This is a genomic window from Arthrobacter bambusae, assembly GCF_022606295.1.
GTDB classification, from domain to species: Bacteria; Actinomycetota; Actinomycetes; order Actinomycetales; family Micrococcaceae; genus Arthrobacter; species Arthrobacter bambusae_A.
Genome location: NZ_JAHHZS010000004.1, coordinates 1 through 57671, shown reverse-complemented (window position 1 = coordinate 57671; position 57671 = coordinate 1). Strand labels below are relative to the sequence as shown.

49 protein-coding genes and 1 pseudogene (1 of these 50 running past the window's edge) are annotated in these 57671 nt (G+C 65.3%); 35 read left to right on the top strand and 15 right to left on the bottom strand.

Annotated features, from left to right (window positions below; all coding sequences use genetic code 11):
- From KNN17_RS03910 to KNN17_RS03845, 14 genes are all read left to right on the top strand, one after another.
- Positions 1 to 589, top strand: partial view of an IclR family transcriptional regulator gene (locus KNN17_RS03910; RefSeq protein WP_241707594.1) — the 3' portion only. It extends 182 nt beyond the left edge of the window; 589 of the gene's 771 nt are visible here — the last part of the coding sequence; its start codon lies beyond the left edge, outside the window; the stop codon is at positions 587 to 589.
- A 158-nt stretch (positions 590 to 747) separates the two neighbouring features.
- Positions 748 to 1671 (top strand): shikimate dehydrogenase, encoded by a 924-nt coding sequence (locus KNN17_RS03905; RefSeq protein ID WP_241707593.1) that lies wholly within the window; start codon positions 748 to 750, stop codon positions 1669 to 1671.
- Complete coding sequence (locus KNN17_RS03900) at positions 1671 to 3587, top strand: bifunctional sugar phosphate isomerase/epimerase/4-hydroxyphenylpyruvate dioxygenase family protein (RefSeq protein WP_241707592.1); 1917 nt, start codon at positions 1671 to 1673, stop codon at positions 3585 to 3587. Before KNN17_RS03905 ends, KNN17_RS03900 begins: the two co-directional genes overlap by 1 nt.
- Positions 3588 to 3641: 54 nt before the next feature.
- Positions 3642 to 4514 carry a protocatechuate 3,4-dioxygenase subunit beta gene (gene pcaH, locus KNN17_RS03895; RefSeq protein ID WP_241707702.1) on the top strand — a complete coding sequence of 291 codons (873 nt, stop codon included), beginning with the start codon at positions 3642 to 3644 and terminating at the stop codon, positions 4512 to 4514.
- 3 nt (positions 4515 to 4517) lie between these two features.
- Positions 4518 to 5093: a protocatechuate 3,4-dioxygenase subunit alpha gene (gene pcaG, locus KNN17_RS03890; RefSeq protein ID WP_241707591.1), complete on the top strand. Its 576-nt coding sequence runs from the start codon at positions 4518 to 4520 to the stop codon at positions 5091 to 5093.
- A complete protein-coding gene (locus tag KNN17_RS03885; protein ID WP_241707590.1) occupies positions 5090 to 6514 on the top strand; it encodes a lyase family protein in 1425 nt (474 codons plus the stop codon). The genes pcaG and KNN17_RS03885 overlap by 4 nt, the downstream gene beginning before the upstream one ends.
- Positions 6507 to 7322 (top strand): alpha/beta fold hydrolase, encoded by an 816-nt coding sequence (locus KNN17_RS03880; protein WP_241707589.1) that lies wholly within the window; start codon positions 6507 to 6509, stop codon positions 7320 to 7322. The genes KNN17_RS03885 and KNN17_RS03880 overlap by 8 nt, the downstream gene beginning before the upstream one ends.
- Positions 7319 to 7765, top strand: coding sequence for a 4-carboxymuconolactone decarboxylase (pcaC, locus tag KNN17_RS03875; protein ID WP_241707588.1), 447 nt, complete (start codon positions 7319 to 7321; stop codon positions 7763 to 7765). Before KNN17_RS03880 ends, pcaC begins: the two co-directional genes overlap by 4 nt.
- A gap of 82 nt (positions 7766 to 7847) precedes the next feature.
- Positions 7848 to 9077 carry a thiolase family protein gene (locus tag KNN17_RS03870; RefSeq protein ID WP_241707587.1) on the top strand — a complete coding sequence of 410 codons (1230 nt, stop codon included), beginning with the start codon at positions 7848 to 7850 and terminating at the stop codon, positions 9075 to 9077.
- A gap of 5 nt (positions 9078 to 9082) precedes the next feature.
- Positions 9083 to 9742, top strand: coding sequence for a 3-oxoacid CoA-transferase subunit A (locus KNN17_RS03865; RefSeq protein ID WP_241707586.1), 660 nt, complete (start codon positions 9083 to 9085; stop codon positions 9740 to 9742).
- A gap of 1 nt (position 9743) precedes the next feature.
- Complete coding sequence (locus KNN17_RS03860) at positions 9744 to 10430, top strand: 3-oxoacid CoA-transferase subunit B (protein ID WP_241707585.1); 687 nt, start codon at positions 9744 to 9746, stop codon at positions 10428 to 10430.
- A 23-nt stretch (positions 10431 to 10453) separates the two neighbouring features.
- A complete protein-coding gene (locus KNN17_RS03855; RefSeq protein WP_241707584.1) occupies positions 10454 to 11278 on the top strand; it encodes an IclR family transcriptional regulator domain-containing protein in 825 nt (274 codons plus the stop codon).
- Between the two features lie 62 nt (positions 11279 to 11340).
- Positions 11341 to 11460: a DinB family protein gene (locus KNN17_RS03850; protein ID WP_241707583.1), complete on the top strand. Its 120-nt coding sequence runs from the start codon at positions 11341 to 11343 to the stop codon at positions 11458 to 11460.
- Between the two features lie 93 nt (positions 11461 to 11553).
- On the top strand, positions 11554 to 13074 hold the full coding sequence (locus KNN17_RS03845) for a glycosyltransferase family 39 protein (RefSeq protein WP_241707582.1): 1521 nt from the start codon (positions 11554 to 11556) through the stop codon (positions 13072 to 13074).
- A gap of 10 nt (positions 13075 to 13084) precedes the next feature.
- Here KNN17_RS03845 and KNN17_RS03840 read toward each other — a convergent pair whose 3' ends face one another.
- Positions 13085 to 13696, bottom strand: coding sequence for an NADPH-dependent FMN reductase (locus tag KNN17_RS03840; RefSeq protein WP_078107144.1), 612 nt, complete (start codon positions 13694 to 13696; stop codon positions 13085 to 13087).
- Between the two features lie 227 nt (positions 13697 to 13923).
- Here KNN17_RS03840 and KNN17_RS03835 point away from each other — a divergent pair, with 227 nt between their 5' ends.
- The 6 genes and pseudogenes from KNN17_RS03835 to KNN17_RS03810 all read left to right on the top strand — a co-directional run bounded on the left by KNN17_RS03835 (position 13924) and on the right by KNN17_RS03810 (position 21262).
- A complete protein-coding gene (locus tag KNN17_RS03835; RefSeq protein ID WP_241707581.1) occupies positions 13924 to 15114 on the top strand; it encodes a Re/Si-specific NAD(P)(+) transhydrogenase subunit alpha in 1191 nt (396 codons plus the stop codon).
- Positions 15114 to 15455, top strand: a complete 342-nt coding sequence (locus KNN17_RS03830) for an NAD(P) transhydrogenase subunit alpha (protein WP_241707580.1) — start codon at positions 15114 to 15116, stop codon at positions 15453 to 15455. Before KNN17_RS03835 ends, KNN17_RS03830 begins: the two co-directional genes overlap by 1 nt.
- Positions 15452 to 16834 (top strand): NAD(P)(+) transhydrogenase (Re/Si-specific) subunit beta, encoded by a 1383-nt coding sequence (locus KNN17_RS03825; RefSeq protein ID WP_241707579.1) that lies wholly within the window; start codon positions 15452 to 15454, stop codon positions 16832 to 16834. Before KNN17_RS03830 ends, KNN17_RS03825 begins: the two co-directional genes overlap by 4 nt.
- Before the next feature lie 198 nt (positions 16835 to 17032).
- Complete coding sequence (locus tag KNN17_RS03820; protein ID WP_241707578.1) at positions 17033 to 20539, top strand: fibronectin type III domain-containing protein; 3507 nt, start codon at positions 17033 to 17035, stop codon at positions 20537 to 20539.
- A gap of 107 nt (positions 20540 to 20646) precedes the next feature.
- A pseudogene (locus tag KNN17_RS03815) lies at positions 20647 to 20829 on the top strand (ectoine/hydroxyectoine ABC transporter ATP-binding protein EhuA); the annotation flags it as partial.
- Positions 20830 to 20881: 52 nt separating this feature from the next.
- A complete protein-coding gene (locus KNN17_RS03810; protein ID WP_241707577.1) occupies positions 20882 to 21262 on the top strand; it encodes a RidA family protein in 381 nt (126 codons plus the stop codon).
- A 96-nt stretch (positions 21263 to 21358) separates the two neighbouring features.
- Here KNN17_RS03810 and KNN17_RS03805 read toward each other — a convergent pair whose 3' ends face one another.
- Positions 21359 to 21793 (bottom strand): SRPBCC family protein, encoded by a 435-nt coding sequence (locus KNN17_RS03805; protein ID WP_241707576.1) that lies wholly within the window; start codon positions 21791 to 21793, stop codon positions 21359 to 21361.
- Positions 21794 to 21848: 55 nt separating this feature from the next.
- Positions 21849 to 22502 (bottom strand): hypothetical protein, encoded by a 654-nt coding sequence (locus KNN17_RS03800; RefSeq protein ID WP_241707575.1) that lies wholly within the window; start codon positions 22500 to 22502, stop codon positions 21849 to 21851.
- Between the two features lie 325 nt (positions 22503 to 22827).
- On the opposite strand from KNN17_RS03800, the gene KNN17_RS03795 reads away from it, so the two are divergent.
- Positions 22828 to 23862, top strand: a complete 1035-nt coding sequence (locus KNN17_RS03795; RefSeq protein WP_241707574.1) for an iron ABC transporter substrate-binding protein — start codon at positions 22828 to 22830, stop codon at positions 23860 to 23862.
- 4 nt (positions 23863 to 23866) lie between these two features.
- On the opposite strand, the gene KNN17_RS03790 is transcribed toward KNN17_RS03795, so the two are convergent.
- Positions 23867 to 24562: an SDR family oxidoreductase gene (locus KNN17_RS03790; RefSeq protein ID WP_241707573.1), complete on the bottom strand. Its 696-nt coding sequence runs from the start codon at positions 24560 to 24562 to the stop codon at positions 23867 to 23869.
- 231 nt (positions 24563 to 24793) lie between these two features.
- Between KNN17_RS03790 and KNN17_RS03785 the strand changes: the two genes are divergently transcribed.
- A complete protein-coding gene (locus KNN17_RS03785; RefSeq protein ID WP_078107248.1) occupies positions 24794 to 24997 on the top strand; it encodes a cold-shock protein in 204 nt (67 codons plus the stop codon).
- Between the two features lie 16 nt (positions 24998 to 25013).
- Here the strand turns inward: KNN17_RS03785 and KNN17_RS03780 are convergent, their stop codons facing one another.
- The 8 genes from KNN17_RS03780 to mscL all read right to left on the bottom strand — a co-directional run bounded on the left by KNN17_RS03780 (position 25014) and on the right by mscL (position 33019).
- Positions 25014 to 25748: a maleate cis-trans isomerase family protein gene (locus KNN17_RS03780; protein ID WP_241707572.1), complete on the bottom strand. Its 735-nt coding sequence runs from the start codon at positions 25746 to 25748 to the stop codon at positions 25014 to 25016.
- Positions 25749 to 25755: 7 nt separating this feature from the next.
- A complete protein-coding gene (locus KNN17_RS03775) occupies positions 25756 to 27189 on the bottom strand; it encodes an amidohydrolase family protein (protein ID WP_241707571.1) in 1434 nt (477 codons plus the stop codon).
- A gap of 7 nt (positions 27190 to 27196) precedes the next feature.
- Positions 27197 to 28021, bottom strand: a complete 825-nt coding sequence (locus KNN17_RS03770; RefSeq protein WP_241707570.1) for an aspartate/glutamate racemase family protein — start codon at positions 28019 to 28021, stop codon at positions 27197 to 27199.
- On the bottom strand, positions 28018 to 28701 hold the full coding sequence (locus KNN17_RS03765) for a GntR family transcriptional regulator (RefSeq protein ID WP_241707569.1): 684 nt from the start codon (positions 28699 to 28701) through the stop codon (positions 28018 to 28020). Before KNN17_RS03765 ends, KNN17_RS03770 begins: the two co-directional genes overlap by 4 nt.
- Before the next feature lie 102 nt (positions 28702 to 28803).
- Positions 28804 to 30147 (bottom strand): MFS transporter, encoded by a 1344-nt coding sequence (locus KNN17_RS03760; RefSeq protein WP_241707568.1) that lies wholly within the window; start codon positions 30145 to 30147, stop codon positions 28804 to 28806.
- Between the two features lie 441 nt (positions 30148 to 30588).
- Positions 30589 to 31536: a proline dehydrogenase family protein gene (locus KNN17_RS03755; protein WP_241707567.1), complete on the bottom strand. Its 948-nt coding sequence runs from the start codon at positions 31534 to 31536 to the stop codon at positions 30589 to 30591.
- Positions 31537 to 31611: 75 nt separating this feature from the next.
- A complete protein-coding gene (locus KNN17_RS03750; RefSeq protein ID WP_241707566.1) occupies positions 31612 to 32466 on the bottom strand; it encodes an ACT domain-containing protein in 855 nt (284 codons plus the stop codon).
- Between the two features lie 121 nt (positions 32467 to 32587).
- On the bottom strand, positions 32588 to 33019 hold the full coding sequence (mscL, locus tag KNN17_RS03745; RefSeq protein ID WP_241707565.1) for a large conductance mechanosensitive channel protein MscL: 432 nt from the start codon (positions 33017 to 33019) through the stop codon (positions 32588 to 32590).
- Between the two features lie 278 nt (positions 33020 to 33297).
- On the opposite strand from mscL, the gene KNN17_RS03740 reads away from it, so the two are divergent.
- The 11 genes from KNN17_RS03740 (at position 33298) to KNN17_RS22505 (ending at position 50264) form a co-directional block, all read left to right on the top strand.
- Positions 33298 to 34332, top strand: a complete 1035-nt coding sequence (locus KNN17_RS03740) for an FUSC family protein (protein ID WP_242598512.1) — start codon at positions 33298 to 33300, stop codon at positions 34330 to 34332.
- A 60-nt stretch (positions 34333 to 34392) separates the two neighbouring features.
- Entirely contained in the window at positions 34393 to 35916 is a 1524-nt protein-coding gene (locus KNN17_RS03735; RefSeq protein WP_274619644.1) for an amidohydrolase family protein, read from the top strand.
- A 172-nt stretch (positions 35917 to 36088) separates the two neighbouring features.
- Positions 36089 to 37480: a serine hydrolase domain-containing protein gene (locus KNN17_RS03730; RefSeq protein WP_241707559.1), complete on the top strand. Its 1392-nt coding sequence runs from the start codon at positions 36089 to 36091 to the stop codon at positions 37478 to 37480.
- On the top strand, positions 37477 to 38364 hold the full coding sequence (locus KNN17_RS03725) for a serine hydrolase (protein WP_241707557.1): 888 nt from the start codon (positions 37477 to 37479) through the stop codon (positions 38362 to 38364). Before KNN17_RS03730 ends, KNN17_RS03725 begins: the two co-directional genes overlap by 4 nt.
- A 49-nt stretch (positions 38365 to 38413) precedes the next feature.
- Complete coding sequence (locus tag KNN17_RS03720) at positions 38414 to 40003, top strand: ABC transporter substrate-binding protein (protein ID WP_241707555.1); 1590 nt, start codon at positions 38414 to 38416, stop codon at positions 40001 to 40003.
- Between the two features lie 21 nt (positions 40004 to 40024).
- Positions 40025 to 41029, top strand: coding sequence for an ABC transporter permease (locus KNN17_RS03715; RefSeq protein WP_241707554.1), 1005 nt, complete (start codon positions 40025 to 40027; stop codon positions 41027 to 41029).
- Positions 41029 to 42987, top strand: coding sequence for a dipeptide/oligopeptide/nickel ABC transporter permease/ATP-binding protein (locus KNN17_RS03710; RefSeq protein ID WP_241707553.1), 1959 nt, complete (start codon positions 41029 to 41031; stop codon positions 42985 to 42987). The genes KNN17_RS03715 and KNN17_RS03710 overlap by 1 nt, the downstream gene beginning before the upstream one ends.
- A 26-nt stretch (positions 42988 to 43013) precedes the next feature.
- Positions 43014 to 43970, top strand: coding sequence for an ABC transporter ATP-binding protein (locus tag KNN17_RS03705; protein WP_241707552.1), 957 nt, complete (start codon positions 43014 to 43016; stop codon positions 43968 to 43970).
- 59 nt (positions 43971 to 44029) lie between these two features.
- Positions 44030 to 47374 (top strand): serine hydrolase, encoded by a 3345-nt coding sequence (locus KNN17_RS03700; RefSeq protein WP_241707550.1) that lies wholly within the window; start codon positions 44030 to 44032, stop codon positions 47372 to 47374.
- Positions 47371 to 48522, top strand: coding sequence for a M20 family metallopeptidase (locus tag KNN17_RS03695; RefSeq protein WP_241707549.1), 1152 nt, complete (start codon positions 47371 to 47373; stop codon positions 48520 to 48522). The genes KNN17_RS03700 and KNN17_RS03695 overlap by 4 nt, the downstream gene beginning before the upstream one ends.
- A gap of 77 nt (positions 48523 to 48599) precedes the next feature.
- Complete coding sequence (locus KNN17_RS22505) at positions 48600 to 50264, top strand: PucR family transcriptional regulator (RefSeq protein ID WP_241707547.1); 1665 nt, start codon at positions 48600 to 48602, stop codon at positions 50262 to 50264.
- Here the strand turns inward: KNN17_RS22505 and menC are convergent.
- Genes menC through KNN17_RS22305 form a run of 3 tightly spaced genes read right to left on the bottom strand, consistent with a single transcriptional unit; the run spans position 50235 to position 55673 of the window.
- Entirely contained in the window at positions 50235 to 51404 is a 1170-nt protein-coding gene (menC, locus tag KNN17_RS03685; RefSeq protein WP_241707546.1) for an o-succinylbenzoate synthase, read from the bottom strand. The two genes, KNN17_RS22505 and menC, sit on opposite strands and share 30 nt — an antisense overlap.
- Complete coding sequence (locus KNN17_RS03680; RefSeq protein WP_241707544.1) at positions 51385 to 52269, bottom strand: hypothetical protein; 885 nt, start codon at positions 52267 to 52269, stop codon at positions 51385 to 51387. Before KNN17_RS03680 ends, menC begins: the two co-directional genes overlap by 20 nt.
- A complete protein-coding gene (locus KNN17_RS22305; protein WP_241707542.1) occupies positions 52266 to 55673 on the bottom strand; it encodes a serine hydrolase in 3408 nt (1135 codons plus the stop codon). Before KNN17_RS22305 ends, KNN17_RS03680 begins: the two co-directional genes overlap by 4 nt.
- 206 nt (positions 55674 to 55879) lie before the next feature.
- Here KNN17_RS22305 and KNN17_RS03670 point away from each other — a divergent pair, with 206 nt between their 5' ends.
- Positions 55880 to 56731: a M55 family metallopeptidase gene (locus KNN17_RS03670; protein ID WP_241707541.1), complete on the top strand. Its 852-nt coding sequence runs from the start codon at positions 55880 to 55882 to the stop codon at positions 56729 to 56731.
- A 146-nt stretch (positions 56732 to 56877) separates the two neighbouring features.
- Complete coding sequence (locus KNN17_RS03665; protein ID WP_241707701.1) at positions 56878 to 57648, top strand: GAF and ANTAR domain-containing protein; 771 nt, start codon at positions 56878 to 56880, stop codon at positions 57646 to 57648.
- Positions 57649 to 57671 lie beyond the last annotated feature (23 nt).

The window sequence follows — 57671 nt, the reverse complement described above, 5'->3', positions numbered from 1 at the left end:
GGCCGACGGCCGCCGCTACCACCTGGGACTTCGGGTCTTCCAGCTCGGTCAACGGGTATCAAACCATCACGGCTTCGCCGGCACCGCGCGTCCCATCCTGCAGCGCGTGACGGAAGGGACCGGCGAAGCGACCATCCTTTCCGTGCGGGATGGCCACCACCACCTCACGGTCAACAAGGTGGACGGACCGCAGATGTTCCGGGTCACCAGCGATCCGGGGCATCTCGGAATGCTTCACACCACGGCCGTGGGCAAGGCGCTTGTTGCCTTCGCGGACGACGACGAGCGGCAGCAATTGGTGGAAGGGCTCGAGTTGGAGCCGCTGACGGAGTCCTCCATTACCGACCGCGACGCTTTCCGCTTGGAAATCGAGAAGGTCCGGCGCCAGGGCTACGCGGTCATGGACGAGGAAAACGAGGTGGGCATGCGCGCCGTCGCGGTCCCCGTCCTCAATTCCCAGGGCGTTGCCTTCGCTTCGCTTGCCACTGCAGTACCGGTTTTCCGGATGAGCGTGGAACAGCTCGTGGCAGTCGTTCCGCTCTTGAAGAGCGCGGCGTCCGAGCTCGCCGACCGCCTGCCGCAGCGATAATAGCCATCACTTTTGTTCGCGATAAGAACACTAGTGCAATATGTGAACAATTTGTGTAGTCTGATTCATACCGCCCGGCGGAGCAGCACGGCCTGGACGTCCCGAGGGACGCCAGGGAGCGCCATTCCACGGGTGCAGTTGTCAAAGGAGCAATGAGCATGAGCAACCGAGCTGAATCCTTCCTGGTGGGCCTGATCGGGGAAGGCGTATCGCCTTCGCTGACGCCGCCCATGCATGAGAGGGAGGCCGACGTCCAGGGGCTGCGCTACCTGTACCGGCCCATCGACCTGCTGGAGCTCTCCCTGCCCGGCTCCGCCGTCGGCGATCTGCTGACCGCAGCCTCCCGGCTTGGCTACAACGGACTCAACATCACGCATCCGTGCAAGCAACTGGTGCTGCCGTTCCTGGACGAAGTTTCCGAGGACGCCTGCCGGCTTGGCGCCGTGAATACCGTGCTGATCGAGGACGGCCGTTTCGTCGGCCACAACACGGACTTCTCCGGCTTCGGCTCTGCTTTGGCCAGCGGCCTTCCCGACGCCGGCCTGGAGCGAGTCGTCCAGCTCGGCGCCGGTGGTGCCGGCTCCGCCGTCGCCTATGCCCTCCTTTCCGCGGGGGTCAAAACGCTCGACCTTGTGGACGTTGACCCCGCACGCTGTGCCGAACGGGCGGCGGAACTCGCAGCCCTGTTCCCGGGCAGCACCATCACCGCGCGTACGACGGCGGAGCTCCCGCAACTCATGCCGCTGGCCGACGGCTTGGTGCACTGCACCCCGGTGGGCATGGCCGCTCATCCGGGCCTCCCACTGGACATGTCCCTCGTCGAATCCAGGCACTGGGTAGCCGACATCGTCTACAGGCCGATCGAGACCCGGCTGGTGCTCGAGGCCCGGGCCAAGGGTTGCCGCGTGCTCGACGGCGGACGCATGGCCGTGGGGCAGGCCGCCGACGCTTTCCGCATCTTCACCGGCCGCGACGCCGATCCGGAACGGATGCGGGCACATTTCCTGGAGCTGGTGGGCGCCGAGGAAGCCAAGGCTGAAGGGTCCAAGGCCGACAAGGCACTCGCCGGGGCGGGTCACTGATGCGCACGGGAATCGCGACCGTCTGCCTCTCCGGGACGCTCAAGGAAAAGATGCAGGCCTGTGCCATCGCGGGCTTCGACGGCATCGAGATCTTCGAACAGGACCTCGTCACCTCGCCGCTCAGCCCGGAGGACGTGCGGAAGATGGCAGCGGACCTCGGACTCGGCCTGGATCTCTACCAGCCGTTCCGCGACTTCGACAGCGTCTCCGAGGACATCCTGCAGGAAAACCTGCGCCGGGCGGACGCCAAATTCAGGCTCATGTCCCGCCTCGGCATGGACACCATCCTGGTGTGCACCAATGTGGGAACCGCCACGATCGACGACGACGACCTGCGGGCGGAGCAGCTCTCCCGCCTCGCGCAATTGGCCGGCGAACACGGCGTCAAAGTAGCGTACGAGGCCCTCGCCTGGGGCAAATACGTCAACGACTACGAACATGCGCACCGCTTGGTGGACACCGTGGACCACCCCAACCTGGGCACCTGCCTGGACTCCTTCCACATTCTTTCCCGCGACTGGGACACCGCTCCCATCGAGGCGATCAAGCCAGAAAAGATCTTCTTCGTCCAAGTGGCCGACGCGCCGAAACTCTCCATGGATGTCCTGTCATGGAGCCGCCACTACCGCGTGTTCCCGGGCGAAGGACAGTTCGAGCTGGCCAAGTTCATGGGCCACGTGGCCCGCGCGGGCTATTCCGGCCCGGTCTCGCTGGAGGTCTTCAACGACGTCTTCCGCCAATCCGATGTAGAGCGCACCGCCGTCGACGCGATGCGCTCGCTCATCTGGCTTGAGGAACAGAGCGCCAAATGGCTGGATGCGGCATCCCTCGTGCCCGCAGGCGCCGGCGGTGATTCGACCGCCAACGCTGCCGGCCGTCGTCGTTATCCCATGGAGCTGGCCACCCTTCCCAAGGTGGCCGAACCGGCCGGATTCAACTTCGCCGAGGTCAAGACCGATGAACCCGCACAGCTCGAGACGCTTCTGGGCCAGCTCGGCTTCGAATTCGATGGCCGGCACCGGACCAAGGACGTGCAGTTGTGGTCCATGGGGCAGGCACGCGTCATCATCAACGAACAAGCGCCGTCGCACAGCGAACCTGCCATCGCGGCGTTGGGGTTCGACGTCGACTCGCCCGTGATTGCCTCGGCCCGCGCCCAGCAACTCAAGGCCCCCGTGGTGCCGCGCAAGGTCCAGGCGGACGAGGAAGTTTTCCAAGGCATCGCCGCCCCGGATTCCACCGAGATCTTCCTCTGCCAGGGCAGCCCGGATGGCACCGCAGCATGGACCCGCGAATTCGGCGAAGGGCTCGAGCACCCTTCTGCGGGAGCGCAAGCGGTGATCGACCACGTAAACCTCGCCCAGCCCTGGCAGCACTTCGACGAAGCCGTCCTCTTCTACACGAGTGCCCTTGCCTTGGAACCTCAGCCGTTCGCCGAGGTGCCGAGCCCCAGTGGCCTGGTGCGCTCGCAGGTCATGCAGACTTCCGACCGTGCCGTGCGCCTGGTGCTGAACCTGGCTCCAGTCATCCAGCAGGAAGCTGGCCAGCAGGGCAGCGGCGCCCGCAAGAGCTACCAGGAACACATCGCCTTCGCGGTGGACGACCTCGTGGCCACGGCCCGGGCGGCGAAGGCACGGGGGCTCGACTTCCTCCGGATACCGGCCAACTACTACGAGGACCTGGATGCGCGCTTCGCCCTGGATCCTGCCTTCCTCGCCACCCTCAAGGAACTGAACCTTCTCTACGACAGGGACGCCAACGGTGAATTCCTCCACTTCTACACCGCCACGGTGGGCAGCGTGTTCTTCGAAATGGTGGAACGCCGCGGCGGCTACGACGGCTACGGCGCCCCCAACGCCCCCGTGCGGCACGCCGTCCAGTACGACTCGCTTCACGCCCACCACGTGCAGCGCTAAGCAGAAACACCAGCAGGAACCAGGAAAGCAACCCCCCGAAAGGAGCCGGCCGTGCTGCTAGACGCAAATGCCGGGCACTACCAAGACGACGAGCTCGTACCGGCGGCCGAACCGCATGCCGGGCACGCCCCGTTGGACGCCGCAGCCGAAACCCAGGCGGATCTCAGCGCCGAGATCAAAGCCATCGGCGAAGCGTACGCCCAGGCGCTCAAAGGCGGTGCCGCTCCGGAGACCCAGCCCCGGCTGGACTTCGCACCGTACCGCAGCAGCATCCTGCGCCACCCCACCAAGAGCCTGCACCACGCGGACCCGGAGACCATCGAGCTGTACTCGCCGGCGTTCGGGCACCAGGACGTGCACGCCTTGGAATCCGACCTCACCATCCAGCACAACGGCGAGCCCCAGGGAGAGCGGATCATCGTCCAGGGCAAAGTGCTCGACGGCGACGGCCGCCCGGTTGCCGGCCAGCTCGTGGAGATCTGGCAGGCCAACGCTGCCGGCCGCTACATCCACAAGCGCGACCAGCACCCCGCCCCGCTCGACCCGAACTTCACCGGCGTCGGGCGCTGCATCACCGGACCGGACGGTTCCTATCGCTTCACCACCATCAAGCCCGGCGCCTACCCGTGGAAGAACCACCTCAACGCCTGGCGACCGGCGCACATCCACTTCTCGCTGTTCGGCACGGACTTCACGCAGCGCATCGTCACCCAGATGTACTTCCCGGGTGACCAGCTGTTCCCGCTGGACCCTATTTACCAATCGATCGTGGACCAGGACGCCCGCGACCGCCTCGTGGCCAAGTACGACCACGAGTTGACGAGCCCCGAATGGGCCCTCGGCTACAACTGGGACATTGTCCTGAGCGGGTCGAGGCGGACCTGGACCGAAAACGAAGCCTTTGGCGACGCCGGGGATGAGGAGTAGGACATGAGCAAGCTGACACCCACACCCGGCCAGACCGTCGGCCCGTTCTACGGCTACGCCCTTCCCTTCACCAAGGACAACGAGCTTCTCGCCCCGGGCAGTCCCGGAAGCATCCGCCTGCAAGGCACCGTGTACGACGGCGCCGGCGAAGCCATCCCGGACGCCATCCTGGAGATCTGGCAGGCCGACTCCGAAGGCAACGTGGTCCAGCGCACGGGCTCCCTGGTCCGTGACGGCTACACCTTCACCGGCTGGGGCCGTGCCGCAGTCGGCAACTCCGGCGTCTTCACCTTCACCACGGTCAACCCCGGCCCCACTGAACCGGGGGCGGCGCCGTTCATTTCCGTCGCCGTCTTTGCCCGCGGCCTCATGAACCGCCTGTTCACGCGCATCTACTTGCCGGAGAACGAGGAAGCGCTCGCTGCCGATCCGCTGCTCAGCTCCCTCGATCCCGAGCGCCGCAGCACCCTGATCGCGCGCCGCGACGCAGACGGCGGACTCACCTGGGACCTGCGCCTGCAGGGCGGGAATGAGACCGTCTTTCTCGACTTCGAGCGCTTCGAAGGCGCCTCCCAATGAGCGGGGACGGCGATTTCGGGCTGCTCAGCCCGGTGTCGGCGTCGCCCGCCGTGGTGGCGCTGACGGGTGACCGTGCGGTGATCGCGGCCATCCTCGACGTCGAGGCCGCCTGGGCATCCGTGCTCGAAGAGGCCGGATTCGCGCCCGCCGGTTCTGCCGCCGTCGTCACCGAAGCCGCGGAATCCTGGGCCTACGATGCCGCTTCCATCGCCGAACGCGCTCAAGGCGGCGCCAACCCGGTCATTCCGCTGCTTGCCGACCTCCGCGGCAGGGTCAGAGGACTGGACGCTAGCGCGCTCGCCGCCGTGCACACGTCCCTGACCAGCCAAGACGTCCTGGATTCGGCCCTGATGCTGCTCGCGCACCGCGTGGTTTCAGCGCTTCTCGCCGAAGCAAAAGGTACGACGACGGCGCTCGCCGCCCTTGCGGAGCAGCATGCGGACACGCTGTGCGTGGGCAGGAGCCTGACGCAGCACGCGCTTCCGTCCACCTTCGGGCTCAAGGCGGCGCAATGGTTCCACGGAGTGGCCGCCGCGGCGGGCCGCCTTGAATCCCTGGAGTTGCCGGTTCAGTTCGGCGGCGCCGCCGGCACCCTGGCTGCCGGTACCGTACTCACGGAAGGCTCGTCGTCGAGCCCCTTTGACTTGGCCGATGCCTTGGCCGGGAAGCTGGGCTTGGCTCCCGCTCCTGCGCCGTGGCACACCAACCGCCTTGCCGTCACCGCGCTTGGCGACTCCTTGGCTTCGCTGACGGATTCCTTCGGCAAGATCGCCTCGGACCTGCTATTCCTCAGCCGCCCCGAGGTTGCAGAACTGGGTGAACCCCAGGCCGCGGGCCGCGGCGTTTCTTCGGCCATGCCGCAAAAGCAGAACCCGGTGCTCTCAGTGCTGATCCGCAGCGCGGCGCTCCAGGCTCCTGGCTTGGCGGCCCAGCTTCACGTGGCAGCCGCGAACTTCAACGACGAGCGCCCGGACGGCGCCTGGCATAGCGAATGGCAGGCCTTGAGGAGCTTGCTGCGGCTCGCCCTCGGTGCCGCCGCCCAGCTGCGCGAGCTCGCCGAAGGACTCCGGGTCTTCCCCGAGGCGATGCGCCGCAACCTGGAAATTTCCGGGCCATTGCTGCTGAGCGAAGCCGTTGCATCGTCTGTTGCCCCGCTCCTCGGCGCGGACAGGAGTGAAGCGAAGGCCAAGCTGCAAGCCGTCGTTGACGAGACGCTCCGGGCACCTGCAGCGGAGCAGCCCCGGATCTATACCAAGCTCCTCCGCGAAGTAGTCCCGGCCAGCAAGCTGTCCGACGAGGAACTGGAGGACCTTCTTGACCCGGCGAACTACATCGGTGAGGCTGCCGAGATCAGCCGCCGCATCCTTGCCGCGTACCCCGAATTCGCGCACACCAACCCGAAGGGAGCCGATCGTGGCTAAGCCCAACGTCAAGGCGGTGCTGCTGTCCCCGCAGCGCACCCTCGGGGAGAAGCCGCTCCTGGTGGTGGGGCCCTCGCTCGGAACGTCCACCGTCCTGTGGACCGAGACGGCAGCCCTGCTCGGTGACGAGTTCGACGTTGTCGGCTGGGACCTTCCCGGCCACGGCGTCTCGCCAGCGGCCTCCGAAACGTTCAGCGTCGCCGAGCTGGCAGACGCGGTGGTTGACCTGGTGGATTCGATCGTGCCGGGCGCCGTGTTCCACTACGCCGGGGACTCCCTGGGCGGTGCCACCGGACTGCAATTGGCCATCAAACACGGTGAACGGCTCAAGTCCTTGTCCGTGCAGTGCACCGGAGCGAAGCTCGGTACACCGGAGGGGTGGCTGGAACGCGCCGAAACCGTCCGTGCGCAAGGTACCGCGGTGATGATCCAGGGTTCCGCGCAGCGCTGGTTCGCTCCCGGTTTCATGGATCGCCAGCCCGTGGTCAGCAGCCGCCTGCTGCATGCCCTGCGGGACGCCGACCGCTTCAGCTACGCCTTCTGCTGCGAGGCCCTCGCCGGATTCGATGTCCGCTCCCAACTCGGCGGCATCACCGTCCCCACGCAGGCCCTGGCGGGCGTCGAGGACACTGTTGCGCCGCCGTCGTGCGCTGAAGAAATTGTCGCGGGCATCAACTCCAGATTCAACACAGGCGGCGGCAGCGCAGTTGCTGTGGCGCTCGACGGCGTCGGGCACCTCGCGCCCGCGGAGGCGCCCGCCGTCGTCGCGGACCTCATGCGGACTTTCATGAAGGAGGCCGGACAATGAGCACTGATTCTTCGCAAGGCGCGGTTCAGCGTGACGCCACCTCGCAGGAAATCCACGACGCCGGCATGGTGGTCCGCCGCGAAGTACTAGGCGATGCGCACGTGGACCGAGCGAACGCTGCCAAAGACGAATTCACTGGTGACTTCCAGGACATGATCACCCGCATCGCCTGGGGTGGCATCTGGACCCGGCCCGGCCTGACGCGGCAAATGCGCTCCGCCGTCACCATCACCGCGATGGTGGCGCACGGGCACTGGGAAGAACTGGCCATGCACATCCGCGCGGCCATCACGAACGGGCTGAGCAGGGACGAGATCAAGGAAATCCTGCTGCAGACCGCCATCTATTGCGGAGTTCCCTCCGCCAACACAGCATTCAAGACCGCGCAGGGTGTTTTCGCGGACCTCGACGCGACCCCCGAAGCCCCCGCCCCACCCAACTGACTCGCATTAGATGTCGTTTTGAGCCCTCATAACGACATTAACTGCGAGCTAGTTGGGACTACAGAAAATTAGAGGAGACCCCATGAACCAGGCGTATGTGTACGACGCCGTGCGCACACCTTTTGGAAAATTCGGCTCGGGCCTTGCCGGGGTCCGTCCGGATGACCTCGCGGCCCACGTGGTGCGCGAAGCCGTCAAGCGCGCCCCCGCTTTGGATGTTGAGCGGATCGACGAAGTGGTGTTCGGCAACGCCAACGGCGCCGGCGAGGAGAACCGGAACGTCGCCCGCATGGCCACGCTGCTCGCAGGGCTCCCGACGTCGATCCCCGGCACCACGGTCAACCGGCTGTGCGGTTCGTCCCTCGACGCGGCGATCATCGCTTCCCGTCAGATCAACGCCGGCGACGCCGAATTGGTCCTGGTGGGCGGTGCCGAGTCCATGTCCCGCGCACCCTGGGTGCTGCCCAAGACCTCCAAGCCGTACCCGGCCGGTGACATGACCCTGGCTTCCACCACCCTGGGATGGCGTCTGGTGAACCCGGCCATGCCCAAGGACTGGACCATTTCCCTGGGCGAGGCCACGGAACGCCTGCGTGAGAAGTACGGGATCACCCGGGAGCGGCAGGACGAGTTTGCCGCGGCCTCGCACAACCTCGCCGCCGCGGCGTGGGACGAAGGCTTCTACGACCAGCTGGTGACCCAGGTTCCGGGCACCGAGCTGGTCCGTGACGAAGGCATCCGCGCGGGCTCGACGGCGGAGAAGCTCGCCGGCCTCAAGACCGTGTTCCGTCCCGAATCCCCGGACGCCGCCGCAGGTAAGACAACAGGCGGAACGGTCACCGCGGGGAACGCTTCGCCGCTGTCCGACGGCGCCTCCGCGGCCTGGATCGGCAGCGACAACGCCACCGGGCTGCTCGGGCTGGAGCCGCTCGCCCGGATCGCCGGCCGCGGCGCGCACGGAAACGATCCCCAGTTCTTCGGCTACGCCCCGGTTGAGGCTGCCAACAAGGCACTCGCGAAGGCGGCCATCGGCTGGGAGCAGGTGGGCGCCGTCGAACTCAACGAAGCCTTCGCCGCGCAGTCCCTGGCCTGCATCGATGCGTGGGGCATCGATCCGTCCATCGTGAACCGGCATGGTGGCGCGATCGCGATGGGGCACCCGTTGGGCGCCTCCGGCACGCGCATCCTGGGCACCCTGGCTCGCAGCCTGGAGGCCTCCGGTGAGCGCTGGGGCGTCGCGGCGATCTGCATCGGCGTCGGACAAGGACTGGCCGTGGTGCTGGAGAACGTCACCGCCGGAGTGAAGGGCTAGAGGACATGCTGACATTCATTGACACCGTCGGCGAAGCAATCGCGGGCATCAAGGACGGCTCCACCGTCATGATCGGGGGCTTCGGGAACGCGGGCCAGCCGTTCGAACTCATCGACGCGCTGCTCGAATCCGGCGCTACGGACCTCACTGTGGTGAACAACAACGCCGGCCAGGCCGACCAGGGCCTGGCGCTGCTCATCAAGGAAGGACGGGTCCGGAAGATGATTTGCTCCTTCCCGCGGCAGTCCGATTCCTGGCACTTCGACGCCAAGTACAAGGCCGGGGAAATTGAACTGGAACTCGTCCCGCAGGGAAACCTGGCCGAGCGCATCCGTGCCGCCGGGGCCGGCATCGGCGGGTTCTTCACTCCCACCGGCTACGGCACCATGCTCGCCGAAGGCAAGGAAACCCGCTTGCTGGACGGAAAATGGCAGGTATTCGAGACGCCCATCCACGCCGACGTCGCGCTCATCAAGGCGCTCAAGGCCGACGGCAAGGGCAACCTTGTCTACCGCAAGACCGCCCGTAACTTCGGCCCCATCATGGCCGCCGCGGCCAAGCAGACCATCGTCCAGGTGTCCGAGATCGTCCCGACCGGCGCCCTGGACCCGGAGAACGTCGTGACTCCCGGGATCTACGTCAACAGCATCGTGAAGGTGGCCTGACATGAGCATCCAAAACTCAACAACACCCCTCGGCCGCGACGATCTCGCGCGGCTCGTGGCGCGGGACATCGTGCCGGGTTCGTTCGTGAACCTCGGCATCGGGCAGCCCACGCTGGTCTCCAACTACCTCTCGGAAGAGCAGAACATCACGCTCCACACGGAGAACGGGATGCTCGGGATGGGCCCGGAGGCCAAGGACGAGGAGATCGACGGCGACCTCATCAACGCCGGCAAGATCCCCGTCACGGAACTCCCCGGCGCCTCGTATTTCCACCACGCCGATTCCTTCGCTATCATGCGCGGCGGCCATCTGGATATCTGCGTGCTCGGCGCTTTCCAAGTCTCCGCCACGGGTGACCTCGCCAACTGGCACACCGGAGCACCGGACGCTATCCCGGCCGTCGGCGGGGCGATGGACCTGGCCACCGGCGCGAAGGACGTGTTTGTGATGATGACACTCCTGACCCGCGAGGGTGTGTCCAAACTCGTCGGCACCTGCAGCTACCCGCTGACGGGCGTGGGCTGCGTGACCCGCGTGTACACGGACAAAGCCGTCTTCTTGATAGGGCCCGACGGCGTGACCGTGCGTGAGACGTTCGGCTGCACCTTCGAGGAACTCCAGGCCCTGGTGCCGGTCCGGCTGGTGCCGTTCGACGAGAAGGCGGCGGGCGCCGTCGTCGGCGTCTAAACGCGCCAATAAGATTGGTAACCATGACCGACGCAGCAGTAGCCGGAGTGCCGCACGCAGGTGCTCCCCAAGCGAGTGACCAGTACGTGCAGTCGCTGGCACGCGGCTTGTCCGTGATCCGTGCGTTCGACGCGGCCAACCCCGTCATGACGCTCAGCGAGGTGGCGGCGCGCACAAACCTGACGCGTGCCACGGCCCGACGGTTCCTGCATACGCTGGTGGAGCTGGGCTATGTGCGCACCGACGGCAAGACTTTCGCGCTCACGGCGATGGTGCTGCAGCTTGGCTATTCGTACTTGTCGGCGTTGTCACTGCCCCAGCTCGCGCAGCCGCACCTTGAGGAGTTGTCGCTGAAGCTGGGGGAGTCGACGTCGGCCGCGGTGCTGGATGGAGCGGACATCTTCTACGTGGCCCGCGTGACCACGCGCCGGATCATGACGGTGGGGATCTCGGTGGGCACCCGCTTCCCGGCCTACGCCACATCCATGGGCAGGGTGCTTCTGGCCGGGCTGCCGCAGCAGAAACTGGACCAATATTTGGCCGACGTGGAGTTCAAGGCCTTGACGCCGCGGACCATCACGTCCCGCGAAGAGTTGGTTGCCGAGCTGGACCGGGTGCGAAATCAGGGCTGGTGCCTCCTGGACCAGGAGCTGGAACTCGGGCTCATGTCCATCGCTGCGCCGGTGTGGAACCACAATGCCGGACATGTGGCTGCGGCGGTCAACGTCTCGCTCCAAGCCCAAAACGTTGCTGCGCAGCCAGACCCCCAGGCGTACCTCGAATCGGTCCGGGAGCAGATCGTCGGAACTGCCCAGGCGATATCGCAGGATGTCTCGGCGAAGCATTAGCGTTTAGGGTCGTTGCCACGGCGCGTTGCGGCGCGTAGGCCCACGGCCCATGACCGACGTGGATGAGCAAGACTGTGGCTCCGACGTCGATGACCCTCGGCGGGCTGATCAAGCACTTGGCCTATGTCGAGGAGGACACAACGGCCACCCCGACCTGCTCCGGGATTCTGCGGATGGGCTGAGGGGGGAGTAGGCGGGGACGCGATAGTCGTCAGGCGAGCCCGGAACCAGCACGTTAGAGTGGTTTGGAGCGCTATACCGTCCTGAGGAGTCCCATGTCTGACCTGGCGTTGGAGAGCCGCCGGGTTCGGCGGCGATTCCCTCCCCGGCTGGATCCCTTGTTCTCTGGACTGTTCGGTTTTCTACTGTCCTTCGCCGGAAGCTGGATCCCATCGATTTGGAGGGACGAGGCTGCCACCGCCTATGTGGCCAACCATTCGAGTCAGGAACTGTTTGCCATCGTAGGGCGCATCGACGGCGTCTTCGGGCTGTACTACTGGCTCATGCATGGCTGGTTGAGCCTTGTGGGGACTAACCCGTTGACCTTGCGGTTTCCGAGCGCCGTTGCTGTCGGCGTCGGCGTGGCCGCCGTGGTCGCGATCGGGTCCCGGCTGCACAGCCGCTGGCTGGGCCTTGCCGCCGGCTTGGCATTCGCCGTGCTGCCGAGGATGACCGCGATGGGAATCGAGGCCCGTTCCTATGCGATGTGCGCGGCGATGGTTGCCGTTCTTGGCTGGCTGATGTTGCTCCTGACGGAACGCGCCCGGATCCTCAGCGCTGTGCCCTACGTTGTGGTGGGCGTCATTGCCGTGTATCTGCACATGTATGCCGTGCTCGCGGTCGGATCGCTGTGGCTGTCCGGCATGCTTTTGTCCCGAACGCGGCGGTCAAGGATCGTCCTGAGCGTGGCAACTGCCGGGATATTCGCCGTGACCGTCCCCCTGTTCCTGCTTGCCCGCACCCAAGCGGCAGCTCAGATCAGCTGGATCAACACCACTCCGGCCCAAATGTTTGCCCAAGTCTTCGTGGAGCAATTCTTCCCTTACAAGACCGTGGTGCGCTTCACGACGCCGGACCAGGAATGGGTGCGATCGCTCGCCGTCGTGCTGGCCGGAATCGCCTGGATACTCGTTGCCGCCTTGCTGGTCACGGGATGGAAGCGGTATCGCCGGGCATTGCTCTTCGCGGTGCCGGGCGTCGTCCTGCCGACAGTCGCGGTGTTCGTCTACTCCTTCCTGGTCTCACCGGCATACACGCCGAAGTACTTGATTTCCACGGTTCCCGCCTTTGCGATCCTGCTCGCATGTGCCCTCGGGAACCTGCCGCGGGTCTGGCCTAAAGTCACGGCGGTGGTGCTTCTGGCAGGGATTGCCGCCCCGATCTACGTTTCGCAACGGCAGCCCAACGGGAAGTTCGTCGTCGACGATTTCTCCTTCATCGCCGGGACCATCGACGGCCACAGCACAACGGGAGATGGGATTCTCTTCGACGACAGCCCGGGAGACCCGATCGAATCCGGACGCAACGCGCTCTCCGGCTACCCGGCGTCGTTCCGCAACGTCCGGGACATCGCAGCAGTGACCGGACCCGAACGATTGACCTCCCCGTGGTCACTCCAGCTCCCGTTCGATGCGGTGCAGGATCAGGTCGCCAGAACGTCCAGGGTGTGGCTGGTCACCACGCCCCAAAAGAAGGCCGACGCCGGCGCTGACGCCGCCAAGCTGACGCGCCTCGGCTTCCACCAAGCCAGCCAGTTCGCCGGTCCCACCCACGAGGTCATTCTCTGGACGCGCTGAGGCTGTAACGCTACCGCGTCAGCTTGGCGTGGTCCGGATGGTGGTCGCCGATGTGCCCCGGGGCGTTGGCAGCCAAGACGCGCTCAACAAACGCACAGTATTCCTCCACATAGTGGCGCAGGATGGATGCCGTGCCTTCGTCCCTGACCGATCCGTCCTCGTTGTAGGCCGTGCGATCGAATTTGATGTAGGCCTCCGGGGCGTTCAGCTGGGGTGCGTCGAGGAAGCTCAGGACGCTGCGCATGGACGCCTGCATCACGGCCGTGCCGATGCTGCCGGGAGACGTTCCGATGATGCCCGTTGGCTTGCGCGCGAAGGAATTGGTTCCCCAGGGCCGGGATCCCCAGTCGATGGCGTTCTTCAGGGCGCCGGGGACGGAGCGGTTGTACTCCGGCGAGATGAACAGGATGCCGTCCGACGCCGCGATCGCGTCCTTGAGGGCCCGGCCGGCAGGCGGGTAGTCGGCGTCGTAGTCCGGGCTGTACAGGGGCAGGTCCTTGATAGGAATCTCGGTGAATTCGAGCTCTTCCGGCGCCACGCTGATGAGCGCCTTGGACAGGACCCTGTTGATGGAGCGGCTTGAAAGGCTGCCGACGAAGTATCCGATCTTGTACGTGGCCATGGCAATGTTCCTTCCCGACGGCGCGGCCGGAACCGGCTCATCGACGGTGCGGTAACTGGAGGCTCCCAGCCCACAGCGAGCTTATTAGAGCAGCCCGGAGATGGGAATGGCCGGCCGCTGAGGCCTCCCCACTCCCGCCCGGGCCTTCCGCGTCCTAGACTCAAGCCAACAACGGCTCAGGGCAATGATGTTCAGAAGGACAACGGGGTTTCGGAAAGGGAGCGCGGGTGAAACTTGGCATAGCTCGGGAACGCCTGGACGGTGAGCGGCGTGTGGCTGCGACGCCGGAGACTGTCACGCAGTTGGCCGGACTCGGCCTGGAAGTCGTCGTCGAAAGCGGAGCGGGAACGGCCGCGGGGCACAGCGACGAGCACTACCGGAAGGCAGGCGCCCTCATCGTCCCCGCCCTGGATCTGGCCAAACTGGATGTCTTCGCGCACGTCCGCCCCCTCGAACCCACGACGGCGGCTGCGCTGCGGCGGGGCGCCGTCACTGTAGGCCTGGCCTCGCCGTCGTCGGAACTTCCTACCGTCCGCGCGCTCGCCGATGCGGGTGTGACTTCCTTCGCCCTTGAGTTGGTGCCGCGCATTTCCCGGGCACAATCCATGGACGCGCTCACGTCCCAGGCACTCGTGGCCGGGTACCGCTGCGTGCTCGAGGCGGCAATGCGCCTCCCGCGCTTCTTCCCGCTCTATATGACGGCCGCGGGAACCATTCCCCCGGCCCGCGTGCTGGTGCTCGGTGCGGGCGTGGCAGGACTGCAGGCCATCGGCACCGCGAAGCGGCTGGGCGCACGGGTCTCCGCCAACGACATCCGGCCGGCCTCGGCGGACGAGGTCGCGTCCATGGGCGGCACCTTCATCAAGCTCGACGTCGAGACGGCCGAATCGTCCGGCGGCTACGCGCGCGAGCTCAGCGCCGACCGCGGTGCCCTGCAGCGTGAGCTGCTCGCCCCGCACGTGGCCCAAGCGGACGTGCTCATCACGACGGCGGCGGTCCCCGGGCGGCGGGCCCCCCTCCTGGTGAGCCGCGAGATGGTCCAGCACATGCGCCCGGGCTCGGTGGTGGTGGACCTCGCCGCGGAATCCGGCGGCAACGTGGAAGGCTCGGTGCCGGGCCTGGATCTTCAAATCCCGACGGCGGACGGCCAGGGCGCAGTCACTCTCGTGGGGATGAAGGATGCCGCCTCCGCCATGCCCGCGGACGCATCGCGCCTCTACGCGAAGAACGTCGCGAACCTGCTGGCACTGATGACGTGTGACGGCGCCGTCGTCCCCGACTTCGGTGATGAGGTGGTGGCGGGTGCGTGCCTGACGCACGACGGCGAGGTGCGGCACGGTCCGACGGCGGAGGCCCTTGCGGCGCTCTCCGCCGAGACGGCGGAACCTGTCAGCACCGCCAACGAGGGGGTTTCCTGATGGACGGCATCGCCCTGCTCACTATCACCGTCCTGGCCGTCTTCGTTGGCTTCGAAGTGGTCTCCAAGGTTTCCAGCACGCTGCACACCCCCTTGATGTCAGGGGCCAACGCCATCCACGGAATCATCCTGGTGGGGGCGATCATCGTCGCCGGTCAGGCCTCGGATCCGTGGGTCCTCGCGGTGGCGTTGCTCGCCGTCGTCCTCGCCACCGCCAACCTGGTGGGCGGCTTTGTGGTGACGGACCGCATGCTGGAGATGTTCCGCGGCCGTCAACGCGTGGCACCGCCCGGAGGTAAGGCCGGGCCCGTAGAGGCTGAGTCGAAGGAGCGCACGCGATGACCCTCATCGACCCGGTGTGGACCTCGCTTCTCTACCTCGCGGCTGCCGTGTGCTTCATCCTCGCCCTCAAGGGACTCAACTCCCCGCGAACCGCCCGGCGGGGCAACCTCGTGGGCGCATTCGGTGCGGCGCTCGCCGTCGCCACGGTGTTCATGTCCGTCAAAATGGACAATGTTCCCTGGATCGTGGGCGCAATGGTGGTTGGTTCGGGCGTGGCCGCGCCGGTCGCGCGGCAGGTCAAGATGACCCAGATGCCGCAGCTCGTGGCGCTGTTCAACGGCGTGGGCGGCGGCGCCGCGGCGCTTGTTGCGCTTCTGGAACTCGCGCACACTGGCGACCGCTGGGTGCGCGTGGCCATTGTCTTCACGCTGCTGGTGGGGGCGGTGTCGTTCGCAGGTTCCGCCATCACTTTTTCCAAACTGCAGGAGCTCATGACCACCCGTCCGGTGGTGTTCGCCGGCCTGCCGACCCTCATGGGGGCGGTGCTGCTCGCGGCGGTGGGTGCCGCCGTCGCCGTCGTTTTCAGCGGCTCCCTCGCGCTCGCGCTGCTGCTCTTGGTGCTGGGGTTGGCGGCAGGCGTCCTGCTGGTATTGCCGGTGGGCGGCGCGGACGTGCCGATCGTCATCTCGCTGCTGAATGCCTTCACGGGCCTGGCCGTAGCTGCCTCGGGCCTGGTGCTTGGCAATGTGCTCTTGGTGGTGGCCGGCACCTTGGTGGGCGCCTCGGGCACCATCCTCACGAGGGCCATGGCGGCGGCCATGGGCCGCAGTGTTGCGGGTATCCTCTTTGGCGCGTTCAAGGGAGGCTCGACGGCGGGCTCGACGGCGGTGAGCGATCGGCCCGTCCGCTCCTCCAGCCCGGAAGACGTGGCCGTGCTCCTTGGCTATGCACAACGGGTCATCATCGTTCCCGGTTACGGCCTTGCCGTGGCCCAGGGGCAGCACACGGCGGCGGAACTGGCCCTTGCCTTGGAGGCGAGGGGGATCGACGTGGATTTCGCGATCCACCCGGTGGCCGGCCGCATGCCCGGGCACATGAACGTCCTGCTTGCCGAAGCCAATGTGCCCTATGAGTCCCTCAAGGAAATGGGCGAAATCAACTCGGAATTCCGGACAGCCGACGTCGCGCTGGTGGTCGGCGCGAACGACGTCGTCAATCCCGCCGCGAAAACCACCGCAGGTTCGCCGATCTACGGCATGCCCATCCTCGAAGTGGCCGACGCGCGCCAAGTAGTCTTCCTGAAGCGCTCCATGCGGCCGGGATTCGCGGGAATCGAGAACGAACTCATGTACGAACCCCAGACCACACTGCTGTTTGGCGACGCCAAGGAATCCCTCATCAAGGTGTTGAGTGCGGTCAAGGCGCTCAAGCTTAGTTAACCAACTCGGGGGTGCCCGCGCGCCTCTCTGCCGCCGAATCAGGTGAGCACACTCAGGGTCGCGGCCCGCAGCTGCTGCCGGCCGGGTGAGCCCACTCAAGACGCGGCCGGATTCATCGCCCTATCATCGCCGAAGACCCAGGGTGGGAATGCTTCCATCCTTGACGGTTGCCCCGGCTTCGAATGGACGGTGAGTGGAGTGGCTGGATCCTCGACGCATGAGCAGACGGTTAAGCGGCGCTTCCGGGTCCGTTGGGCCGCCGTCGGAGCGTGCGCAGCGATGGTCCTGGCACTGCTCAGCGGCTTTGCTCTGCCCGCGCATGCCGCAGCCAACACTGTCATTTCCCTGACCTTTGATGACAGCAACGCGGACCAGTTGACCGCCGCTGCCACCATGAAGAACTTGGGGCTTCATGGCACCTTTTACACGGTCTCCGGATGGATCGATCAGCCGAGCTATTTCACGTCGGCGAACCTGCAGCAACTCGCTGCGGACGGCAATGAGATTGCCGGGCACACGGTCACCCACCCTGACCTGGTCACGTTGACGTCGGATGAAGTGACCCGGCAGGTGTGCAACGGCCGGGTCGCCTTGGCAAACATGGGCTTCAAAGTCACGAGCTTCGCCTACCCCTTCGCTTCCTTGGATCCTGCCGTGCAGACCATCGTGAAGAATTGCGGTTTCAACAGCGCACGCGGGCTCGGAGACCTTTACAGCAAGGACGATCCCGGGCTTCCGGCTGCTGAGACCATCCCGCCCGCCAACCCTTATGACACCGCGGCGCCGGAGGAAGTGGACAGCACATGGACGCTGTCCAACCTTGAAAACTCCGTCACCAGGGCCCAGGCGGCCGGCGGTGGCTGGGTTCAGCTGACGTTCCACCACATCGCGGTGGGGACCGATCCGACGCTGACCATCAGCCCCAGCCTGTTCAACCAATTCGCCTCCTGGCTGGCGCAACAACAGACGGCAGGCAGCGTTGCCGTGAAAACGGTTGACCAGGTCATCGGTGGCCCGGTCCAGCCGCTCGTCTCGGGTCCGCCGGTGCCGCCTCCGCCACCACAGGGAACCAACATGATCCAGAACCCGAGCCTCGAGACGCTGACCAGCGGGATTCCGCTGTGCTGGGCTGCGGGGGGATACGGCACCAACACCCCCAGCTTTTCAGTGGTCTCGCCTGGCCACACAGGCAACAACGCGGAACTGCTGACCATGAGCGGCTACGTCAGCGGTGACGCGAAGCTCCTGCCGGCCCTGGACCTTGGCGGCTGCTCACCCACGGGCACTCCGGGCCATATCTATCAGCTCAGCGCCTGGTATAAGTCCAATGTCATCACCCAATTCGAGGTCTACTACCGCACTGGAACGGGGTATTGGACCTACTGGACGGCGAGCCCGTTGTTCAACGCGAGCAGCAACTGGACACAGATCACCTGGACCACGCCTGCCCTTCCGGCAGGCGCCTCCGGTATCAGCTACGGCCTGAACATCCAGTCCAACGGCTCGATCACCACCGATGACTACTCGATGATCGACGTCAGTCCTGCTGCCTCGACGGCGCCGGCGGCTCCCACCGGCGTGACCGCCACGGCGGGTAATGCTTCCGCGGTGGTGTCGTGGACGGCGCCTGCCAACGGCGGCTCCCCGATCACTTCCTATACGGTGACGCCTTCGTCCGGCGGCACGGCACTGGCTCCCGTGACGGTCTCCGGTAATCCGCCCTCGACGACGGCGACCGTCACCGGCCTGAGCAACGGCACGGCCTACTCGTTCACGGTGACGGCCACCAACGCCGTCGGGACGTCACCCCAGTCCGCGGCGTCGGCGCCCGTCACTCCCACGGCTCCAACAGTTCCGGCCGCTCCGACCGGGGTGACCGCGACGGCGGGTAATGCTTCCGCGGTGGTGTCGTGGACGGCGCCTGCCAACGGCGGCTCCCCGATCACTTCCTATACGGTGACGCCTTCGTCCGGTGGCACGGCATTGGCTCCGGTGACGGTCTCCGGTAATCCGCCCTCGACGACGGCGACCGTCACCGGCCTGAGCAACGGCACGGCCTATACGTTCACGGTGACGGCGAGCAACGCCGTCGGGACATCGGTGCCGTCGGCCGCCTCACCGCCAGTGACTCCCACGGCGCCCGTTCCCGGTGTCGTCAACGGCGGTTTCGAATCCGGACTTAGCTCCTGGACCACCGGAGGGGTCAAAGCGCCGGTTGCCTCGACCACCGCCCACACCGGCACGGGTTCTGCGTTGTTGGGCCTGGCATCGGGGGCCGAGCCGCTGGGCGACAGCAACCTGTCCCAGACCATCACCATGCCCGCTTCCGGGACATCCACACTGTCCTTCTGGTACCAGCCGCACACGGCTGACGAGACCTGCACAGGCACCGCGTGCAGGTACGACTGGATGGAAGCGCAGGTCCGCTCCACGAGCGGCACGGTCCTGGGCAGCCTCTTCAAGCTCTGCAACAATAACGGCATCTGGACCCAGCTCAGCGCCAACCTGTCCGCCTACAACGGCCAGACCATCGTGCTCTGGTTCAACGTCCACCTCGACGGCTCCAGCCCGGCGGATGACACTTGGATGTACCTCGACGACGTCACCCTCACCAACACCCAAACGACGCCGACGGCGCCCGCCGCACCCACCGGCGTGACGGCGACGGCAGGTAACGCCTCGGCAACCGTGTCCTGGACCGCGCCGGCCAACGGCGGCTCCGCGATCACCTCGTACGCGGTCACGCCGCACGCAGGCGCCACCGCCCTGGCGCCGGTCGCCGTGACCGGGAACCCGCCGGCGACGACGGCAAACGTCACGGGGCTGACTAACGGCACCGCCTATACGTTCACGGTGACCGCTACGAACGCCATCGGCACCTCCCCGGCGTCGGCCGCTTCTGCCGCTGTCACCCCGACGGCGGGTGCGACGGCACCCGCCGCGCCCACCGGCGTGACCGCGACGGCAGGTAATGCCTCGGCAACCGTGTCCTGGACTGCGCCGGCCAACGGCGGCTCCGCGATCACCTCGTACGCGGTCACGCCGCACGCAGGCGCCACCGCCCTGGCCCCGGTCACCGTGACCGGGAACCCGCCGGCGACGACGGCGAACGTCACGGGGCTGACTAACGGCACCGCCTATACGTTCACGGTGACCGCTACGAACGCCATCGGCACCTCCCCCGCGTCGGCCGCTTCTGCCGCTGTCACCCCGACGGGCACGACAACCTCGGCCATCACCAACGGCGGCTTCGAATCCGGGCTCACCGCATGGACCACCGGCGGCGTCAAAGCGCCCGTGGCCTCCACCGTCGCCCACACCGGCACGGGCTCGGCACTTTTGGGCCTGGCTTCGGGTGCGGAACCCTTGGGCGACAGCAGCCTGTCCCAGACCATCACCGTCCCCGCCACTGGAACCACCACCCTGTCCTTCTGGTACCAGCCCCACAGCCAGGAAGACCCCTGCACCGGCAACGCCTGCCCCTACGACTGGATGGAGGCACAAGCCCGCACCACCACCGGCACCACCCTGGGAAGCCTGTTCAAACTCTGCAACAACAACGGCACCTGGACCCAGCTCACCGCCGACCTCACCGCCTACAAAGGCCAGACCATCATCCTCTGGTTCAACGTCCACCTCGACGGCTCCAGCCCCGCCGACGACACCTGGATGTACCTCGACGACGTCACCCTCACCAACGGCTGAATCGGCGGGAAAGAGGTCCTGCTACTTGGATGCGGTTGGCGCTGTCGCCCATTCCGCGTCAACCGCCAGGTCCATGGTTGTGAGCCGCAGCCAGAGCCAGAGCCGTTTCTGCGGCTGAAGCCGGGATGACCATGGTGGTGGTCACGCACGAATTGGGCTTCGCGCGCCAAGTCAGCGATCAGGTGGTCTTCATGGACCAAGGGGTAGTTGTTGAAAGCGGCAGGCCCGAGGACGTCCTGGGCAACCCGCAACACGAACGCGCCCAGGCCTTCCTCTCGAAGGTCCTCTAAACATCAGCAATCCCGGCCGGCCAACGGCCGGTCCCCGGAAAGGAACTCATCCATGTCCCGCAAGCAGGTCACAACCGAACTCGCCCCCAGTCCTGCCGGCCCCTACTCCCAGGCCGTCGTCGCCAACGGCTTCCTCTACACGGCTGGCCAGACTCCGCATGACCCCATCAGCGGTGACGCCGTGGGAACCACCATTGAAGAGCAGGCACTCCAGGCCATGAACAACCTTGGCGCCGTCTTGGCCGCGTACGGGCTCGACTTCTCCCACGTTGTCAAAGCGACGGTGCACCTGCACCATCCGGGCCGCGACTTTGCAGGATTCAACACCGTCTACGAAACGTTCGTCGAAACCCCGTACCCGGCCCGGACAACGGTGGGCTCGTTCCTGGGTGACTTCCTCGTCGAGATCGACGTGGTCGCCGTCGTGCCCTAGCGCTTAGCGCTTAACGCGGAAGCGGCGGCCGCTAAGATTCGCAGCCGCCGCGTCGGCCATTCGCAGCCGAGGGGGGAGAGCCTGGGGCCGACGTTTCTAGCTGGCTTCGAGGATCTTCTTGAGGTTCTCCAGGTCCTTGCGCATGGCCGCGCGCATCATTGGCGCCATGACGATGCCTGCAAGGGCAGAGAACCCGGAAGGTTCGCCTGTGTTGCGGAGCGTCATGCGGGTGGCGCCATTCTCATCGGACCAGGTGTACGTGGTCCGCATAGGGAAAGGACCTTGGCTTGTGCGCATGGTGAGTTTCTCGCCGGGGACAAGCTCGGTGAATTCGTAGACATAGTCCAGATTTCGGCCCAGGAATCGTGCGGTGAAGGCAACCCGGGATCCCACCGCGAGCGGCTTCGGCGTCTGCCATTGTGCAGATCGTATGTTCACGTACCAGACCGGCGCGTTGTCCGGATTGGAAGCATAACTTGCCACGATCTCGCGGGGCTGCCGGATCAGTATTTCGGTCTGGACGTTCACCATGTCCCCAACTATCGCAGAACGCGTCTACAGGCCGGTAATCCCATATCCAAGGAGCTCAGGGCAAGTTGTCGGAAAGCGTGGGAGCGTGCCCGGCCTCTCCGCCGTGGGGTTCAATCTCCACGTAGTAGATCGTCCCCGTGCCAGGGGCGTGGAGGCGGTGCGGTGAGTGACGAATCGGCCGGTAGTCGTGTCCGAAGGGATCGCGCACAGTGACACGTTCAAAGTGATCCAGCCGCGCGAGGAGGCCATCGACGTCCCTGAGTGTCGCGGGATGGGTCTCTTCGCCCTCTACATCCACTACCCAGGGCGAACTTGTGGCGCTGCTGGCGAGCTCCAAGGTGAGAGTCTCGAATATTCCGGCCAGGAGGGCATCCAGCGTTGTGGGGTAGAGGCGGAGCAGCCGATGCGCTTGCGGTTCCCGGCGTCGGTCGGTGATCCAGGTTTGGCGGAGCCACGTGAATTCGACCCGGCCGAACGAGGAGCCTAAGTTCAGCTTCCGGCCCTCCTCCAACGTCAAATGGAAGTTGTTGCCTGCCCGGTCCAGGATGCTGGCTGCTTCCTCAACGTACTCAAGGTCCCTGAGCATGGCGGTTTTAGAAGGATAGTAGGTGAAATCACCGAGCTCATCGACCACGACGTAGTCTGCCGGATCCGCGCCGGCAAGCTCGGTATCGTGTGCGGTTTCTTTGCTGAGGTCGGTGCGTTTCATGGTGAATCAGCTCCTACGGAGGGTCAGTCCGAAGCCCGGATAGGCGTTGCGTCCTGCCTTCATCAGACCACCAAACGGACCGGCCGGCATCGGTCCTTAATGGTTTCCTTACGCCGGCGGGAGCAAATTTAGCGCCCCCGTTCACGTTTGTAACAGTCGGCCGCCAGCATGCCCAGAATTACGCAACAATGGCATGTTGTTATTAGAGTAAGGATTGCCTTGCCTATCACGCCGCCGTTCCGCCCCGACTCGTCGGGCTGGCCCGCGTGAAGGGCGGGGCTACCCCAACCATTCCGGTCCCAGCCGGAAACCTTGAAAGGCCCCCATGAAATTCGGCATCAAATCCGCTACGGTCCTTGCCGCCGCCACGGCCTCGCTGCTGGCACTTTCGGCGTGCAGCGGCGCCCCAAGCGGTAGTTCCGCGGCATCCGGCGACGGCATCGTCGTCTACAACGCTCAGCATGAGAACCTCACCGGCGCATGGGTGGACGCCTTCACCAAGGAGACGGGAATCAAGGTTACGCTCCGCAATGGTGACGACCTTGAAATGAGCAACCAGCTCAGCGAGGAAGGCAAGAACTCTCCGGCCGACGTTTTCCTGACCGAAAACTCCCCGGCCATGGTCCGCATTGCGAGTGCCGGCTTGCTTGCCCCGGTGGACCAGGCAACCCTCAGCCAGGTCCCGGCGCAGTACCGGCCCTCCACGGGTGACTGGACGGGCATCGCGGCCCGCTCCACCGTGCTTGCCTACAACAAGACCAAGCTCAGCGAGGACCAGCTCCCCAAGTCCTTGATGGACCTCGCGGATCCGTCATGGAAGGGCCGTGTGGGCGCGTCCACAGGCGGAGCTGATTTCCAAGCCATCGTCAGCGCGATGCTTGCGCTCAAGGGGGAAGACGCTACCCAGAAATGGCTGGAGGCGGCCAAGTCCAACTTCAAGTCCTACAAGGACGACACCCCGGTGCTCGCGGCCGTGAACGCAGGCGAGGTCGAGGCTGGAGTTTTGTACCACTACTACTCTTTCGTGGACCAGGCGCAGACCGGAGAAAACAGCAAGAACGTTGCTCTTCACTACTTCAAGAACCAGGACCCGGGTGCGTTCGTCAGCGTATCGGGCGGCGCTGTTCTGGCGTCCAGCAAGAAGCAGGCCCAAGCGCAGGAGTTCCTGAAGTTCATCACGGGTAAAACAGGTCAGCAGGTCCTCCAGAACGGTGACTCCTTCGAGTACACCGTTGGTTCCGACGTACCGGCCAATTCCAAGCTCGTGCCCCTCAAGGATCTCCAGGCACCCGCGGTGGACCCCGCCAAGCTCAATAGCGAGAAGGTCACCGAGCTGATGACCAAGGTCGGGCTGCTCTAATGGGTCAGCCGAGCTTGAAACCCCCGTTGCTGTAAAGAATCTGGCCATTCATCCACGAGCCCTGCTCGGAAAACAGGAATCTGACGAGGTCCGCGATGTCCTCGGCCGTGCCGAGCCGACCGGCCGGGGTCGCCTCAATGCCCGAACGCCGCGTCGCGTCGTCCATCCATCCAGTGTCGATGGGGCCCGGGTTCACCACGTTCGCACGCACACCCCGATCTGCCAGCTCAACGGCGGCTGCGGTGACGATGCGGTCCAGGGCTCCCTTGCTCGCTCCGTATGGCAGATTGTGAACGGTGTGATCGCTCGTCAAGGCGACAATCCGGCCGCCGACGCCGCCCGGTACAACGGGTTCCCGTAGTTGCTCCGCGAAGGCCTTGATGAGGAGCCACGTCGCCCGCGCGTTGACAGCGAAATGGCGGTCCCAACTCTCAAGGTCGGTCGTCAGGATCGAACTGTCCACGGATTCGCAGTGCGACATGACCAAAGCCGTGACCGGTCCGGGCGTTCCGGCAGCCCTGATGAGCTCAGCCGGCACCGCTGGATCGCTCAAGTCGCCCGGAACGAGCTCGACGGCGACTCCCAACGCCCGGCATTCGCTGGCGATGGACTCCGGATCGTCGGCGTTGCGCTCCAGACCGACCCGATCGTCGTACGGTCGCCAATAGTTGAGGGCGACGTCCCAGCCGTCGCGCGCCAAACCGACCGCGAGACTCGCCCCGATTGAGTGCCGTCGGCCGACCCCGTCACAAGTGCGACTTTCGAATGGCTCTGGATAGTCATGCTTCGATTCTAGGAAGGTTCCAATCAGTCAACGCGGATCCTTGCGCCCCCGAACCCCGCACCGTAGGTTTGAGGAAGCGGACGTATGCGTCCGGGGGCATCGGGTTTGAAGCCGATGGCCAGTCAGATTCAGAGAAGGAACATGGCCGTGGCAACAGGTATTGTCAAGTGGTTCAACGCCGAGAAGGGTTTCGGCTTCATTGCCCCCGACGACGGTTCGGCGGACGTTTTTGCCCACTACTCAGCAATCGCTTCGAGTGGGTACCGATCACTGGACGAGAATCAGCGGGTCCAGTTCGACGTCGTCCAGGGCCCGAAAGGCCCCCAGGCGGAGAACATCCATCCCCTGTGACAGTAGGGCACTTTTCCTAAGGCAGTTCTGCAAGCAGCCGGCCCCACGTGGGTGCCAATAAAGGCGCCCCGGCAAGCTTGAGGCAATGCCACAGCGTCACCGCTACGGAATCCAGCACCGGCACTCCGGTGGTTTCCTCCACTTCCGCGGTGATGTTGGCGCCGTAAAGGTTCGTGCACAAATAAATGAGCGCGTCCGGGTTCGAGGCGGCAAGTTCCAAGGACCCGGGCAGCATTTCCGCGTCCGTGACCCGGGCGAAGGATTCGTTGTTGCTGAGGTCCAGGTGGCGGTGGTCAACCGTCTTGATTCCTTCGCGCGCATACGACTCAATGACGGCTTCGTTCACGTCCCCGGTATACGGCGTGAACATGCCGATCCTTTCCGTGCCGAACGTCCGGAAGGCCTCCAGGTAGGCCAAGGTCGAGGTCGTGGCCGAGATGCCGGTTGCCTCCGTGATTTCCCGGACCAAGGCCTCGTCATGCGCGGCGCCGAGCCAGGAACCGGAGGTTCCGTTCCACGCGATGACGTCGACGTCCGCCGTCGCGAGCAATGCGGCGGCCTCCCGCATGACGGCCGGATCAAACTGTTTGTCCGAGGAATCATCCAGCGCAATCCGGGTAACCGGAATCCGTGTGAAATGGATGGTGACATCCTGGCGCTCACCAAGGATCCGATAACTCTGCGGCTCCAGGCACGTATTGGACGACGGCACGATCATGCCGATGCGGGTGGGGCGGTGTGCGGAAGGCATGGTTCTCCTAGGCAGAAACGGTGGCGTGAACGGAGGGCGATTTTCGAGCAGACAGGGCGTCGCGGTGGGCGGCGAAGCCGTTGCGGGCAACGAAACGGCCCACCGGGCCGGGATCGTGGAAACCGCCGTCGTCGACCACCACGCGTCCGGCGGAGACGACGACGGCGGGCCAGCCGCTCAGGGTCTTCCCTTCGAAAGGCGAGAAGTCCGTTCCCATGTGGAGGGCGCCGCCGTCCACTTCGCGCTCTTCGGCGGGATCGAAGATGACCAGATCGGCGTCGAACCCTGCCGCGATGGTGCCCTTGCCAGGCACGGCGTTGATCCGAGCGGGGCCGGCCGAGAAGACCTCGACGAAGTCCTCCACAGTGCTGTTGGGTGCCATCGCGGTGAACGTGACGGGCATTCTGGTTTCGACGCCGGGCAGCCCGTGCGGCATGAAGCGGATATCGTCGGTGCGCTCGCGCTTTTGTGAGAGGTCGTAGCAGGAGTGGTCCGAGGACACGGTGTGGATGGCTCCGCCCGCGAGGCGTTCCTTCAGCGCCGCTACGGTTTCGGTACTGCGCATGGGCGGGCAGCAGGCATACCACTCCGGGAATTCTGAGCCGTAGACGGTGTTATCAAGCGTCAGGTAGTGCGGGCAGGTCTCGGAGTAGGCTTCCTGGCCGCGCCAGCGGGCCTCAGTGACAAGATCCACGGCACCGGGGGTCGACTGGTGCACAAAGTAGACGGGCGCCCCGGTGTACTCGGCCATGGCGAGGGTCTCTTTGACCGAGATTTCCTCGGCGAGCTCGGGCCGTGTGGAATGCAAGTGCTCGATGCCGATCCGGCCGTCCGCGGCGTGCTGCCCGGTGCAGTCGGCGATGATGGGATCGTGCTCGGCATGGATGTACGTCAGTCCGTCCAGGCGCACCATTTCGCGCATGACCTTCAGGATGGTGTCGCCGTCGGCCATGGTGGAGCCACGGTTGGTTGTGTACATCTTCACTGAACGGACGCCCTGGGCGGCGAGTTGCTCGAGCTGCCAGGGCACGGTGTCATCCCAACTGACCACGGAGCCGTGCAGCGCGACGTCGCAGCGGGACTCGGCGGCCAAGCGCTTCTTGTTCAGGACTGCATCCAGCGGAGATTCCTGGGCATCACGCGGAATTCCGAAGTCGATGATCGTTGTGGTGCCGCCCCACAAGGCCGCGGTGGAGGTAGTGCGGTAGTCGTCCAGGGTGCGGAAGCGGCCGGTCACTTGGGCCACGTGGCAATGGCCGTCCACGCCTCCAGGGATCACCAACTTGCCGGACGCGTCGATGGTGCGGGAGGCGGCGGGGACCGGTTCCGCGGCGTCAATGAGCTGAGTGATGCGGCCGCCGTCGACCACGACGTGGGCTTCTTGCCGGCCGAAGCTGTTGACCACCATGCCGTGGGCGATGACGAGATCGGGAATGGTCACGGTGATCCTACTTTCCGGCTGGAACGGCAGCTGCGACAGCACTGGCAGTAACTGAGGCGCGCGCGGCGGACTGGATGGCGGTCAGGGCGGCGTCGAGGTTTTCGGACAGCCCCTGGCGATGCTTGACGGGCGGCGGCGCAAAAGCGCCTTGGCGATGGAAGCCTGACTGAAGGGCCACGACCGCTTCGGTCATGCGGATCCCGGCTGAGATTCCGTCCACCACGGGCACGGGGATCTGTCCTTCAAGTTCGCTCGCGAGTCCGGCAAGCGGCGCACCTGCCAGGATGACGACGTCGGCGCCGTCCTCCGCGACCGCCTGCCGGCTCAGCGCCAGGAGTGTTTCCTTGAAATCCCGCTGCACGGTGCCGATGCCGTTGAGGCTCTGGTTGATGGACCGGATCGAGGCAAGACGGCCGCCAAGTCCGAAATGCTCCACGCAATCCCGGTACCAAGCGGTGATGCGGTCCGAAATGGCGATGATGGAGAAGCGTTGGCCCTGCAGGGCGGCGGCGCAAAGGGCGGCCTCAGTGATGCCGATGACCGGCACGTCGGTGAGTTCCTTGAGCGCAGGCATACCGGGGTCGCCGAATGCAGCCACCAGGACGCCGTCTATGTGGTCCGCTGCCGGATCGCCGCCGCAGTGCTCGGCGATGATTTCGGCGACGGCCCCGGCTGCGATGAGGGCTTCAAAGCGGGTCTCTATGTATTCGACGCCACGGGCGGCGGTCCGGACGATCAGCTCGGTGTGCGTCCCCGCAGACCGGCGGGCTTCGGCGTCGATCAGCGCAGTGACATCCGTGCTGATGTTGGGATTGATGACTAGCAATTTCATGGTCGTTTGCCTTGCAATTTGAGTTCTGTGGCGGGCTCGTTCTGGGGGAACTGCTCGCGGTACTTTCCAATGTGCGACGCCGATTGGCTTGCGGCGCGCTCGGGATCGCCGCTGGCGATGGCGGTGTAGAGATCGCGGTGCTCCTGGATCAGTTCCGGCAGGTCGTTCACATGGCGGAAAAGCCAGTGCATGCGGCCTTGGAGCGGTTCCAGCGCGGTGCGGAGAAAATCGTTGTTGGCGATGGCCGTGATGGCATCGTGGAATTCGCTGTTGGCGCGGTGTGCTTCGAGGATTGAGCCTTTCGCGAGGAAGCGATCGGCCTCGTCGAGGAGCCCAGCCAGGTGCTTGAGGTCCTTGTCGGTGGCGCGGGTCGCTGCCAGGCGGCAGGCGAGGACTTCCAGTGATTGGCGGACATCGAAGAGGTCCTCGACGTCTTTGGGGCTCAGCCCTGCCACTTCGGAACCGCGGGAGGCCCGGTCCTGGATGAGGCCTTCCTGCCGCAGCATGCGGAGCGCTTCGCGGATGGGGAGTCGCGACACGTTGAATTCTGCGGCGAGGTCCCGCTCCACCAGCCGGGTGCCGGGCGCGTAATGACCCTCGAAGATTCGCGAACGGATGGCGTCCCGCACGGATTCCCGGAGGGGGCGGTCCGTGGTGGGGGTTTCATCTGCAATCAGCATTTTTGCTCCATTCGTGTTCTCTTGGGTCATTGCGCCCGGCATTCCCGGCGGGCGTCTGGCCTTTGGTGGTTCAGGACCGTCCGGCCAGACCGGTCAGGCGAGTTAGACCGGAAGTCGTTTGCCGTAGTCCAGCGTCAGCACGGACACGCCCATGATGATCGCGGAGCCGACAAAGTATAGGAGGGCCCAGGTGTAGGAGCCTGTGGCCCCGACAATCAGACCTACCACAATCGGGGTGACGAAGCCTGAGATGTTGCCGCTGAAGTTCATGGCGCCACCCAGGACGCCCGAGTTGGTTCGGCCGCCCAAGATGGCGGGGATGCTCCAGAACAGGCCAACCCAGCGGAGGAAGAACATGACTACGGACAGCAGGACAACCGCCGTCGTCGGGTCTGCCACAATGGTCACACCTACCAGGCCGCCAATCACGACGACGCTGGAGATGCCCAGCAGGGTGCGCATGACCTTGTTTGCCGACGCGCCGGCCGCACGCCATTTGTCCGCGATGGTGCCGCCCAGGATTTCGCCGACAAATCCGGCGCCGAAGATCACGAAGGTGGACCAGCCGATGGTGTTCAGGTTGAAGTGCTTGGCCTGGGCCAAGTAGAGCGGGCCCCAGGTCAGGAGGCCGTAGAAGACGCCGTTGAAGCCAAGCCAGCCAAAGCACATTGCCCAGAAGGAGCGGAACTTCAGGTAGGGGAGGAGGGCGCGCTTGCCCTGGACGCCGTCCTTCTTGGCCTCGGCGTCTTCCTCGGCGTGGGAGGCCTCGATGTAGCTGGCCTCGGCGTCGTTGACGCGTTTGTGGTTGCGGGGATTGTCGCGGACGTACCACCAGACGGCCAGGCCCATGAGGACTGTCGCGGCGCCGGCGATGATGAACGAGTAGCGCCAGCTTCCCGTTGAGGCGATGAGCCAGGTGATGAGGATGCCGCCCAGGCCGGCGCCGAGCGGGGCGCCTGCATCAAGGATCGTGGCGCCGCGGCCGCGCTCCTTCTTGTGCATCCAGATGGCGTTGAGCTTCCCGCCGGCCGGCATGACTCCGGCCTCGGCGACGCCGATGCCCAGGCGTGCGATGAACATGCTGAGGAAGCCGCCGGCCAGGCCGGATGCTGCCGTGGCGGCACCCCAGCCGATGCACGAGGCCGTGACGACTTTGCGGGGGCCGAACTTGTCGATGAGCAATCCGACCGGGATCTGCATGAGGGCATAGGTCCAGAAGAATGCCGAAAGCAGGAGCCCGACGAGTTCCGGCGCAAGGTTGAATTCCTTTTGGATGATAGGCAATGCCACGGAGATGGAGCCGCGGTCGATGTAGTTGACGGCTACCAGGATGAGCAGCAGTAGGAAGAGCCTCCAGCGGACACTCGTGCGTCGCTGCACGCCGTCCTTTTCTGCTGCTTTTCCTTCGACTACATGCGCGTCAGTTTCGGTGTTTTGGAGAGACACAGTTTCTCCTTCAGGGGGAGTTTGAGGAGCGGGGAAAGTCTTGAATTGTTGTGCTGGGTGCGGGTTGCCGCGGCAGCTGGACTCGCGCCGGCGGCAGCAGTTGCGGCCCGGTCCTCTTTCTGGGAGGAGGGACGCTGCCGGTTCGTTGAGAACGTTTTGGGATCCCGATTTGGGATCCCAAAATCAAAAGTAGATGTGACCCGGCGCACTGTCAAGGGTTTTGGTATACAAAGTGAAGAAACGGAATGTGACCGGGCACCAAGTCTGCCGACATGTGGACGCTGACGCCGGAAGTGATGTCGGGATGGGATACCGACGCTCTCCCTGCCTCACGTCGCGCAACCTGTTACGCGACGCGGAGAAGCCTCGCCGACGCCGGAATTCCGAGGTCGCAGGGAATCTTCCGTGTCGCCAGGCGTTTTAGGGGCCGCTCGGGAGGGCTTAGCGCGGGTTGAGGTCGGCCAGAGCCGTCAGCGCCCGCTCGGGATGTTCCGCGATGCGGTTGAGGACGTACAGCCACCACTCGCCACCGAAGATGACGTACTCCCGGGTCCTGTAGCCGTCCCTGTGGAGCCGATCGAGAAGGTCGGTCCCCAGGCCGAGCAGCATCTCGAATTCGATCGCGTCTGTCTTCAGCGCCTCGCCGTGCCTGGAGATGAGCGTGTTGACGAGCTCGTCGTCGTGGGTTGCGAGGGACAGGGAGTGGCCCGAGAGGATGAGCTGGCTCGCCAGATCGAGGTAGGCAGCCGTCAGTTCGGCACTGTTGCGGGGGAAGGCGACAGACTCGGGCTCGAGGAACGCGCCTTTGACCAAGCGAACGGTACCCGGATGGCGAAGGACCCGCTCGAGGTCTCCGGGGGTGCGGTGCAGGCGGGCTTGGAGTGTGATGCCGACGCGGGGGATCTCGGCTACGAGTTCGTCGTACAGGTCGAGGACCAAATCGGTCCGATCCGAACCTTCGGCCGAGATCATTAGTCCCGTTCCATACGGTTCAGTTATCGCGGCAAGCTGGCGTACATGGTTGAGCGCCAGATCGCGGTCGACGAGTGCGCCGAGGTGGGAGAGGTCGAAGGAGATGGTGCTCGGCAGGCCAGCCTTCCCGAGGGCGGCGCCCAACTCAAGGAACACTGCGGCTTCAGAGCGTGCGAGGTCGGTGTTGCGCACGCTCTCGCCGGCATATTCGATGCTGGCGGCATGCCCGCGGGCCACCGCCGCTGCCGCTACCTCGATGGCCTCCGCGGCTGTGTCCCCGGCCGAGTACCGACTTGCCACGCGTGAAGCCATTGTCGCCAAGGCTGGTGTGGACATGACGCGTTGCTTGAGGCCTTCATCCAATGCCCACGCCCGGAGGGTATTGGCAGCACGCTCAAGATCAATGTTCGTAGTCACCCGACAAACTGTACCTGTGGAGATCGCGGGCACCGGGGTGGCGTTCACGATGCGAAATGCGGGGCCCAGGGCTGCTCAGGGTCGGCTGCCCCTCCGGGTGTGCGCCAGGATTTCAGCCAGCTCGGCAAGCCGATGTGCGCGTGCCGATTCTGCCGGCGTGAACGGTTCGTCCGGTCGCGAGAACAGGAGCGGCCCGTGCCAGGCGGTGGGGATCTTGAGGAGCGTCGTGGAGGGCCCGACGGCGGCGCGCGCCCCGGCGGCCGGGCCTTCGGGTTCCGGGGCGATGATTTTCGCCGACAAGAGCTCGGCGACCGCCAGCGGCAGTTCGTCCGGGTTGTCGGCGATCCGGGCAGCCAGGCTCAGGGCCTTGGTCTGGCCGTCCGCCATGGCGAGTGCGGTGGTAGGCCACACGTGTGAATCCCGGCCGCCGCCGTCGTCGAGCGCTGTCAATAGCTCTTGCTCGCCGAGGTGGCCGGGAGCAGACAATACGAATTCGTCCATGACGGCTCCATCCATGGGGTGGACATGGATGCTGAGGATGTTGATGTTCATCCGGGCGAGCGAGTGGGTGATCCGTTGGAGGGAACCTGGCTGGTCGCGGAGCACCGTCCTCGCCCGCCAAAGCGCCTGGGCCGAATCGAGCTTCCTGCGATGGCGGAGGGCAGGCGCGTGGATCCAGCGCCGCAGGATCCTGGCCGCGGAGGGCTCGGCAACCCAAATGACCAGGACAGTTGCGGTCACGGTCAGGAGGAGCACCTTGGCCAGGTAAGGCAGTTGCGTTTCAACCACAATGGCGTGGACAAGAAGTTCGATGGGAAGCATCACCGCGATTTGGGCCACGGTTACCCGGGCCTTCGGGGCCTCGGGCATCTGGCCGCACACTTCGCAGGAGAGCTCAGCGGTAATGGAAGTCCTCTTGTTCGGCTTCATGGCACCATCGTGCCCGAATCCTGTTTCAGGCGGATTGCGCCTGCGTCACGATCTTGGGCAGCCCTGATCGGGGCCAGTTCGGCGCCGACCGGATGCGCCGAACTGGCCCTGGGGCGCGAACTTAGCGGGAGCTCTCGTCGCTTTTGTTGGCGGCGGTGAGCTCCGTCAGGAGGTCACGGATTTCAACAAGCAGGGCGGTGTCGGCCGGAAGCGGTTCGTCCTCGGGCTCTTCAATGGAGGCGCGGCGCTTGGTCAGTTCGTTGATCTTGTTCATGGGCGCGACGAAGATGAAGTACACGACGGCGGCCGTGATCAGGAAGGTGACGAACGCGGTGATGACGGCGCCGAAGTTGACGAAAGTCTTCGCGTTGTCAGGCCAAATAGAGAAGCCCAGTCCCTGCGCGTTGACTCCGCCGGCGGCGGCGATAACCGGGTTGATGATGTTGGTGGTGAACGCTGCGACCAGGGCGGTGAACGCGGTGCCGATGACGACGGCGATGGACAACTCGATAATGTTGCCGCGAAGAACGAAGTCCTTGAAACCTTTGAGCATGGAATGACCTCCGGTGAATGGGTACGGGTGAGGTGGCCGGAATGAGCCCCCGGCCCGGCTGGTGACAACCGAAACGAGACTATCAATCGACGGCGTTCAGGCGTCACACCCACGGCAATTTTTACGTCATTCAACGGAAGGCGATCGGGCTTCCCGGGGCCGTCCGGCGTAAGCTCGGACCGGATGCCAGAGCCGCCGTCGGGCAGTATTAGTTGAGCCCTACAGCGCTCAAGAGAAGCAAAACAGAGGCAGGCAATCCAGTGAACGCCCTGGCAGAGATGTTCAGGATCGGTCCCGGCAACAAGGACCATCACCCAGCCGTGCGCTGCGCCGTGGGCGTCTTCCTGCCATTGATCACCCTCGTGTTGTTTGGACGGCTGGACCTTGTTGTTTTCGCCAGCTTTGCGGCGTTCACGAATATCTATGGCCGCAACGAGCCCCATAGCCACCGTTTTCGAAGCCAGCTCCGGGCCGGATCGCTCCTGCTCGGCATCATCCTGCTCGCCACCCTCACCGCCAGGATCGGACAGGGCTCGGACGCCTACGTGTGGATCCTCACGCTGGGCACCACGTTGGTTGCAGCCTTTTGCTCCGTCGTGACTGCGCTGTGGCGGCTTCGCCCAGCAGGTTCCCTCTTCCACATTTTCGCTTTTGCCGCGATCGCCTCCGTGCCTCAGCAGCCTCCGCTTTGGGAGGGGATGCTTGCCGCCGTTTTGACTGCTGTGTTGGCGTTGCTGATCGGAATGTCGGCGCGGGTAGTCCCGAGCCACCGGACACCCTGGAAGCGGCCGGCGGCGGACCGGTTGCTTCCTCAGGAAGTCCGGGCAGCTTGGCTGGAAGGCTTGGGCTACTTCGTTGCTGCCGGCCTGGCCGGAACGCTTGCTACCTTGGCCGGGCAATGGCTCGGGTTCGGACACGGCTATTGGGCCATGGTGGCGGCAGTGGTTCCCTTGGTGGGGCGCAGTACCAGCCACCGGGTGCAACGGGGAATCCAGAGGATCGTGGGAACCATGCTGGGTTTGCTGGTGTTGGCCGGAATTCTCTGGCTCGGCCCGGCGCCGTGGCAGATGGTATTGGTGATTGCCGCATGCCAGTTCGGGGCCGAGCTCTTCATCGCGCGCCAATACCTTGTGGCACAGGTATTCGTCACGCCGCTGGCGCTCATTTCCACCCTGCTGGTTGCCAATGTACCGCCAGGGCTCTTGCTGCGGGACCGCATCGTCGAGACGGTGATCGGGGCCGCCGTCGGCGTCGCGGTGGTCTTGGCGCCAGCGGCGTGGTCGCGGTTCCGGGAACTCGGCGTCCGGAGCTAAGCGAACGACGGCGCTCGTTGTGGTTCAACCCGACGATGTCACCGGGTGCCGATCGTCAGAATGACCAATTGGCATGCATCCGAAACCTGCCAAGCTGGCTCAATGCGCACACTTCTAAAGGGCGGCCGGGTCATCGACCCCGGCACCGGACACGACAACATCAGCGATCTCCTCATCGAGGACGGCCGCATAGCCGCGGCAGGGGCCCAGCTGTCCCGCGCCGAGACCGAAAGGGCCACGGTCATCGACGTCAGCGGATGCATAGTCGGTCCGGGCTTCGTCGACCTCCACAGCCATGTTCATTCCGTCGCCGGGCAGCGCCTGCAGGCGATGGACGGAGTCACGACGGCACTTGACCTCGAAGCTGGGCTGGCCCCGGTCGCTGCGGCGATGGCCAATGCCGCGCGCGAGGGCCGCCCCCTCAACTACGGCTTTTCGGCCTCCTGGGCGCAGGCGCGCGCCTTTGCTCATCTAGGCGAGGCACCGGTCGCCGATGTGCACAACGCCCTCGGCTTGCTCGCCAAACCAGAGTGGCAGCGCAGTTCGACCCCGCGTGAGTTGAGCACCTGGCTCGCGCAGCTCGAGACAGAGATCGCAGACGGCGCTCTCGGAATCGGCATCCTGCTCGGCTATGCGCCGCGCACCGATCCGGCGGAGTTCCTTGCGGTCGCCCGTCTCGCCGCCGCAGCGAAGGCTCCCACATTCACCCATGTGCGTGAATTGATCGAGGCGGACCCGACGACACCGATCGACGGCTCTGCGGAGATCATGATTGCCGCCGCCGAAACCGGCGCGGCCATGCACCACTGTCATGTCAACAGCACCTCCCGCCGCCACATTGACCGTGTGCTCGGCATGCTCGAACGCTCTCAGGCCGAGGGAAACCGCGTCACTGTGGAGACCTACCCCTACGGTGCGGGCAGCACCGCGATCGGCGCATTCTTCCTCGATCCGCAGCGCCTCGGCGCCTGGGGCATCAAGCCGAGCGACATCACGATCGTCACCACCGGTGAACGGGTCGCGGATGCCGCGCGCCTGACAGAGATTCGCCGCACCGACCCGGCCGCCGCGTGCGTAGTCGCGTTCCTCAACGAAGAGGATCCGAGCGACCGGGCCCTCCTTCAGAGCGCCCTCGCCTTTCCCGATGCCATCGTCGCGAGCGATGCCATGCCCGTCACGTGGGCCCGCGAAGTTCGCGAATCACTCCAGTGGCCGCTACCGGCCGGGGGCGCCACCCACCCCCGCACGGCAGGAACGTTTGCCCGGTCGATTCGCATGATGGTGCGTGAGACCGGCGCCTGGAGCTGGCTGGAGGCATTCCGGCGCTGTTCCTACTTGCCGGCGCGCGTTCTCGATGATGCAGCGTCCGGCGCACGGGCCAAGGGCCACATTGGTATCGGTGCGGACGCCGACATCGTCGTGATCGAGCCGGAGCGCTTCTCCGACACCGCAAGTTACTTCGATTCCACCCGTCCCTCCGTCGGTGTGCGCCATCTCTTCGTCGGCGGTACAGCCGTCGTGCGGGGCGGCCTCATGCTGACGGACGCGTTCCCCGGCCGCCCACTCAAGGGAGACCCCCAATGACCGGAACCTACTTTGCTCGGGATGCACGCGACCCGACGCATCTTGCGGCGAGCAGGCCACTTTGTGCGATCGAACCAAGCTGCACACAAGTCTCGTCGTTTGCTACCAGTTTTTAGTGCGGCGGCAGCGAATAGGCTCAGCGAATTCGCATTCTCAACGAGGAGGAACTTTCATGGTGGAATCACTGTCACAGATCGGTGCTTGGGTCGAGGAAAAGCTGCCCGACCTCATCGCCAAATACCAAGTGCCCGCCGCATCCGTGGCGATTCTCAGTGATGGCGACGTGGTCCGGACCGCGGCAGGCATCTTGAACAAAGCGAGCGGCGTAGAGGCCACCACCGACTCGGTCTTCCAGATCGGTTCCATCACCAAGGTCTGGACCACCTCGCTTGTCATGCAGCTTGTCGAAGAGGGACTCGTCGACCTCGACGCACCTGTCCGCCGCTACGTCAAGGACTTCGTCATCGCCGACGAGGCCGCCGCGGCGAAAATCACCGTTCGTCAGCTCCTAAGCCACCTCTCCGGTTTTGAGGGCGACATCTTCACCGCCACGACCGAGGGCGAAGACGCCGTCGAGAAGTTCATGCCGATCCTCGCCGACGTGCCACAGCTCTTCGAACCCGGCGAAATGTTCTCCTACAACAACGCAGCCTTCTCGGTTCTCGGCCGCATCGTCGAGGTTGTTCGTGGCAAGCACTATGAGGCTTGCCTGCGCGAACACCTCATCGACCCGCTGCAGCTCAAGCACGCGGCCACGGGGGCAGGCGAGGCAATCATGTTCCGTGCCGCGCTTGGTCACATCAGCCCGACCGAGGGCGCCGCCCCGGAGCCGGCACAGGTCTGGTCACTCGTGCGTTCGAACGCTCCGGCCGGATCCGTTTTCGCTATGAGCGCGAGCAACCTCATCGCCTTCGCAAAGATGCACATCGATGGCGGAGTTGGCCCGGATGGCAAACGGATCCTGAGCGCCGAAAGCGTTGCAGCAATGCAGGAGCAGCAGGTCAAGCTTCCGGAGCTCGGTCTCATGGGCGACAGCTGGGGTCTTGGCTGGGAGCTCTTCAATTGGGAGGGCGGTCCCGTCATCGGCCACGACGGAGGAACAATCGGCCAGAGCGCTTTCCTCCGCGTGATCCCCGGGCAGAAGGCCGCGATTGCGGTGCTGACAAACGGCGGCGACGTTCTTGGCCTTTACAAGGAGCTCATCTCCCCGGTCATCAACCGTCTCACTGGCATTGTCGTGCCGGAGCTTCCCACCCCCGCGAACGACGTCCACGCCATCGATGCCTCGCGCTACGTCGGCACCTACAGCTCACAGGTCGCGGACTCCCACGTCACCCAGGACACAGAGGGGCGGATCTGGATCGAACAGAAGATGAAGGGAATCTTCGCCGAGCTTGCCCTGGAGCGGCCCCCGGTCGAGCTGGTGCCTTGGAAGGGCGACACCCTGATCGCACGCAAAGCCCGTAACGGATTACACACACCGCACGCCTTCGTTGGCGACGACGGCAACGGCAACGCGCTGTACCTGCACACCGGTCGCGCCGACCGCCGGGTGTCGGCATGACCGCCGCCATCTCGGATGTCTTCACGCGGGTTGGAGCCACCGGCTTTCTGCACGCCCGCGAAATCGGAGCGGCTTGCGACCACGAGGTCTCCGTCCGCTCCGACGAGCGCGTCATTCTTGCATCCGTGTTCAAGATCTTCGTCCTGGTCGCCTTTGTCCGCGCGGTCGATGCCGGCCGGCTGGATCCAAGCGGGCGGACAACTGTCACTGCGCGCTACCGCACCGGCGGAGTCGGGACCGCGGGATTCGCCGACGATGTCGAGGCCAGCTGGCGTGACCTCGCCCACAACATGATGGTGATGAGCGATAACGCCGCAACCGACGTCCTCTACCACCGACTCGGTCGGGAGGCAGTCGACCAGGTCGTGAGCGACCTCGGGCTCAGCCAAACGCGTCTGATCGGCTGCTGCGAAGACTTGTTCGCTTCGGTCGTCGAGGACCTTGGCGGCGGGGCGGACTGCGACCTCGAGGAGCTGCTGGAAGCGGCGACGGCCGAGCAGATCTGGGGCCTCTCGATCCTTGATCCGCTGCGAACTGCCGCGTCGACTCCGCGGGACATCACGACACTCCTGAATGCAATCTGGACTGACACCGCAGCGTCTCCAGCGGCCTGCAAGACCGCCAGGGACATCATGGCGCAGCAGATCTGGCCGCACCGGCTGTCATCGGGATTCCCGAGTGATGTACTGATTGCCGCGAAGACGGGAACCGTGCCCGCAGTGCGCAATGAGGCGGGCGTCGTCACCTACCCGGACGGACGGCAGTATGCGGTCGCCGTCTTCACCAGAGCCGACTCGCTGGCAGACCGCCTGCCCGCCGTCGACGCCTCCATCGGCGTGGCCGGTCACCTCGCGGTTGAGCACCTCCGGGAGCTCTCTTCGTAACTCCACCCGCACACATCCCATCCCGCACACGACCAGCTGGAGGCATCTCATGCGTTCCATTACCCCACTCGTCGCCCTCGTTGGGGCGGCAGCACTTGCTCTCACGGCCTGCGCCGCGCCCGGCGCTTCCGGCAACCACTCCGGCAACGAGCTTGCGACCGACGGCACATTCACCATGGCAATCGGCGCCGACCCGGGAAACCTCAACCCCATGATCACCGCGATGAATGTCGCGCGCACCATCGACCGCTTCCTCTATTCGCGCCTCGTCGAGGTAGGGAGTGACGGCACCATCCTTTCCGGACTCGCGAACAAGTGGAAGGCCGACACCACCAACGCCACCTTCACCCTCCGCAAGGACGCCACCTGCGCTGACGGCACCCCGATAACCGCGTCAATGCTCGCGGACAACATCAACTTCATTGCGGACCCGAAGAACGGCTCACCCCTCGTCGGGCTTAACGTACAAGCCGGCACCGTCGCGACAGGCGACGACGCCACCGGCGTGCTGAGCGTAAAGAGCGGCGCGCCCGACGCCTTCCTACTCGAAAACGTTGGCAGCGTGCACATGGTGTGCGGGCCGGCTCTTGCCCACGCGGACGCGCTCGCCAAGGGTGAAGGCGCGACCGGCATGTACACGATGACCAAGATCGCCCCGAACTCGCAGTACACACTGACCAGGCGCAAAGAGTTCGTTTGGGGCCCCGGCGACTGGGACCCGAAGCAGGCCGGCATCCCCGCCACGGTCATCTTCAAAGTCCTGCCCAACGAGACCACTGCGGCAAATCTGTTGCTTTCCGGCGAACTGAACGCCGCACAGGTTGTGGGGCCCGATTCCGATCGGCTGCGCACCAATAAGCTCTTCTCCAATGATGTTCAGGTTGGCTTGGGACAGATCCAGTTCAACAAGAACCCAAAGAAACTGCTTTCTGATAAGGCACTTCGCCTCGCCCTCACCCAGGACCTGAACCTCGAAAAGCTGCGCGCGGTTCTCTCGAACGGCAAGGGCACCGCGCCGACCAGCCTCGTCAACGCGGCGCCAAACCCTTGCCATGCCGACGTGGCGAAGGCCAACATCCCGGCCTTCGATGTGAAGGCCGCAGCCGACGCACTCGATTCCGCCGGCTGGAAACCCGGGTCGGACGGCGTACGGGAGAAGAACGGGGTGAAGCTCTCACTCACCGTCATCTACCCCTCGTATATTTCCGACTCCTTCGGCTCGACCGCGGAGCTGCTGCAGTCGATGTGGAAAGAGCTCGGCGTTGAGGCGACCCCCAAGGGTGTCGATGCCAACGGCGTGAGCCAGACGCTCTTCGGTACCGGCGACTGGGACGTTGCACTCATCTCAGTCGGCGTTGGCCTGCCCAGCCAGATCGTGCCGTTCTTCGCCGGCTCAACCCCGCCGAAAGGCTCAAACTTCGGCTACACCGATAACGCCGAGTACATCGCCGCCACGACCTCTGCCGCGACGAAGCCGGGCAAGGAAGGCTGTGACGACTGGTCGCACGCCGAGGCAGCACTCATCGCCGCCGCAGACGTCATTCCGTTCGCGAACTCGGTTGTGTCAGTGTTCGGCAGCAAGGCGGAGTTCGTCCAGAGCGACAGCATCGAGCCCGCGTCAATTCGTCTGTTCAAGTAACTCGGGAAGTTTGGTAGCCCCATGACCAGCACCATGACCGAAACGGTGGCGGCACCGACTGCCGCATCACGCGCAGGAATCAGCCCCTGGCTGACCTTCGCGGTCCGACGCGGCGGACAATTCATCCTCTCGCTGTGGGTGCTGATCACGGCGGCCTTCCTCATGATCCACCTCGTGCCCGGCGATCCCGTACGTGCGGCACTCGGCATGAACGCACCAGCCGAGTTGGTCGAGGCCCGGCGCGCCGCGCTCGGTCTCGACCAACCACTGATCGTGCAATACGTGAACTATTTCGCCAAGCTCTTCACCGGCAACCTCGGAGTTTCCACCATCACCAACGAGCCGGTCGCCCACGTTATCGCGACACGGTTACCTGCCACCCTGCAGCTCGCCCTGCTCGCCTGCCTCCTCGTTCTACTCATCGCCCTTCCGCTCGGCGTCACAATGGCCGTGGCGACCCGCGGCAGCCGCAGGCGCGGGCTCGAACTCACTTTCGCCATCGTCTGTGTGGTGTTCGCCGCGATCCCCGAGTTCCTCCTCGGCGTCGGGCTCGTCTACATCTTCGCGGTCAACCTCGAGTGGTTCCCGATCGCGGGCAATGACAGCCCGCTAGGGCTGGTCTTACCCGTCATCGCTCTGGCCATCGGGCCAATCGCTGTCTTCTCACGCATCATCCGCGTCGAGGTCCTCAGCGTCCTCGGCCAAGACTTCGTTCGCACCGCCCGCGCCAAGCGCCTGGCGCCCCGCAAAATCTATATCCGCCACGCCCTCCCCAATGCCATGACGGCGACGCTCACGCTCACCGGTCTCCTCATCAGCGGCATGGTCGCGGGCACCGTACTTGTCGAGAACATCTTCGCTTGGCCCGGCCTCGGCACCATGATCGTGCAGTCCATCCTGTCCAAGGACTACCCGGTGGTGCAGTCCGTCGTGCTCATCTATGGAATCGGTGTACTTCTCGTCAACCTCGTAATCGATATCGTGCTTGCACTTCTCGACCCGCGCTCTACAATCCGGGAGTCCTGATGCCCACTCGTCTGAAATGGCTTTCCATCGTCCGTAGCCCGGTCGGTGCCACCGCCACGGTTCTCGTCCTTATCGTTGCCCTGCTTGCGATCTTTGCCCCACTGCTCTGGGGCGCACAGGCCGAGGCCATCGACACCGCTGGCACACAGCAGGGTCCAAGCGCGGAGCACCTCCTTGGAACGGATGCGCTGGGTCGCGACGTTCTCGCCCGCGTGTTGATCGCTACCCAGCTCTCGGTCGCACTCGCGGTCATCGCCGTCGTCATCGGCGTCACTGTCGGAACCCTGCTCGGTACGGCCCCATCAGTACTCCCGCGTTGGGCCGCACGCCTCGTCGTCGGCATCGTCAACATTGCCGTCGCGTTCCCTGGCCTCCTGCTCGCGCTGTTCTTGGCCGCGGTCTTCGGTGTCGGCGCGACCGGGGCCGTGTTCGCGATCGGTTTGGCCATGGCCCCGAGCTTTGCCCGCCTCACTCAGACTATGTCTGCCGCGATCGCGGGCCGTGACTTCATCTCTGCCGCGCGCGCCGCCGGGGTCTCGCGGCTGCGTGTGCTCATCCGGCACGTACTGCCAAACATTGCCGAGCCTCTCATCGTCAACGCGACCGTTGCAGCCGGCGGCGCGCTACTGGCCTTCGCCGGCTTGTCTTTTCTCGGTATCGGCGTACAGGTTCCCGCCTACGACTGGGGAAAGCTGCTCAGCGAGGGACTCAACCGCATCTACATCAACCCCGCCGCAGCCTTCGGCCCGGCCGTCGCCGTCGTCGTTGCCGGCCTCGCGTTCAACCTGCTCGGAGAGACCGCCGCATCCGTTGCCGGCGGCCGCGTGGCCACCGGTCGTTGGACGCTCCCGCCCCTGCCACAGCCCGCAACTCGTACGGTTCCCGCCTTTCCTAACGTTTCCGTCGGCACGATTCTCAGCATCGAGAACCTTCGCGTCTCGTACCCAACCCCCAACGGTCTGGTGCACCCCGTTCGCGGGGTGAGCTTCGAGGTCAGGGAGGGTGAGGCGCTGGGGGTGGTCGGCGAATCCGGCTCGGGCAAGAGCCTGACCGCGCTGGCCGCCTCACGGCTCATCGAACCGCCGGGTGTGGTGGACGCCGATCGACTCGAGTTCAACGGCATCCAGATGCTCACCGCGCCGGAGAAGACCATTCGTGGGCTGCTCGGCACATCACTCGCAATGGTGTTTCAGGATCCAATGACCTCGTTCAACCCCACCCGGCGCATCGGCAGCCAACTCGCCGAGGCCGCACAGGAACACCAGGGCATGAGCAAAAAGGACGCCATGAAACGCGCCGTCAAGCAGCTTCAGGCAGTGCGCGTGCCCGCGGCCACCCGGCGCGCCGAACAGTACCCTCACGAATTCTCGGGCGGGATGCGACAGCGCGCGATGATCGCGATGGGCCTCATGAACAGGCCCAAACTGATCATCGCCGACGAACCGACCACCGCCCTGGATGTAACGGTGCAGCGCCAGGTTCTTCGGCTCCTCGAACGGGTGCGCACCGACACGAACGCGGCGATCCTGCTGATCAGCCACGACATCGCAGTCGTCTCGCAAAGCTGCGAACGCGTGCTTGTCATGTACGCCGGCCGCGTCGTCGAAGATCTTCCGACGGCGGAACTCTACACGGGCGCACGCCATCCCTATACCCGCGCCTTGCTTGAGGTCGTGCCCGATCTCGACACCGACCGCGAACAGCCCCTCGGTGTGATTCCCGGCCGCCCGCCGGCACCCGGCGAGGTACCGCTCGGATGCGCCTTCGCGGCTCGTTGCCCGCTGGCGACGGTACAGTGTCGCGAGTCCGACCCCGAGCTGGAGACCCACAGAGACAAGCACCGGGTCGCCTGCTGGAACCCCGTAGGGGGCGATACTCGCGTGACACTGCCGGAACTCAGCACCGCCGCACCGCGCACGGAAGCTGCGCCGGTCGCAACCGTGGGAGGCGCGCAGTGAGCGAGCTACGTTTTGATCATGTCAGCGTGAGATATGGATCCCGCAGCACAGGCCTGACCGCCGTCGATGACGTCTCGCTGACCATCCCCTCCGGTTCGGTCGTCGGCCTCGTCGGCGAATCAGGCTCGGGCAAGTCGACGCTCGCCCGCGCCGCCATCGGACTCGCTCCTGTCACGGGCGGCGCGATCACGCTCGACGGCGTCGACGTCGCGAAACTGCGGCGCCGGCACCCAATTCAGATGGTCTTTCAGGATCCGTTCTCCTCGCTCGATCCACGGATGGCGATCGGCGAGTCCATCGCCGAGATGATTCCGCGTGGCACGTTCTCCTCAGCCGCGGCCAAGCGCGCCGAGGTCGGGCGCTTGCTTAAGCTTGTCAACCTTGACCCCGACCGTGCGGGTTCACTCCCTGGCGCTCTCTCGGGCGGCCAACGTCAGCGCATTGGCCTCGCTAGGGCGCTCGCCGCACGACCCGAGGTCATCATCGCCGATGAGATCACCTCGGCGCTTGACGTCTCGGTGCAGGGCTCGGTCCTGAACCTAGTGCGCAATGTCTGCGCCGAGCTGGAACTCACGATGCTGTTCATCTCGCACAACCTTTCGGTCGTGCGCTATCTGAGCGACTACATCGCAGTGATGTACCTCGGCCACATCGTCGAGCTCGGACCGGTCGATGAGGTGTTGAACAACGCCAAGCACCCGTATACCCGCGAGCTGCTCGCATCCGTGCCGACCCGCAACGGCGACCTTCTTGCCGTTGATCCGGCCGCTCCGATGGACGTCGAACCCGCAGACCCACATCACCCGCCGAGCGGTTGCCGATTCAACCCCCGTTGCCCGATCGGGCCGCTCGTCCACCCCGAGCGTCAGATCTGCGTGCAGAGCGCGCCACAGCTTCCTACGACGCCGGGGCACGCCACGGCCTGCCACTTCGCCGACCCCACGAGGGACCGTGTACCCCAACCTTTCGAACCCTCTTGGTAACAGCATCCGCTCCAGCCAAACCCCGCACCGCGTAACTCATTGATCAGGAGACCCACACGATGGCACAACAACGTGTAATTGACGACCTCATTGCCACGCAGCTTCCAGAGCAGCCCGCTCTGTCGCCGGACGGCAGCAGCATCGCTTACGTTCTCAAGACCACCAACCGCGCAGAAGACCGCGACGAACGCTCGCTGTGGCTCGTGGCCGCTGAGGGCGGCGAACCGCGCCGGTTGACCCGGGGGACCGGCGACTCGACGCCGATATGGAGCCCGGATGGAACACGTCTAGCCTTCCTGCGCGCCCAGGACGGGCCGCCCCAGATTTGGGTTCTGCCGATCGGCGGCGGCGAAGCCGAGCAGGTCACGACGCAGACTCTCGGCGCTGGCGCCCCCGTGTGGAGCGGCGACGGCACACGCATCGCGTTCTCCGGCCCCATCGACTCCGCCGCGCTGCCCGGCGAAGGCAGCGAAGACTTCGCGAAGCGCCGCACGGCACCAATCGTCGCAAACAGGCTCGGCTACAAGGCCGACGGCGCCGGTCTCCTTGGCACTCTGCGCAAGCACATCCATGTCCTGAGCCTCGGCAGCGGCGAAATCACCCAGCTGACCCGTGGCGACTGGCACGCCGGCGATCCGGTCTGGTCGCCGGACGGCGAAAGGATCGCCTTCTCCACCGGCAAGGAGGCCGATTCAGACCTCACCTTCGAGACGGCCGCCTACGTGATTTCCTCGAGCGATGGCAATGCCAGGCCACGCCTCGTGGGTGCGGCCGACGTGCAGCTCTCCGTCACCGGCTGGACGCCTGATGCCGCCAAGCTCATCGCCGTCGGTCGCACCGATGCCGAGGTGGGAAACGCGAGCGTGCTGCTCCTTCCCCTCGACGGCGAAGCGCCACGAGACATCTCTTCGGCTCTCGACCGAAATGTCATGCCGGGTGGCGCAGGCTACCCCGGGGCTCTCCCGCAGCTGAGTGCGGATGGCCAGACAGTCGTCTTCTGCCTGCGCGACGGTGGTTACACCCACCTTTACACTACGAGCATCGACGGTGAGGTGCCGCGCGTCATCGTCGGCGGAGCGGCCAATGTGTCCGGCGTCTCCGTCGTCGGCAACACCGCCGCGATCGTGCTCGCGACGGAAACGTCCTTCGGTGAAGTCGCCACGGTCGATCTGTGCTCTGGGACCGTTTCGGTGCTCACGAGCTACTCGCCAGAGGAGACCGGCGTCATCGTCGCCGAGACGCGGAGCTTCACGATCTCGGATGGCTTAGTCGTGCACGGCTGGCTGCGCCGCGACCCGCAACGCACCGGCCCCCTCCCGCTCCTGCTCGATGTGCATGGCGGGCCGCACAATGCGTGGAACGGAGCCGCCGACCCCTTCCACGCCTACCACCACGAACTCGTTGCCCGCGGATGGGCTGTGCTCACGGTCAACCCACGCGGGAGCGACGGCTACGGCAACGACTTCTTCCGCGGAGCTCTCGGCGGCTGGGGCACGAGTGATGCCAAGGACTTCCTCGAGCCGATCGACGATCTCGTCGCCGAGGGTGTTGCCGACCCCGCACGCCTCGCCGTCACCGGCTACAGCTACGGCGGCTTCATGACCTGCTATCTGACCTCGCGCGACAACCGCTTCGCCGCTGCTGTCGCCGGGGGTGTCGTCGCCGATCTCACGAGCGTCGCGGGTACATCGGATGCCGGCCACTTCCTGTCGCGCCTCGAGAGCGGTGCCCTGCCGTGGAAGAACCCGGAACTCCTCGCCCCGCAATCGCCCTACAGCCAGGTGGGCCAGGTTCGCACTCCGACCCTGATCGTGCAGGGCGGCGAGGACGACCGCTGCCCAGTCGGCCAAGCCGAGCAGTGGTTCACCGCCCTCCGCGAACAGGATGTTCCGAGCGAGCTCGTGCTTTACCCGGGCGGCTCGCACCTATTTATTCTCGGCGGGGCACCCTCGCACCGCGCCGACTGGAACGAGCGCATCGTCGACTGGGTGGAGCGCTATGCCCCGGCCGCCGGTACCCCTGTCCGCAAGAAGGCTCTCAACGCCGCGCACTGGCAGCAGCGCCTGAGCGAACTGGCGGCCGCCCACAAAGTTCCTGGGGCCACGCTCGGCATCCTGCGCCTCGGCGAGGAACCTGTCCTAGCGAGCCACGGCGTTCTCAACATCAATACCGGTGTCGAAACCACCAACGACTCCGTCTTCCAGATTGGCTCGATCTCGAAGGTGTGGACGGCGACAGTCATCATGCAGCTCGTCGACGAGGGCAAGCTCAACCTCGATGCCCCGATCCTCGACGTGGTCCCCGAGTTCCGGGTTGCCGACGCCGAGGTGAGCAACTCGGTGACGATGCGCCACCTGCTCACCCACACCAGCGGCATTGACGGTGACGTTTTCACCGACACCGGACGTGGCGACGACTGCCTCGAAAAGTACGTCGATGCCCTCTCGGAGGTCAAGCAGAACCACCCCATCGGGGCGACCTTCTCGTACTGCAACTCCGGCTACGCAGTCATGGGCCGCGTGATCGAGAAGCTCACGGGTCTCAGCTGGGATGATGCCCTTCGCGATCGCCTGTTCACACCGCTCGGTCTCAAGCACACCGTGACGCTGCCAGAGGAGGCTCTGCTTCACCGTGCCGCCGCCGGCCATGTGGGCGCCGATGAGAACGGCCCAACTCTCGCTCCGATGTGGTCACTCCCCCGTTCGCTTGGCCCTGCCGGCCTCATCGATGCCAGCGCGGCGGATGTGCTCGAGTTCGCCCGCATGCATCTCAAGTCCGGGCTCGCGGCCGACGGTACCCGCATTCTCTCGGGCGGGAGCGCTGAGCTCATGACCACACACCAGACCGACGTTCCCGACCCGTACGTGCTTGGCGACTCCTGGGGCCTCGGCTGGATCCGCTTCGACTGGGGCGGAAAGCGCCTCTACGGTCACGATGGCAACACGATCGGCCAGGCCGCCTTCCTGCGCATCCTGCCAGAAGATGGCATCGCCGTGACGCTGCTCACCAACGGCGGCAACACGCACGATCTGTACACCGAGCTCTACAACGAGATTTTCGGCGAGCTGGCCGATATCTCGATTACGGGATCGTTCGGCCCGCCGGCCGAGCCGTACACGGGCGACATGTCGCGGTATCTCGGTACCTACGAGCGCTCCAGCGTAGTCATGGAGGTCTTTATGGAGGAGGAGGCCGTGCGCATGCGCACGACCGTGAGCGGCGTCGTCGCCGAATCCAGGCCGAATCCCGTCGAAGAGTACGCCCTCACTCCGGTGAGCGATGGCCAATTCGCGCTGCGGGCGCCCGGCACTCAGGGGTGGCTCTCGCTGGTTTTCTACTCACTGCCGACGGGCGAGCAGTACGTGCATTTCGGTGCGCGGGCAATGCCCAAGGTGGCGCAGTGAACTTCGACACCAAGCAGATGCTCGAAGACCTGCGTACGGTTGTTGAACGCGAGTCGCCCTCGACAGACCTGACCGCCGTCGCCCGCAGCGCGGACACGATCACGGAGCTCGGGGAACGGCTGCTCGGCTGTTCCCCCGAGCGGATCGTGATCGAGGGACGTACCCACCTGCGCTGGCGCTTCGGTACCCCCCGGGTTCTCGTACTCTGCCACCATGACACGGTCTGGCCGATCGGATCGCTCATCGAGCATCCGTTCGAGATCCACGGCGACGTGCTGCGCGGGCCGGGCTGCTTCGACATGAAGGTGGGACTCGTGATGGCGCTCCACGCCATTGCGGCACTTCCGAACCGCGACGGCGTGAGCCTCCTGGTAACCGGCGACGAGGAGCTCGGTTCGCCCAGCTCCCGGCAGCTCATCGAAGACGAGGCCATTGGATGCGCCGCTGCCCTCGTTCTCGAGGCATCGGCCGACGGTGGCGCCCTCAAGGTTGCCCGCAAGGGCGTCTCACTCTACGAGGTCGCAGTGCAAGGGCGGGCGGCGCATGCCGGTCTCGAGCCCGAGCGGGGTGTCAACGCTTCGATCGAGGCCGCGCACCAGATCCTTGCCGTCGCAAGCCTCGGCGACGCGGAACTCGGCACGACGGTCACCCCGACATTGCTATGCTCCGGTACGACCACGAACACCGTCCCAGCCGCATCCAGCTTCGCCGTGGACGTGCGCGTGCGCACGCTCGCCGAGCAAGACAGGGTGGACACCGCAATGCGCGCGCTCGCAGCGACGTTACCTGATGCCGTGCTGAACATCACCGGTGGGGCGAACCGTCCGCCACTCGAGGAATCGGCCGCGCTGGATTTGTTCGCCCGCGCCAGCCGGTTGGCTGTGGAGCTCGGGCTCGGCCGCCTTGAGGGCGCCTCGGTCGGTGGAGCCTCCGATGGCAACTTCACGGCCGGGATCGGCGTCCCAACGCTCGACGGGCTCGGCGCAGTGGGCGGTGGTGCGCACGCTAGCAATGAACACGCGCTCGTTGGCGCATGGATCGAACGTACTGGCCTTGTCCACGCGCTCATCGCCGAGCTCATCCACGAGTTTTCACAGACGGATCCTGCCCTGGTCGTCCGCGGAAGAGAGCCGGACTACATTCCGTAGCGCACGACGAAAGCGGGGTAGGATTTCGTCGTGCGCAACAATGTCGAGTCGTACCGTCTGCCCGTAGTGTCGGAGGCGTGCTCATACCAGTGACGACGCAGCCGCGCTCAAGCCTTGGCCGGGTTCTCGAAGACCTCGGAACGACCCTTCTTGAGCTCGTCTGCGGAAACGCGGAGGGTCAAAAGCAGATCGAGACGGTCATCATCCACGACTCCCTCGACGATGCGATCCCCTCACACGGCGCGCTCGTTCTCGGCGTTGGGATGCGCGAGACCGAGGAGATCGTCGAGCTGCTCGCAACACTCGCCACGCAAGACGCCGCCGGCCTCGTGCTCCGGGCGCCTGTGAGTGCAGACCCGGCGATCATACGCGCGTCCGAAGAATCCGGCATTCCCGTGCTCGCGCTGACCCGCGGTGCATCCTGGGCGCAACTCACTTCGATGCTGCGCTCGCTCATCGCGGAAGGCGATGTCGGCGAGAGCGGACCGCAAGGCCTCGGTGGAATGCCCGCCGGTGACCTCTTCTCGCTCGCCAATGCAATTTCGACACTTCTCAATGCGCCCGTCACGATCGAGGACCGCAACTCCCGAGTCGTCGCCTTCTCCGGTAAGCAAGACGAAGCGGATCCCGCCCGCGTGGAGACAATTCTCGGCCGTCAGGTTCCCGAGCGCTACATGCGCCAGTTGGAACAGCGCGGCGTGTTCCGCGAGCTGTATCGCAGCACGGACCCCATCGAGGTCGCTCCCGTCGATGTCGACGCCCAAGTGGCATCGTACCCTCGTGTGGCACTCGCTGTGCGTGCGGGCGACGAGATTCTCGGCTCCATCTGGGTTGCGGTGCGCGAACCAATGCCGAAAGATCGGATCGGGGCGCTCAAGGATGCCGCGAAGCTGGTCGCGCTGCATATGTTGCGAATACGCGCCGGCGCCGACGTTGAGCGCAGGCTGCGGGCCGATTTACTTGCCACGCTGCTTGAGGGCGGCTCGGGCGCGGCCGACGCCGCGTCACAGTTGCGCCTCACCGGTCACCACTGCATTGTACTTGCGCTCGCTGCCGCGGATTCCGAAGAGGACGAGGAAGGCGGGGCCGCGCATGCGCGTCTTCTCGCCGCACGGCAACGCATCGCGGACGCCCTCTCGATGCACCTGGGCGCGGTATACCCCCGCTCCGCCGCCGCCCTCATCGGCAACATCGTCTACGGTGTCGTCAGCGTTCGTCCGGATCAAGCGGATGCCGGCCGACGCACCGCACGAGTTGCCAACGAATTCCTCGCGCGCATCGGCGGCGACCGGCGCCTGCTGCTCGGTATCGGCACAATCGCGGACGACCATGCGGCACTCCCCACTTCCCGCGTCAGCGCGGATCGCGCCCTGCGCGTTCTTCAACTCGGTAAGTCGCATGCGCAGGTCGTGATCTTCGACGACGTGCAGGTTGAGGCGCTTCTCGTCGAACTCGGAGACCTTGCCGCCGCTCGCGGCGACCGCCCGAGCGGCCCGGTCGCGCGGCTGCTTGAGTACGACCGGGTACGCAACGCACAACTTGTTGAGACTCTCCGCGCTTGGCTAGACGCCTTTGGCGACGTCGCCGCGGCATCCGCGCTTGTGTACACCCACCCGAACACCTTCCGCTATCGCCTACGCCGGCTCTCCGCCATTGGAGGGATCGACCTGAACGACCCGGAAGCGCGCTTCGCAGCCATGATCCAGTTGCGCCTACTTACCGACGGCGATCGCTCGCCGTAGCGTCTGAGCTCGCCGGGGGGCGACCGTCACGGTCCGTGTCGTCGCCTCGGCGAGCACCGCAGGGATCGGCTCGACGCCAATGCCCGCGCCGCTCGGGATCCGGATCTGGCCGTCTTCGATGCGGAAGGGCTCGGTGATGTCCTGCTTGTAGAAGCGGTCGGATGCCGAGATGTCTCCGGGCAAGGTGAATCCGGGCAGGCCGGCGAGTGCCGCATTTGCCGCGCGGCCGAGGCCGGTCTCGAGCATCCCGCCGCACCACACAGCGACCCCATTGGCAACGGCGATGTCGTGAATGCGTTTGGCTTCGAGGTATCCGCCAACGCGTCCGGGCTTAATGTTGATAATTGCGGCGGCTCCCATGGCGATGGCGTCGGCGGCAGAGGCGGCCGAGACAATCGACTCGTCCAGGCACATCGGTGTCGAGATCTCTCGGGCGAGGAGGGCATGCTGGCGCAGATCGTCCTCAGCAAGCGGCTGCTCGATCAGCAGCAAGTTGAAAGGATCGAGCTTGCGCAAGTGCGGGGTGTCGACGAGCCGGTAGGCGGTATTCGCGTCAACCTGCAACGGAATATCGCCAAAGCGCTCGCGCACTGCACGGACGGGCTCGATGTCCCAGCCCTGCTGGATCTTGAGCTTGATGCGCACGTAACCCTGGTCGACATAGTCGCCTACCGCAGAGAGCAGATCCGGGATTGACTTCTGGATTCCGACCGAAACGCCGGACGGGACCGCGTCGACAGTGGCGCCGAAATAGGAGGCGAAGGAGACATCCCTCGCCCGCAACTGGGCATCGAGGATCGCCATCTCAAGTGCGGCCTTCGCCATGCGGTGGCCAACGAGGTGCTCAAGCACGTGGCCGACAAGCTCGGCGGTGAGCGCCTTGCCAGCATCCTGCCAGGCGTAGAGCGCCGGAATCAGGAAGCGCTGCAACACCTCGCGCGCGCCATCGAGGTACTCAGGCGAGTAAACGGGCTCGTCGAGAACCACACACTCGCCCCAGCCGGTCACCTCACGGCCATTGTGCTCGGCCGTCACCTTGACGAGCAGCGGTGCGCGCGAGGTTTGGGTGCTGAACGAGGTGGTGAATGGCGAGACAAGGGGCAGGGTGATATCGATGAGGTCAATGCTGAGAATGCGCACGTGTGGGGGTCCTTTCGAGACTGTAGTGGCCTCGGCGGGCGAAGTCGGTGACCTGCCAACCGTCGTTCATGAGTGTTGCGAGGGCGTCGCGGAGCGCTGGGCGCCAGCGAGCGGCTCGATCGGGATGCTCGATGCGCATCGTTTCGATGTCGGACGGGATCTCGACCCGGACGCGCTGCGCTGAGCCCAGGGAGTCGAGGGAGAGACGCGGCACGCCGTCCTCGTTGTAGAGGACACAGGCCTCCGGTTCCGAGGTGCCGGCCGCTATGCGGGCACCGGGCTCCCGCAGCAGATCCCAGACGAGTAGCATCCGGTCACTGTCCTGGCCGCGGTTTATGCTGTCCGTCATCTCTCCATAGAAATTGGGCAAGTATTCCATTGCGGCTGTCCCGAGCCGGTGAATGTTGAAGTAGGCGTTGCGCGCGATGAGCGGATCAAAGGTCCACGTCATGGTGTTGGTCCCGCGGCGAAGGCACCAGGCCCGCTCATGGTGTTTGAGCGCTTTGCCGACCCCGGCCCCGTCGCTCCCGCCGACGACGCCCGCGATGTGTGAGTGCAGCGCCCGGTCGGGCGGCGGGTGGAAGAACCCGACGCACACGGCAACAAGGTCCGCGCCGCGGTAAGCGCCGGCCACGTAGTTGTGGGCGTGGGCGAGCGCGACAAGAAGGCCCGGGTCGATGTGTGGCTCATTTCCTTCGGCCTTCCAGATTGTCGCGAGAAGGGCAGAGGCCAGCTCCATCTCGGCCGGGCTGTGCAGGGTGCGAACGCTGACCCCGCTGGCCACGGCCAGGGCGTCGGCCTCGGCCTCGGCAAGTGAGGCGATCTTGTCCCGACTGGCCTCGCTCGTGAGGAGACCACTGATCACGAGGCATCACCGTGCGGCATGTAGCGGTAACCGAGATAGGCGCCCTTCTCAAGCGGACGGAATTGTGCCCAGCCCGCGGAGTCGGGCGCGGTGAAGAGCAAGACCCCGGGCTCGGTAGCGGGCACAAGGTTGAGAGTGGTTGCTGTGGGCTCCTCGCCGTCCTGCAGGATGTCCGTGAGTTCCCGCATTGTGAGTTGCGGACCATTCTCGCCGTTCTCAAAAGTGAGCGCCGCTCCGCCCGACGCGTAGCTAAGCGGTTTCCGGGCAGTCCCTCCGGCAAGTCCGGCAATCGCGGCAAGAGCGGCGGACGCCTCGCTCGAGTCCACCTGCAGGGCATCCGGAATCCTCGCCGTCGAGATGGCACTAGCGGCATCGCCGAACAATTCTCTGTAGAGACCGTCCGGTTGGCCTCCCGTGGTCAGCAGCGCCAGCGCGAAACCGTCTTCCGGGAAGACCCGCAGATAGGCGCGTTGGCCGATGGTACCCCCATCGTGTCCGTAGACGAATGTTCCCTTCCAGTCTTCGAGGAACCAACCGAGCCCCCAGCCAACGGTCGCGGGCGACACTGCGCGCAGGCTCACCTGCTCTTCGAGCATGGCCCTGGCCGATTCGGCGGAGAGTATGCGGGTGCCGTTGGGAGCGACACCACCACGGAGCGCGGTCTGGGCGAAGCTGAGCAGGTCGCCGATGCTCGCCGTGATCAGGCCGGCTGGCCCCATGGAGCGCGTGATCGACCAGCTCGGAACCGGCTGGGCCGCATCGCCGAAACCAGAGTGCCCGGTTGCGGTGGCGAAGCGTGGGGCGTCCGAGGTCAGGGTGATCGTGTGTTCGAGTCCCATGGGCGCGATGACGTGCTTTCGTAGCGCGGCGTCCCAGGTGCAGCCTCGCAGCACCTCGATGATCCGTCCCGCAACGACGAAGCCTGCGTTGCAGTACGAGAAACGCTCGTCGATCGGGTGCACCTGCTTGGCACTCGTCAGTGACTCGACGTAGCGCTTGACGCAGTCGTCGCCCGGGCCGGTGTCTGTGAAGAGGTCCCCGTCGATGCCGCTCGTGTGAATCAGCAGGTGCCGCACGGTGACGGCGGCAGCGGTGGCGTGATCCGCGAGGGCGAAATCGGGCAGAATGCTCTGCACCGGTTCATCCAGGTCCAGGCGCCCTTCGTCGACGAGTTGCATGATGAGGACCGTTGTCCAGACCTTGGTGATCGAGCCAATCTGGAAAAGCGCGTCGTCCGTCGTGGATACACCGGAGCCGATGTCGAGTACTCCCGAGCTCGCCGTCGTGCACTCGATCGGGGTGCCGTTCTCGTTGAGCCGCACGATGCCGAACTGCGCAGCCGTGACACCGTAGCGCGTGCGAAGAACGCCTAGGCGACGGCGCCAGAAGCCGGCACCTTGACCGGCGGCCGTGAGACCGCGCGGCCGCGCTCGGGAGACGGGTCGCGCGTAGCTTTCGAGCCACTCGATAAGACGGCGGTTATAGTCGACGCGATGCTCGATCGGGCCGTCCAGGATGAACAGGTGGCTCCCGCCCGGGTAGACAACAAGGCGAGCTGGCACCTCGGCGAGGCGTAGAGCCTTGAACCATTCCTCTGCCTGTCCGACGGGGCAGGATGCGTCCTCGGCTCCGTGCAGCATGAGGGTCGGCGTTGTGACATTGGTGACCCGGGCGATCGGCGAGGCGTCGAGAAGCTCGCGGTGGTGGCCGAGCGGCGCAACCCCGGTGCTCATCTCGGAGAAGTACGCGGCGTGCTCGCCATCGGCGGCCATGCTGGAGAAGTTGCAGATCAGGCCGCCTGCGACGGCCGCGGCAAACCGCGTGGTCGCTGCCGTGAGCGCACAGGTGCCGAAGCCTCCGTAGCTGTAACCGGTCACGGCGAGGCGATCTGGGTCGGCGAGGCCCTCGGCAACGAGCGTGTCGATCGGCTCGAGGAAGTCGCGTTCATCGGCGGTACCCCAGCCCCCGTTTACGGCCCGGTAGAAGGCGTCCCCGTAGCCATCCGAGCCGCGTGGGTTCACCATAAGGATGCGCCAGCCCTTCGCCGCCAAGACCTGGTGGTAAAGATGAACGCCGTCAGCGACACCACTCCAGGCGTTGTGTGGGCCGCCGTGAATGTCGAGCAGCAGGGGTGCCGCTCCATCCGTCTCAGGGGCCGAGAGCAACCAACCATGAACGCGTGTGCCATCCGAGATTGTGAACTCGCGTTCTTCGGCCTCGAACAGCTCGATGCCGGCGAGGGTGCTCTCGCGCAATCTCGTGAGCACGGTGAGGACGCCCGTCGCCAGGTCTAGCGTCGCGACCTCACCCAGGCTCTGCTGGGTGGTGAGCACGAAGGCGACACGTGCGGAAGCAGACGCAACGGACAGGGCAGAGACCACCTGGTGGGGCCCCGCGACCAATGCCCGTGAGCTCGTGCCATCGGGGGTGACCGCGTGCAGCTGCGTCCAGCCGCGGTCTCGTAGGCAGTAGAGGATCTCGGAGCCGTCGGCGCGAAACGTTGGGCGCCCGCCTGGGTAGCCCGGGAAGCCAGCCATGACATTGCGGTCGAGCTGGGCAGTTAACGACGCGTCGGTCTCATCCGTGCCGACGTAAAGACGAAGGAGCTCGGCATTCCCGGTGCGCGGGGCGGTGTTCCCGACTGCGATCACGGAGCCACCGTCCGGTGACCATGCGAGTGCCCCGCTGAGGCTGCTGGCTTGGCCGATTCGGCGCGGCAGCGGCATTTTGGCGTCGACGTCGATCACGTAGGCGCCGCTCGTCCAATCAACGTCACTGCCAGGTTCGATGGCGGCTGTGAAGGCGATCAGCAGGCTGTCGGGCGACCAGTTCGCCTCGCTCGCGTTCCAGTCGCCGTCGCTGAGGCGTCGCGCTCGGCCGGATGCGATTTCACTTACAAAGAGGTGCAGTCGAACCGCTGCGTTCCAACCGACCCCATCGGTCTTGAAGCCGAGCCTGTCGATCACGATCGGCTCTTCCACCGCGGACCCCGTGACGTTGCGCGAAACTGGTGCGGTGATGGCGAGGCGGAGGCCGTCGGGGCTGATGCGCGCGGCCGTAACACCCAGGGGGAAATCGGCGGTCCGGCTAAGTGCCCGCGCTTCACCTCCTCCGATTGGCAGTAGATACACCTGGGCTGGTCCAGCGGATGCCCGGAGGAAGAGAACCGCGGAGCCATCGGGAACGAATTGCGGCGCGGAATCGGCCGGGCCGCTCGTCAGAGGGCGGGCCTCGGAGCCGTCGCTGACCGCCCAGAGTGAGCTGTGCGCCCTGCCGTTCAAGGTTTCCGTGCGTGTGAAAACCACGAGCTTGCCATCGGGCGAGATGGCGGTCTCGGCTGGCACAACGAAGCGCGCGATATCTTCGAGCTCAAGCGGGCGGTTCGTAAAGGTGTTGCTCGTCACGGTGATTCCCCTTCTCGTGGCGCTGAGTCCATTGATGTCTTGTCCCTCTACAATCGACGTTCCACAGCCCCCGTACTTCGTCCGATCGCACAATGCTGAAGCTTTGTTTGGTTGCTCTGACTCAGGTGCGGCTAGGGGTGTCGCCGCAATACTGGGGTTCTATGAGCGCAGTCCCGTCTGCGCGCCCCAGATTCGAAGGAGAACTTGTGAGCATCAAGACATTCATCTCGATCGACATGGAGGGCGTCGCCGGCGTCGCGACGTTCGACCAGGTCGTTCGCGGCGGCTATGGCTATCCACGTGCGCAAGAATTGATGACGCTCGAGGCGAACGCCGCAATCGCGGGTGCCTTCGATGGGGGTGCGGACGAGGTGGTCATCAACGATTCGCACGGCACGATGGACAACCTGATTCACGAGCTTCTTGACCCCCGGGCCATCGTCGTGTTCGGCAGTCCGAAGGCACAGTGCATGGCCGAGGGACTCACGGCGGATTGCGACGTCGCCCTGTTCATCGGCTATCACGCCCCCGCAGGGGAACACGGCGTGCTTGCGCACACCTTTTCGAGCCACTTCACGGAGGTGCGGGTGAACGGCGCGGTGGTCTCGGAGGCCGAGGTCAACGCCATGTACGCGAGCTCGCTTGGCGTCCCCGTCGGGCTCGTCAGCGGCGATGACGTGATCTGCCGTATCGCTCGGAAGCAGTTCGCGGGCGTCGAGGTAGTCGAGGTCAAAGTCGCGCACGGTTACACTTCCACCGCATCGGTTGCGCCTTCCGTGGCTCGCGACGCCATTCGCGAAGCCGCGGCGCGCGTCGTGCGTAACGCGGCGGCTCTCACAGTTTCGGAACTGCCGGAGCAGTTCACGGTTGCTGTGGACATGCCGACGGCAAACGCCGCCGAGCTTGCAATGTCGATTCCGGGTGCGCGACGCACGAGCGACCGCTCGGTCGAATGCACTGTAACGGATGCTGGCCAAGTGCTCGGACTGATCGTCGTGTTCTATGAACTCGCGGCGAGTGCCATGTACGCCAAGACAGCACTCGTCATGCGGCGCTAGCTAGAGCTGAAGGTGCTGGAACCCGAAGGCGCCTATTGGGAGAATCGGCCTGGGTGTTTCTCAATTGCCGGCGGTGTGGGACCTTATGTAAAGGGACTTATTATTTCCACATGCCCCAATCAGCATATTCATCGGGAGAACGTGCCATGCTTCCTGCAGATTCCACTTGGACCACCATCGACCGGATCCAGAACCTGATCCTGGAGAGTGCCGACTTTGAGGACTTCCTGAACGAGCTGGCACGGTTTTCTGCCCACCAGATGGCGGGCGACGGCGATGACGCGCTCTGCGGGATCACGCTTTTGCGTGAGCGAAAGGCACTCACGATTGGTTGGAGCAGTGATGAGGCCCGTGAAGTGGACGAGATCCAGTACTCCTTGGCCCAGGGGCCATGCTTGACGGCAGCCGAAGAGGAACGCGAAGTCCACGTTCCGGATCTCCTTGAGGAGAACCGATGGGGTCCTGACTATGCGAACGCCGTTGCGTCGCACGGACTAAGGTCTGTGTTGTCGCTGCCGTTCGACCTGGAGGGAGAGGCCAAAGCAGCCCTCAATCTGTACTCCGAGGCCCCGTACAAGTTCGACGAAAGGGCCGCAGATCGGGCCCGCGGGTACACCCGTGAGGTATCGCAGGCCTTGCGTCTTGCGATCAGGTTCGCCCTACATGCGGACAGTGCAAAGAATCTCAGGGCAGCAATGGAGTCCCGCACGGTCATCGATATCGCTATTGGAATTGTCATGGCACAGAGCCGCTGCAGCCAGGAGGACGCCGTCCGGATCCTGACGGAAGCCTCAAGCAACCGCAACGTGAAACTGCGGGATATCGCCAAGTCCTTGGTGGATTCCGTCGACGCGGCGGGCACCCTGACCCACTTCGAAGAACCGGCCCAGGAGCCCGGCCGCACCCGGGCAGGGTGAGTCCGGACCGCAGTTGGCCACCT

Coding starts and splice junctions, on each gene's coding strand:
- KNN17_RS03905 (WP_241707593.1), top strand. CDS start 748: ATGAGCAACCGAGCTGAATCCTTCCTGGTGGGCCTGATCGGGGAAGGC.
- KNN17_RS03900 (WP_241707592.1), top strand. CDS start 1,671: ATGCGCACGGGAATCGCGACCGTCTGCCTCTCCGGGACGCTCAAGGAA.
- pcaG (WP_241707591.1), top strand. CDS start 4,518: ATGAGCAAGCTGACACCCACACCCGGCCAGACCGTCGGCCCGTTCTAC.
- KNN17_RS03885 (WP_241707590.1), top strand. CDS start 5,090: ATGAGCGGGGACGGCGATTTCGGGCTGCTCAGCCCGGTGTCGGCGTCG.
- pcaC (WP_241707588.1), top strand. CDS start 7,319: ATGAGCACTGATTCTTCGCAAGGCGCGGTTCAGCGTGACGCCACCTCG.
- KNN17_RS03870 (WP_241707587.1), top strand. CDS start 7,848: ATGAACCAGGCGTATGTGTACGACGCCGTGCGCACACCTTTTGGAAAA.
- KNN17_RS03865 (WP_241707586.1), top strand. CDS start 9,083: ATGCTGACATTCATTGACACCGTCGGCGAAGCAATCGCGGGCATCAAG.
- KNN17_RS03860 (WP_241707585.1), top strand. CDS start 9,744: ATGAGCATCCAAAACTCAACAACACCCCTCGGCCGCGACGATCTCGCG.
- KNN17_RS03855 (WP_241707584.1), top strand. CDS start 10,454: ATGACCGACGCAGCAGTAGCCGGAGTGCCGCACGCAGGTGCTCCCCAA.
- KNN17_RS03850 (WP_241707583.1), top strand. CDS start 11,341: ATGAGCAAGACTGTGGCTCCGACGTCGATGACCCTCGGCGGGCTGATC.
- KNN17_RS03845 (WP_241707582.1), top strand. CDS start 11,554: ATGTCTGACCTGGCGTTGGAGAGCCGCCGGGTTCGGCGGCGATTCCCT.
- KNN17_RS03840 (WP_078107144.1), bottom strand. CDS start 13,696: ATGGCCACGTACAAGATCGGATACTTCGTCGGCAGCCTTTCAAGCCGC.
- KNN17_RS03830 (WP_241707580.1), top strand. CDS start 15,114: ATGGACGGCATCGCCCTGCTCACTATCACCGTCCTGGCCGTCTTCGTT.
- KNN17_RS03825 (WP_241707579.1), top strand. CDS start 15,452: ATGACCCTCATCGACCCGGTGTGGACCTCGCTTCTCTACCTCGCGGCT.
- KNN17_RS03810 (WP_241707577.1), top strand. CDS start 20,882: ATGTCCCGCAAGCAGGTCACAACCGAACTCGCCCCCAGTCCTGCCGGC.
- KNN17_RS03805 (WP_241707576.1), bottom strand. CDS start 21,793: ATGGTGAACGTCCAGACCGAAATACTGATCCGGCAGCCCCGCGAGATC.
- KNN17_RS03800 (WP_241707575.1), bottom strand. CDS start 22,502: ATGAAACGCACCGACCTCAGCAAAGAAACCGCACACGATACCGAGCTT.
- KNN17_RS03795 (WP_241707574.1), top strand. CDS start 22,828: ATGAAATTCGGCATCAAATCCGCTACGGTCCTTGCCGCCGCCACGGCC.
- KNN17_RS03780 (WP_241707572.1), bottom strand. CDS start 25,748: ATGCCTTCCGCACACCGCCCCACCCGCATCGGCATGATCGTGCCGTCG.
- KNN17_RS03770 (WP_241707570.1), bottom strand. CDS start 28,021: ATGAAATTGCTAGTCATCAATCCCAACATCAGCACGGATGTCACTGCG.
- KNN17_RS03765 (WP_241707569.1), bottom strand. CDS start 28,701: ATGCTGATTGCAGATGAAACCCCCACCACGGACCGCCCCCTCCGGGAA.
- KNN17_RS03750 (WP_241707566.1), bottom strand. CDS start 32,466: ATGAAGCCGAACAAGAGGACTTCCATTACCGCTGAGCTCTCCTGCGAA.
- mscL (WP_241707565.1), bottom strand. CDS start 33,019: ATGCTCAAAGGTTTCAAGGACTTCGTTCTTCGCGGCAACATTATCGAG.
- KNN17_RS03740 (WP_242598512.1), top strand. CDS start 33,298: ATGTTCAGGATCGGTCCCGGCAACAAGGACCATCACCCAGCCGTGCGC.
- KNN17_RS03735 (WP_274619644.1), top strand. CDS start 34,393: ATGACCAATTGGCATGCATCCGAAACCTGCCAAGCTGGCTCAATGCGC.
- KNN17_RS03730 (WP_241707559.1), top strand. CDS start 36,089: ATGGTGGAATCACTGTCACAGATCGGTGCTTGGGTCGAGGAAAAGCTG.
- KNN17_RS03725 (WP_241707557.1), top strand. CDS start 37,477: ATGACCGCCGCCATCTCGGATGTCTTCACGCGGGTTGGAGCCACCGGC.
- KNN17_RS03720 (WP_241707555.1), top strand. CDS start 38,414: ATGCGTTCCATTACCCCACTCGTCGCCCTCGTTGGGGCGGCAGCACTT.
- KNN17_RS03715 (WP_241707554.1), top strand. CDS start 40,025: ATGACCAGCACCATGACCGAAACGGTGGCGGCACCGACTGCCGCATCA.
- KNN17_RS03710 (WP_241707553.1), top strand. CDS start 41,029: ATGCCCACTCGTCTGAAATGGCTTTCCATCGTCCGTAGCCCGGTCGGT.
- KNN17_RS03700 (WP_241707550.1), top strand. CDS start 44,030: ATGGCACAACAACGTGTAATTGACGACCTCATTGCCACGCAGCTTCCA.
- KNN17_RS03665 (WP_241707701.1), top strand. CDS start 56,878: ATGCTTCCTGCAGATTCCACTTGGACCACCATCGACCGGATCCAGAAC.